Raw genomic sequence first — 41,460 nt, forward strand, 5'->3', positions numbered from 1 at the left:
CCGCTCCACTGCCTCCCAACTCCCCAACTCCCATCACCCCAACTTGGGCATTGAGGAAAGAATTGCTTCCCCGTCAAGAAGGAGTAACATTTCACCGTTGGATTTCAAAGTGTATCCGCGCAAAAATGGCTCTAGTTCGGGGGTGAGCGTTGATGATGCTGGGGACTTGATCACATCTGGATTGCACCACTCAATATCTTCGACTCGGTTTACCACTAGCCCCAGCATCTGATTATTAATGTTGTCACTATCACAAACCTGTAGTACCACTGCCCTGTGGGTTGAAGCGCTTATCTCTTGTTGATACCAGGGAGTCAGCCCAAGGAGATGCCCCAAATCGACCATCCAGAGGATTTCACCCCGCCAGTTGTAGACTCCCATCACCCAGGCAGGCAGATAGGCAATAGGTACAATTTGACCGACTGGAACAGTTAATACCTCAATCAGTTCTTGAATTGGTAGGAGTGCGGTTGTATCGGGTTCAAGATAAAATCGCAAAAACTGTTCGTTGGCGGTTAGGGAGGGGAGAGAGGGTTTCTCTAGAGGAGGTAACTGATACTTGGAGATTGATAAAGAGTCAGACATTGATTTGGGTGAAGCTTAGTACTTGATCAAGCGTTTAACCGTCTGTGAAAGCTCTTCCTGATCGACAGGCTTGGAGATGTAAGCATCGGCTCCTTGTTTCATTCCCCAAAATTTATCCATTTGGCTCCCTTTGGTGGAACACAGAACAATGGGTATATCCTTTGTTTCGGCTGTCGTTTTTAGTTCGCGGCAGATTTCAAAACCACTGATCCCCGGTAGTACGACATCGAGAACGATAACACTGGGCTTGTAGTGGCGAACTTTAACGAGAGCTTCTTCTCCAGTGTGGGCAATCACGACATTGAGACCGGCTTGTTTTAGGCAATCTGTGAGCACAGCCATTTGAGTCAAGCAATCTTCAACAACTAGGGCAGTATCCATGGTATTTTCCTCAGTAAAAAAGAAAAAAACAGAAAAGGTTTAGGGTAAGGATGAATGACGAGTTGCACCTTGTTCTAAGTGCTTGCGGATGGCGCTTAACACGTTTCCTGCATCTAACGGTTTGCTCAAGAAATCCGAGGCTCCGACGAGCCTCGCCCGAACCCGATCCACAATGCCATCATTCCCAGTCAAGATTAAAATCGGGGTAGTGCGGAAATAGGACAATTTGCGTAAGTGAGCACAAATTTCATACCCGTTAGTGTTGGGCATCACTAGATCTAGAAAAATCACATCTGGCTTACGAGCTAACAACATAGCGATCGCTCGCAAACCATCACTCACCCCTAAAAACTCATAGCCAGCAGCGGTGAGAAGAGATTCCATGGTTTTGCACACTAAAGGACTGTCATCCACACAGGCAACCAAAAACTGGGCAGGCTCTGCGGCTTTAGAGATGATGGGTGGAGTGGGGACTGTTGGACGAACCGGAGTCGCTAGATCCGGAATGCTAATGAGTTCTACCAATTCCAAGTGCAGATAAGGCAGGAACGAAGAGACGACTTGGACAACATCTCGCTTCATCAGCACGGCGATATCGTACAGGGTGTACTGCCCGTTGAGAAGTCGGGTTAGGGTTTGGTAAATCTGTGCTGATGTGCGTTGTCGGAGTTGTTCGGGTTGTTTGATAACCGGAGCTAGGTTGGGACAATAGTGAACAACCTGAGCATCTCGCCAAACTTGCCACCTTATTTCAATCTCTGTGAGCGCTTGTTGCACATCAATGGGGACAAGTTGCCCAGATAAGGAGTGATCTTCCTTGATTTGATGAGTAACGGGCATTGCTTGCACTACATCAAACAAAATCTCGGTAATGATCAAGCGAATTATTTTCGCGGCTTGTTCCCGAGAAATTTGTTGTTGCGCCACCCACAAGCACAGTAGCTGATATTCCCAACAGGCTGTAAAGGCTGTAATATCAAGCCCCGATAGATCCCATTGTCTGGCTAAACTACGAGTCAGCATCTGAGGACAGTGAGTTGCTAAATGTCTGCGCCAGCGTCTTACGACATGAACTCCTCCAGTTGCACAGATGATCTTACCCAAGGATAGATAAATAAACCACTGTTGTCCCGTTCGAGCGGTAAACACGAGTTGACCGCTAAACCGCATTTGCTTTAAATTTTCGAGAAACTGAATTGGCTTGAAAGCCGAAAAAAAGCGAGTTGAAACAATAGGGGTAGCTTGCCTGGTCGTTCTCACTACACTATCTCCGTGATGGACTGATTGAAAAAAACTAGACATCAAAATTTTGCAGGCGTTTGGAGTCAGCAAATGCGCCCTGAAGCTGATCTCTAAAAAGCCTAGAAGTACAATATTTCAGTACGAGGGCAGTTGAATTCTAGTAAACCGCCTATCTAAAAGCTGTTTACTCAGATTAAAACTATGGATGTATACCAATATTTCCTAGCGGAATTTGCAGTTATGTATTTTTTCGGTATATTACCTTGACTGAATGAGATTGAAATCGGCTACCTAGTTGATTGTGTTGTAGCTTTTCAGTAGGTAGATGCCAGTCAACACTATGGTACAAATCGATGTAGAGCAGAACCCTTGTTGTTGACACAGCAGTGTCTCTGGTAGTTTATGCAATCTGGTACAGCGTTTTTTTGATAACGGCTGAGTCGGCTAGTTTTTTAGGAAACTTCATCTCATTCAACTTGCCAAGTTTCGTAACAATACCAGCACTAGAGCAGGCAGAATACTAGTTTTTGTAAACACACCTATTCAATTATTACCCTAACTCAATGTAACTTGACAATAGTGATTAATAATTAAAAGGAGTTGTCTTACAACGCAATCTGAATCAAAAATAGTCCTAGAGAGACTTACAAATATATCGTATTACATAAAATAATAAAATCGTAATTCGCTCCATTTAATGTATGACAAAAAGAGATTGCTGTATGACAAAAAATGGGTGCATTTTTCGGTATGATCCGTTAATCATTCTCTTCATTAACAATATTTAAAGTTTCTGTAAAGTTTCCAAATTTCTATGGACAGTCCCTAGGTAGGCTATGCCAATATTGATTTAGGGAAAACAAAAGATTCTCACCTCGATGAATCCAACTGATTTCCTTAAATCTAAAACTGCTAATCATAGACCAGGGAGTTTATCCATGACAGTTGTGCCATTTCATCTCTCTATGTGCGTTACCGATCTTGAAAAAACTCGCTACTTTTATAAAGAGATCCTTGGCATTGAAGAGCGTCGTGCTAGCAAATCATCCGCTCATTTCGACTTTTTCGGTACTCAATTGACTTGCCATCATTTACCGGGATATGACGCTAAAAATGTTCAACGAGAAGTTGATGCAGAAGACGTACCTATCCCCCATTTTGGAGCGGCATTAAATCTTGAGGAATTTGAAAAAGTTAAAAAGCGGCTCCTTGCAAATGATACTAAGTTTATTAAAAAACCACGGGTTCGTTTTATTGGCAAAAATCATGAACAACACGTTATGTTTATCGAAGATCCTTCGGGACACGGCATCGAAATAAAATCTTTCACTAAGGCTCCCGAGAGAACTTGGGCGTAAAATCACTGTAAGAGGTAATCTGTGAGTGCATTATCAAGAGTGCTAAACTTAGCCTCTAAGTCTAGATGTTAGCTGATTGGAAATGCACTCACTTTTTTAGACAACCCTAACGTATATCAATGCTCAAGTTGATTGATTTTATAAGTAAAACATGGTAGTCTACCGTCTGAAACTTATTCAAATTTATTCTTCAGAGGATTTAACGTAGACGTTTCATTTGCATCTGTTGGGTGTATCTACTTCTATGAGTTTTATGAATGGTTTAGACCCTTCGTTCTTCGGTTTATTATTGATCGGAATTATTACCGGTCTTCTCGCGGCGATATTAGGCATCGGCGGTGGACTGCTAATGGTTCCGACTTTAACGTACTGGGGAGCCACTCCTCTACAGGCAGTCGCAACTAGTTTGGTAGGAATAGTCCTTGCCTCAGCTTCAGGAACTTATCAAAATTGGCGGATGAAACAGTTGAACTTAACCCAGGTTCTGCTGTTAGCTCCTCCGGCAATGCTAATGACAGAAGTCGGTGTATGGATAGCCAATGCATTGCCACCCAAAGCATTACTGATAAGTTTTGCCGCTTTGCAGGTGATAGCGATTTATCTAATTAGCCTCAAACGCAAACTCCGCCCAGCTCAATCGACAAAAACTTCTATTGAACAGCGAATCTATCAGAGTGAAGGTATTGGTTTACTGGCTGGGGTTCTTTCGGGTTTGTTTGGCGTCGGCGGGGGCATAGTCATGGTTCCCCTGCAAATGCTGTTTCTAGGAGAAACAATCAAAGAGGCTGTGCGCACTAGTTTAGGGGCTATACTCCTAATCTCTAGCTGGGCAATTGCTCGTCATGCTGCATCCGGCAATGTATTATGGCTAGCTGGAATTTGTCTAGGAAGTGGCGCTCTTTGTGGCGCACAAATCGGAGCGCGGCTGCTGTTTAAGTTACCCGAAAAGCTTGTGACTCTGTTGTTTCGGGGTTTGTTGCTGTTGATGGCAGGGTACATGATATCTAAAGCCTTTGCTTAAGGGGAAAGGGGGAGTAGGGAGTAGGGAGTAGGGAAATATTACATAGCAGTTAATGCTGCCAGCTAGTCGGACAAGTTGCTGCATTGAAATTCGCCAGCTCACGCTGCGCTGCCAAGCGATTGGCAAGTAAGTTTAGCGATCGATCCGGATGCCAAAATGCATTAGAGACATTACATACAACGTCTCTACTGGCGTTCATAATAGGAACTTGAACGTTTTGGCTCAGATGAACCCAATGCTAAAACCCTTTCCCTTGACGGCTACTCTATTTATTGTCCTGCTAGCATTCCTGAGTGGGTGTTCCAACTCGTCTGATACTTCGCAGCAATCTGTTAAGGAAGTCGAGAGTGCCGCACAACCGGAAAATCCCGCAGAACTTGAGAAAAAACCCGAGCTAATCTCTCTCGCGCCTCCCCATAACCCCGATCCCGCCACCCAAGAGAAAATTGAGCAGTACATCAATGGGTTGGCAGCCAAGGGATTTGCCAAGCAAAACCACGGGATATGGATTCAATCGGGTAACACGCTTTTAGCTAATCACCAAGGTACAGTTCCCCTACCTGCTGCTTCTATCACCAAGGTGGCAACGTCTCTCGCTGCACTTTCTACTTTCAGTCCCGATCATCAATTTATTACCCTCATCGGTGCAACAGGTGCCATTGAAAACGGTGTCCTGAAGGGTGATTTAGTGATTCAGGGAGGAGAAGATCCGTTTTTTGTCTGGGAAGAAGCGATCGCTCTCGGTAATACTTTAAATCAGCTCGGTATTCAGCAGGTGACGGGGAATTTAGTCATCACTGGCAAATTTTACATGAATTTTGAGTTTGACCCCCTCAAGTCAGGGACTCTGCTCAGGCAAGGGTTAAATGCTCAAACTTGGTCGGCTGAAGCCCAAACCCAATATCAAACCTTACCCCCAGGCACTCCAAAACCCCAAGTTGCGATCGCGGGTTCCGTTCAAGTATCCCCCTTACCTCCTAGCAACGTGCAACCCCTAGTGCGCCATTCTTCTTTCCCCCTCGCCGAACTGGTTAAAAAAATGAATCAGTACAGCAACAACAAGATGGCAGAAATGCTAGCCAATTCCGTTGGCGGTGCCAAAGCGGTATCCTACAAAGCAGCAGAAGCAGCAGGGGTTCCCCAAACTGAAATTATTCTAGTCAACGGTTCGGGTTTGAGCGAACTTAACCGGATTTCTCCCCGCGCCGCCTGTGCCATGTTTCTGGCGCTTGAGCGGTATCTTCAGCCGTATAAAATGACGGTTGGGGATATCTTCGCCATTGTGGGACAAGATGAAGGGATATTAAATCAGCGCCAGATTCCCTCGTTAGCCGTCGTCAAATCGGGAAGTTTGAATAATGTTAGTGCTTTAGGGGGAGCTTTACCCACTCAGCAGCAGGGAACTGTTTGGTTTGCCACGATGAATGTTGGATCTAACTTGGAGGGTTTCCGCACCCAACAAGAAGCACTTTTACAGGATTTTGTCAATCAGTGGGGAGCGGTTCAAGCTTTGCCAGAAGAGTTACAACCGAATCCGGACAGGAGTAGTAAAACGTCACGGGATGAGATTTTAAATTAGGGTTCTGTTGTGGAAACGTATTCTGTAAGAGGCTGTCTCTAAAGAAATGTAAAGTTGGCTGAACTAGGCGATAGCGAAGCGAGTAAAGCGTTCGCCCTTGGCGTTGCCGAAGGCTAGCGCAGATCGCTGGGGACGGTGCTAGGGCGTGTTCTCACTCGTACCGGGAACGCAACCGGGTCGAGCGGCCGATCAACCGCCTGAAGCAATTTCGGCGGGTTGCGACGCGCTACGAGAAGCAGTCCGCTTCCCTACCAGGCTATGCTCACGCTCGCTGCGATCCTCCTATGACTATAGTTTGAGAACATACCCTTCTGTTCCATGCACGCGAATTCGTTGCCCATTTTTTATCAGTTTGGTAGCATTATCCACTCCGACAACTGCTGGTAAGCCATATTCACGTGCGATAACTGCTCCATGGGTCATCAGCCCACCAACTTCGGTGACTAGGGCTTTTATGGATACAAATAATGGTGTCCAGCTAGGGTCAGTAAAGGCGGTGACTAATATATCTCCATCTTCGAGATCAGCATCTTCCATGTTTAAGATGACACGTGCTCGTCCCTCTATAACTCCGGCAGAAACAGGTAGACCTACAATAGCTTCGGCTGGGAAATTTTCTCGTTTGTACTTACCTGCAACAATTTCACCATCAGACGTGATAACACGGGGCGGAGTTAGTTTTTCATACAATTTGTACTCGTCTTTTCGTTTGCTGATGATCTCGTAATCCAGTTTATTTGTGCGTACAACTTCACGAAATTCTTCAAAAGTGAGATAGTATATATCTTCTTTTTCATGAATAACGTTGGCTTGTACAAGTTGATCGGCTTCTTTCACTAAAGCCTGCTTATAAACTAAATAGCGATTAACTATGCCGTACTTGGGATATTCACGATAACCGATGAAATTCCGGAGCAGGTCGATCTTTCGTTTGGTTTCTTCCGCTGTTTGTTCACCATCTGGTAATTGCTTCAATCGCTCTAATAACTCTTGTTCTTTTTTCAAAGCTTCCAGTCGCCCTTGCTCAAATTTCCGATCGCTTTCACCAGGCTCAAAGTTTTTGATGTGACTGAGAATCATGGGGATAAGTGCCGTTGGTTTTTCGCTCCAACGAGTTCTCGTAATATCGATTTCTCCGCTACATCGCATTCCGTATTTGTTGAGATAAGCATAGATAGCGTTTCGGGTTTCCTGCCCGCCATTAAACTGAACCAGGTCATCCAAAAAGTTATCGTCTTTTACATGTTGTAAATACTCAATGACTTCGGGATAAGGACGAATCACATCTGCGACATCCAATAACGCCAGACCCATTTCCGAGGTGACATTGTTGGGTACGGATTGAGAAAGCTTGTCTGCTACAGCCTTTTCACCTAACCACTCCTCCATGTTTTCATTGAGCCATGATGAAGCATTCATAGCAGTCATAATCACACCCAAACTTTGTGGATCAAATAAACTCTTCTTTAATTTCTGGGTGTCTTCCAGAATAAAATCAAATAAATCCGCTCCTAATTTCGTTTGGATGTGATGTTTTAGCTCGTCTATTGATGCTTGATTACTCTTAATCAAATCAGAAACGATGGTGGGATCGTATTCGATTTGCGTTTGAAAATTTGCAGGCGATATACCTTTATTGTTTTTACCGGGACTTAGTTCTTTTTGATCATCGGGTAACGGCTTTATAAAATATCCTTGCTCTAGGATGGTCATAAGTGCGTCTTTTATGAGCGGATCGGATTTTCCCAATGCATCTACTACAATTTCTCTTCTAACAGGTGAAGCTAGATCATGTGTGATATCAACAAACAATCTTCCACCAGCTTTATACATGGGTCGAGCGGCGGTTAACTGCCATAACGACAATCCCAAGGGTTTCATGGGGTCGGTCATCATTTGTTGATGACCCACAGAGACATAAACGTGATTGTCCTGATCCGTTGCTTCAGGGATGGGATATAAGGTCGTAATCGGTCGGCTCTGAACAATATAAAATGTGTCATCGGTCAAACACCATTCGATGTCCTGGGGATATCCGAAATGTGCTTCGATCTTCCTACCTATGTGCTCAAGCTGCAAAATCTGCTCATCTGTCAGCGCTTGCCTGTTCTGTCTCTCAGGCTCAATCTCCTGTTCTTTCGTACCGCCATCTTTTAAGGCGTAAATAGCCAGTTTCTTGGTGGATATCTTCTTATCGATAACCTTGCCGTTACGCACTTTATAGATATCAGCATTCACCAGGCCGGAGACCAAAGCCTCACCAAGTCCGAAGCTGGCATCAATGGATAACACCTTCCTATTAGAAGTGACGGGATCGGCAGTAAACAAAATTCCTGCCACCTGCGGAAAGACCATCTTCTGAACAACCACAGACAGGTGGACTTTACGGTGGTCGAAGCCGTTTTGAAGGCGGTAAATTACTGCCCTCTCGGTAAATAGTGATGCCCAGCATTTGCTGATATGCTGATAGATTGCCTTCTTTCCGATAATGTTCAGATACGTATCTTGCTGGCCGGCAAAGGAGGCTGTCGGTAAATCCTCGGCAGTTGCGCTGGAGCGTACTGCATAGGCGTTTTTTTCTCCAAGCCTGGAGAGAAGGCGGGTGATCTCTTCATTAATGTCTTCAGGGATGGCTATCCCTTCGATGACCCGGCGAATCTCACCGCTAAGTTCACCGATTTTATCCCGGTCTTCCACCAATAGATGCGATAACTGATCAAGCAATTCGTTAATCGACGACGTTTCCCAAATGATTCTTTTAAAGGCGACCGTAGAAAGACAAAAGCCATCTGGTACGTGTATTCCTTCAATCCTGGAAAGTTCCCCCAGGTTCGCGCCTTTACCCCCAACAACCATGATTTTTGTTTTGTCAATGTCCTGAAAACTAAGCACATAGGAACTCATATATTTACCTCCTTTGGTAATTCCTTCTTTGATAATTTTGATGACATCCTTCGGGCTAAAAGGGGTAAAGATAGCGAAGCTACGACTGGGAAGCTGATCGATCGGGACAATGATGAACGTAGGCAGTTGCGATTGGGGTTGTGCCTTGCTCAAAGGGAACCTGAATCACCCGACGCTGAAGCTGTTGAAAAAGAGCGATAGCGAAGCGAGTAAAGCGTTCGCCCTTGGCGTTGCCGAAGGCTAGCGCAGATCGCGTCTTTGTCTTGAATATCAACAACTGAGGGCGGTAGAAAATCAGCTCTCATTCGCCCTAACCGACAACAGGTAATCCTGCCAGAGCCATCGCTACTTCCTCTGCACTGTACTCAGTATCGACTAGTTTTCCTGCCTGATAGTCCATGTACGCCTGCATATCAAAGTGTCCATGACCGCAAAGATTAAACAAAATCACCTTGCTCTCTCCAGACTCTTTGCATTTTAATGCCTCATCAATCGCTGCCTTAACCGCATGGTTGGCTTCGGGAGCGGGAAGAATCCCTTCGACACGAGCAAACGTCAACCCTGCGGCGAAACAACCTAACTGATATTCAGAGCGGGTTTGTGCGAGTCCCAGGTTAACCACATGGCTAACGAGCGCAGCCATCCCGTGATAGCGTAAGCCACCCGCATGAATGCCTTCTGGTACAAACGTGCTGCCCAAGGTATGCATCTTGACTAACGGAGTCAGATGTGCTGTATCGCCGAAATCATAGGCGTACTTGCCACGAGTTAGAGTTGGACAGGCGGCGGGTTCCACGGCAATAATCTCAACCTCTCGCTCACCGCGTAGCTTTGCGCCCAGAAAGGGAAAGGCGATTCCGGCAAAGTTGCTGCCCCCACCTGTACAACCAACGACAATATCTGGATAATCTCCTGCCATTTCTAGCTGTGCCAATGCTTCTTGTCCAATCACCGTTTGGTGCAGCAAAACATGGTTGAGGACACTGCCCAAAGCGTACTTGCTCTCCTCATCCCCGGCGGCAACTTCTACCGCTTCACTGATAGCGATGCCCAGGCTACCTGTGCTGTTGGGATACGCTGCCAGGATTGAGCGCCCTGCATGGGTTTCTTCACTGGGACTGGCAACCACTTTGGCTCCATACGTTTCCATCAACGCTCGACGGTACGGCTTTTGGTTATAGCTGACTTTCACCATATAGACCAGCACTTCCAGCCCAAACAGTGCCCCAGCAAATGCCAGTGAGGAACCCCACTGTCCGGCTCCGGTTTCCGTGGTCAGTCGCTTTACGCCTGCTTGCTTGTTATAGTACGCCTGGGCAACGGCTGTATTCGGTTTGTGGCTTCCGGCAGGGCTAACGCCTTCGTATTTGTAGTAAATCTTGGCAGGGGTATCGAGGGCTTTCTCCAGTCGGCGTGCCCGATAAAGCGGGGTCGGTCGCCATTGACGGTAGATGGACTGAACCTCGTCAGGAATCTCAATCCAACGTTCCTGGGTGACTTCCTGTTCAATTAGGCTCATGGGAAAGAGGGGAGCCAGGTCATCGGGAGTAATGGGTTGCTCGGTGCCGGGATGGAGAACAGGGGGGAGAGGTGTGGACAAATCCGCCTGAATGTTATACCAGGCAGTGGGCATTTGGTCTTCCGACAGGAGGTATTTGATGGTGTCCATTCGGGGTTCTAGAGACAGTAGCGGCAGTTTGCGTTGAGGCTTCTATTGTCGCTGATCGCTCCTCTCGCGCAAAACCTTGAGCAAGGAAGTGTTATGGTTCAGTAGACAACAGTCAGAGTTTCTCCCATTCTGTTCCGTGCTTATTTCGGGTCTTCCATCACACCTTCCAGAAAGGCGATTGCACCTTTGCCCAACGGGTTTTGCTCAGCATAGTGTTCGCCGACTTTGAAAGCTGCTTTTTTACCTCCATTCCATAGCCGCTTCAAATCGAGAAACTTTTGCCAACGAAGAGGCTGCTTCTGTTGAATTTCTTTAGCTTCAACCTCAATGATTTGAATTGCCGTTTCATCTGTGACCTTTGGATATTTTTGTTGCAGATCACTGATGAATTGCTCAAAATCAGCTAGCAAAACTTCAAAATTTTGCTCTGTGGCAGCAACATTTTGAGTAAACTCTTGCTTGCTACCCTCAGCCGCATAGTTTACACCAATAGTTGAGTATTGCTGATTAAAAATAGGTGACTGGTTTGACATTAGGATTAGCCTTTCTACAGATGTTATCTTTACGCTAGCAGAAGTGTTTGAGTAGGCGGATAGCTGTACATCCTCAAGCCCCAATATGTTTCGGAGCTGTTGTCTCTCAGCCTCCGATATATCGGGCATAGCTAAAATCTTTAACATTTCATCCTGCGAAAGTAACTGACGAATTCTATCTGTCTCTCCATCCTGTAGTAGACCTCTGACTGCCCAGATTCTTCCAATATCCAGAGGTCTTGATAGTGACATCAGAGTTTGGGTACTTATTTGCTCAACTTCCTTATAACCTTGCTCTTTTGTAATTTTGATAAGTAGGTCTGATCTAAGTTCATCCAACCAAGAACGGGCATCAAAGGGTGGATTTCTTTCACTCAATGCCTGCTCTACTACATTAAGTCCATTTTCTAGGTATTCCAGTCGAGATGTCAATGAACTAGGTTGTACAACAAGGTATGATAAAGCATTCTTAATCTCTTGACTGTCAGGATATTGCGTAATTATTTCAAAAGCAATTTGCCAAAAATTAGTACTTTGGATAGATAATATATCGCAAACTATTTTGGCTTTAGCTTCGGATTCTAGAGCAAATTCTATTAGAAAATTTGCATCTTCTTCCTGATTAATAATTCCTTGAAGGTGCCAAATAATTCGATGACTTTGATATGATTCTTGCAAAATAGCTTCCAAAGGAATTTTGATGGCAACCACACGATTGCATTTGCATAAAAAATCCCAAAACTCTCTTTTGTGATTCCTGTTAATAGGGTTCCAAGATTTATATTCTATTAATTGTTTTAAAAGTAGTTTTTCTAGAAGTTTAAAGCCTCTTTCAATATCAGTTTGAACGAGATGCAAGGCAAGCTGATCAAAGTAGTAGTCTTGATCTGCTGTATCACTTGCCTCCAAACAATTCCAGGCAAACTCGGCAAGTTTACCCTCAATCTCTTTTTCGAGATGCAACCACCTAGAGAAAGATCTAACAACTGCTGCTGCATTCCTCAAGTCTGAACCCCCTATAGCTTTAAGCAAATGGAGATACTCGCCCGAATTGAGATTGCAAAGCCATTTACCCCACTCAAGTACATTTTCAACAAAACTGGGATCAACTCGTTTATCTCGAATCAATTTCACGATTCGATTGACCCCTTCTAGATCGCCTCCAAGTTTCTGAGTAGCAACAACTATTGCTTTAGCTTTAACCTCACCTAACTCCGTAAGTTTATCCAAGTAGTTACTAACAAACTGTCGATCAATCTGACTTAGACCTCCGAGGTAAGCTGAAAAGATATTAATGCCATTTGGTCTGATACCAATTTTTTCAATTTGCGTTAACCATTTTTGTTTAGAATCTAGCTTTCCAAGCCAAAAGGAAAAATTGTGTGCTTCTTGTGCTTCTACAGAGCAAAGCCACTCTAGTAATTCTCTTGTTAAAATGGATGGTTTATTTATAACTTCTTGTGCAAGCGTTTTCGCCTCAAATTCGTCACGATATATAGGTTTCCCGTGTTCATCTAGTTCATATTCATTGTGGCTTTTTGTCCAACTACTTGCCCATCGCTTGAGCCTGACTGAAAAATCAGCATTATTGAGCAAATCAAGTAAATAAATAATATTATTAAGTAACTTTATAACCTCAGGTTTTGTTTCTGAATTGAACTTATTTTCATCTTCTTTGTAAAAATTATAAACGCTATGTAGAGCATCAGCAAGTTTGGAAATTGGTAAATAAATTTGTTGGTTGAGAACCCAACCTACAGTCTTTTGAAATACTGAAGCCGTTATTTCTGGGGAAAACTGGAGCATTGAGAACTCTGCAATCACCGTTGGAAGCGCTTGTCTGGCTGCTTCAGCTACTTGAGGTTCATCGGACTGGGCTAACTCGACTAGAAGCATGAGTAAAGCCTCTTGATAGCTCCAAACATCACCCCAAGTCATCTGGGGCATTGGATCGAAAGGCTTATTACCCTTTCCCTCCCTAAGAAAGTGATAACCCCACCGATAAAGAGTAGTTTTGATTACCTCAATGACAAGTAGGCGCGATTCGATAGTGGATTGATTTGATGATGCAAATTTTTTTAGAAGTTCGAGTCTGTATTTTAGAGGTAATGGTACTTGTGAATGAAGTGGACGGAAGCATTGACAAAATTTACCAGTGGAACTGCTGTTGTTGGCGCTAGTTGGTTCGGTCTCAGCAATCAGTCCTAAACACCGGAGTGATCGTAAACTTGTTCGTTCACGAAATATCAGTTCTTCAAATACCCAGACTAAAGCATTTCGTTCTGAGTATTGCAGAGATTTGCGCTGTTCCAAAGTTGTAGATTTTAAATTTTGTTCAATTAACTTGATGGTTCTATCTGGGTTTGCACAAGCTGCCAAGTAAAGTATTTCTCTGTTAGAAATAGCACTAGATAAATCTCGTAGTAATCCATCTAGATTGAATATCTCATCCCAGAACCAAGCAATCTTCTCTGGATTTAGCCCTTGTAATCGCTGAATCAATCGCGATCGCTCTTCCTGGCTTAAATCAGCAAATAGTGCTAGGAACTCGGAACGGCGACCTTGTAACAAAGAAGCAGCGAGATGATTTGCAAGTAATGGCGGAGTAACTTCAGCATATACACCTCGAATCTGCAAAAACCCTGCCTCAGTAAGGCTACCGATCGCTTTAGCTACTGCATCAAACTGAACATTTTGTCCAAACCATTTACATAAAACCTTTATCTCTCTATAGCCTCTACCCTTAATTTCAACATACTCTAGCAAACTCAGTAACTTGAGAATATCAACAGCAGTGTTATCAATTTTTCCTCGAATTTCTTGCTCAAGAGCTTTAGCAATTTGCTCTACAAAACTATCGTGTTCTTCTCTAAGGGTAGATCCTTGCTTCGCTGCCAATAATAATATTCCTGGATTCCCCCCCGCCTGTTTGACAACCCATGTCTCCATCGCATAGTCAAATCTAGCTTCAGAAGCTTTCAAAAGCTCTCTTGATTCCTCTTCTAAAAGATGAAAGAGTTGAAGCCCTTTGATTCGCTTATCTAATCCAAAATTAATCGTAGGCGAATTCTCTGAAGTCGGCAATGTGATTACAAGTTTGAGACTACTGGATGAGAGTACTTGATTAACCAGATTTTTGGCTTCAGTAGGATTAGGATCTTCAACAATAACAATTGTTTCCAAATTGGGTGATTCAAGATAACGCAAATCACTTACTTCGACTGTGCGATTTATTGAAACTACAGTTCTAATCGAACACTGCTTTGTTGCTTCCAGTACAAGTCTGGTTTTTCCAATATCCTTTGCTCCCGAAAGCATTACTACTCGGACTTTGGAGTTGTTAATAAGAGTTCTCAACTCATTTAACTGCTTATCTCTCCCAATTAAAGAGATGTTTGCACCATAAATTTTCTTGTTCTCATGCTCAAACCAGGCTTGCTGCCATGTTGTAAATTTAGCAGTTGAAAAGAAGCTTGAGCGTAGATGAGGAAGATTATTTAATGAACTTGCTAAGAATGCAGCTTCTACAACTTCAACGGCAGTGATCTCTGGTTGCTCACAGCCATCGAAAATCTTTGCTCTTAATTCATTCTGTTCATCAAGTGTTAAGTGTAAGTTAGTAAAAAGAACATATCTACTTGGTTGGCGTTTATTTCTATCAACCAAATCTTTGAGAGCGCCCTTTAGAGCAGTCTTTAATTTTGAAAAAATTTCTGTCCTGTTTCGAGCGGAAACGTCACGATGCTTGTACTGATAAACATTCCATCCAGAACTTAAAAAAGCTGATGAGTGCTTTTGGATAGGCGCTATTTCTATTGTCCACTCTGCATCCCTGCCACCATCGGGAACATAGATACGTTCAGTAAAGGAAGGTAAGGAGGAGCATTCTTTACCAGCAGATGCCCAAGCGACAGAATTACAGAGAAGCACAAAGATTTGCGGAGAGAATTCTCGGCTGACAATGCGTTCAATTTCCTCTGCACTAATGCACTGTCCATGAACCAATGAGGTCATATTTCTCTGGAGGAGATGTTCTATTGTAAATCTATGCTAACAACAAGACAGGAGCTAATATCAGCAGGAGCTGAGAGCGTTTGATAAACATTGTTGTAATTGGAAGCGGCTTTGGTGGGCTATCAACCAGGCAAGCTACCACCTGGGCTAAAAAGCGTTCCACTAGAATCCAAAAGCTCTTCACCCGGCGATTGACATGCTCAATGACGAGCCATCATCGCCTCAATGCTCAGTTATATGCTTCCTAACCCCATACTATAAAAGAAGTTACGTTAAAATCGCCATCCAAACCTGATCGCTCCTAATCTGGAAACAGACCAGAGACTCTTATGACCACGGCAACGATAGCAACACCCAAAAAAGAAGAACCCCTCCTGTTTGAGGGATTGACTTGGAGAGAGTTCAAAGCAGTTGAGCAATTGTTAGACCGTCCAGGATATCGGCTTTCCTTCCTAGATGGAGTACTAGAGATACGACGAATGCCAGGAGAACCCCACCAAACAATAAAGGAAAGGATCGGTGCATTGGTGGAATTGTACTTGCTCATGGCAGGGTTTGACTTCACCCCAACTGGCTCAATGACCTTGGAAAGTGAAGCGGGTGCTGTCAAGCGAGAGGCGGATGAATCCTATAAACTTGCCCCTGGTCGAGTGCATCCCGATCTGGCGATCGAAGTGGTGTTTACCAGTGGCGGCATTAACAAACTGGAGGCATACAAGCGGCTGAAGATTCCTGAAGTGTGGTTCTGGGAAGACGGAGTGTTAGAGATTTATCACCTGCGGGGAGAGGGCAACACTCTTGACTACGAAAAGATTTCCAGTAGTAAGGAAATCAAAGGGATCGATGTGGATTTATTGTTACGTTGCATCAATATGGTGAATCACGTTGATGCCATCAAGACTTTTCAACAGGCGCTCCCGAAATAGCTGACGAGCTAGCGATCGCAGTACAACCAAAGCGAGGATATTCCAAATCTCTATTGTGTAGGAGCCGGAACCCATCCAGGAGCGGGATTACCAGGGGTGATGAGTTCCGGGAAGATAGTGGCAGAGATGATTGGTAGGGCAGATAGTTAAGTGATGAGAACTCATTCATCCGTCACCTTTCCTCCAATCGTCTTAATCTGACTTCGCTTACTTTCCTGCCCATTGGAGTTATAGCAGTAGACACATCGCTTAGGACAAACAAACCCTGGTAGAGACGTTGTATGCAACGTCTCTACTAAATTCATAAATGTCCTAAACACCTTGGCGGTTGCTATATCTGGCGCGGGTCAACAGGTCGAGCGACTAAAATCCCGATCGCATTTCTAACGTTTCCCACATACCCCTGTAAATCCCGTGCAATTGTCACTTCCCCAGCAGGTGAAGCGTGAATAAAACCTATATTACCGTCCGGTTGACGATAAACTAGCCCAGTGTGGGTGACATCCAAACCTGCAATATTTGTAGCAACGCCAATAATATCTCCGGGTTGCAGTTGACTGTAGACGCGGCGAATCTGGTTGGTGGGAATGTAATCAACCGTTAAACCCTCAAGTTCGGCTTCCATCTCGACAATACATTGATAATTAGCATCATCGTTGGCAAGCTGAGGGTAACTCTGCCGATGATTACTCATAAAATTGAGTGTTTTTTTCAGGGGAACCCCTTCTAATTCCGGCGCAATATTTTTTACAGTCCCCCGTTTCTGATTATCCTGAACCCAAGCTGAGAAATAGTGTAATCGACTGCAATACCCATCGATTTCCCCATTCTCATAACGCTGGTCACGAAGGCGATCGCTAAACGTATCATAGGAATAATCTTGCACTGCTACACCCCGCGCGATCGCTAGGACAGTTTCGATAAACAGCACGCAGTCAAATCCCTTAAGCGTCACAACCAGACTTTCTGCCTTGGATTGGTCTAGCAAACCTGCCTTGTAGGGTGTACCCAGAAACCTTTGCGCGAGATCTTGTATCATCTCCCCCATTGGCAAATCGTGCAAGTTTTGGTCAATTGCCTCCTGCATGACTTGCTGGAAACGTTCCATCTCGTCAATTGAGGTAGCAACGGATGGGGTAACGGATGTAACCGATAAGGAATTTCTTTGTTTCTCTTCCTTTTCGGAAGTGACACTGGCAAGTTCAACCGCAGCATCAGATACAGAGACGGGTTGATTGACCTTGGCTTGAGAGGCAAAATGTAACGTGACAGTGCCTGCGATCGCTAATCCGACTGCTACTAGCCCAAAAATCTTTCTCATTGGTGACGTATCCTTCAACCAGCTCGCGGCAGCGACTACTCATTGCAAATCACAGCATATCTCATCAGGAAATCAACACAAATGGATAGGTAGGCTTGACAAAATACACTCCCCACTCCCTATTCCCCTCATTTTCAAATTAAGCGATCGCTAAAACATTGCCTCAGCAGCGGTTAGAACTGACATTGCTGAAGAAAATTCCTCAACTCATGCAATAAACCGTCCCTTAAGGCTTTAAACTAAAGAGTGCATTAGGTTTGAGATAGTTTGTATTGAGCTGTGCGGAAAATAGTCATTGCCGGTAACTGGAAAATGTACAAAACTCGAAGGGAATCCTCTGAGTTTTTACAAGGATTTATTTCTGAACTGGAGCAGACTCCCCAAGAGCGGGAAGTCGTGCTGTGCGTTCCCTTTACAGCCTTGAGCGCGATGTCCCAAAATCTGCACAACAGCCGCGTGCAGCTCGGGGCTCAGAATATTCACTGGGCAGACGAAGGTGCCTATACGGGTGAAATTGCCGGTGTCATGCTCACAGAACTTGGCGTGCGTTACGTCATTGTTGGTCACAGCGAACGCCGTCAATACTTTGGTGAAACGGATGAAACGGTTAACCAGCGGTTGTTAGCGGCTCAACGTCACGGTTTGATTCCCATCCTTTGCGTGGGCGAAACCAAGCAACAGCGGGATGCGAAGGAAACTGAATTGGTGATTATCAATCAGTTGAAAAAAGACCTGGTAGACGTTGATCTGAGTAACTTAGTGATTGCCTACGAACCTATCTGGGCAATTGGCACGGGGGATACCTGTGAAGCATCCGAAGCCAATCGTGTTATTGGCTTGATTCGGGCGCAACTGGACAATTCTAACGTCTCGATTCAATACGGCGGTTCTGTTAAGCCCAACAACATTGATGAAATTATGGCTCAACCAGAGATTGATGGTGCTTTGGTAGGAGGGGCTAGCTTGGAACCTGCTAGTTTTGCGCGGATTGCCAATTATCAATAAGGTGTCATTGGTCATTCGTCAAAGGATAAAGGACAAATGACCAATGACAAACAACAATTAACTATCCGGGGACGTTCTTTCAACTGGGGAGAGCGAACCTATCTAATGGGTGTCTTGAACGTAACGCCAGATAGCTTTAGCGATGGCGGCGAATTTAATGAACCTGCGGCTGCTTTAGCCCATGCCCAGCTTTTGGTAGAAGCAGGTGTCGATATTATTGATATTGGTGGTCAATCAACACGACCGGGTGCCGAGCAGATCTCTGTTGAAGAGGAACTTGAGCGAGTGCTGTCGGTGCTAAAGGCGATTCGCTCGGTTGTGTCAGTGCCAATTTCTGTAGATACGACGAGGGCATTTGTTGCCCAGGAAACCGTAGCAGCAGGTGCAGATTTTGTCAATGACATTTCGGGTGGTATGTTTGACCCGGATATGCTGTCAATCGTTGCCCAATTGGGTGTGCCGATAGTGTTAATGCATAGCCGGGGAACTCCCCAAACAATGCAAAATCTGACGGATTATCAAGACCTAATCGGCGAAATTTATGAATTTTTAGAGCGTCAAATTACGGCTGCTGTTCAAGCAGGCATTGAGCGATCGCATTTAATGATCGATCCAGGCATTGGTTTTGCCAAAACTGCCGAGCAAAACTTAGAAATTATACGGCAACTTTCTGCCTTTGATTCCCTAGGCGTACCCCTTGTAGTCGGGGTATCTCGGAAGAGTTTTATTGGTCGTATCCTCAACCAACCGGAACCCAAACGCCGAGTCTGGGGTACGGCTGCCGCTTGCTGCGGAGCGATCGCTACTGGAGCCGACATCCTCCGAGTTCATGATGTTCTGGAAATGCAGGATGTCTGTCGGGTTGCTGATGCTATCTGGCGTTAGGGAAGTTAAATTTACTGTTCTGGAGGTTTAATCGAGTCTGGAGGTTTAATCGAGCCATTGCCTTTGCGATCAATAGGGGTGTCCGTGTCTCCTCCTAGCAAATCAGTCATCGCTTCTGTCAATGCCTTCGGGTCCATGAAGACGACTTTAGAATTGGGGCTTTCCCCCAATTTCTGATTGGCATCTACATATTGTTGAGCGATTAGGTATTGCAGAACTTCCCGGCTATTGGATTGCCCTTGGATTGCTTTTGAGATAATCTCAATGGACTTGACGCTACCTTCTGCCCTAGCGATGGTTGCTTCACGCTCACCTTCTGCCTCAAAAATTGCCGCTTGTTTCTCGCTCTCAGCCGCTCGCTCCTTCTCTAAAGAATCCAAAACTGTCTGGGGGGGTTTAATTTCCTGCACTTCCACTCGAATCACCTCTATCCCCCAACTGTCTGCAGCTTCTTGTAGGTAAACCGATAGATTTTGATTAATACCGGTTCTAGAGGAATAGGTCTGATCTAAGTCCAATTCGCCTATCTCAGAGCGTAAGGTTGTCGTGACCAAATTTTTAATTGCTTCCTCCACGTCTTCAACATCGTAGTAGGCTTTATACAGTTCTTTGATTCTCCAGAACACTACGGCATCGACTATTACGGAAATATTGTCTTTCGTGATTGCCTGCTGGGGTTCAATGTCCAAAACCTGTTCACGAGTTGTCTCTTCGACTGCAATCCGGTCCAGAAACGGCACAATAAAATTAAGACCGGGATCGAGTTGCCGATGGTATTTGCCCAAACGTTCTACAAGGGCTTTGGTTCCCTGGTTGACGACTTTGGTCGAACCGACGCTGTAGCCCACGATCACTAAAATCATTGGGGCAAGGATAGACAGAAGGGTATCCATAGGTTTGCTGGTGTTATCTAGGAGGTTAATTAATGAATTGGCGTAGCGGGTTGAATTTTCTGGAGATCATTTTACGATAGCGTTACAGGAAACACCTGTCTAGGGCTATGACCTTGACAGATCGATAATAATATGTTTGTACAAAATTGGGCTACCCCACAGCCGCACTGTCTGTTTGAGAGCTTGGTCTTTGTTACTTAATCAATGTACTCTCAGACGGAAGAGGGATAAAGAGGGAGAAACCCCACTATTAAGTTATGTCTTTCTCGCTGCCTCCCCCAAAGGTTTACTTAAAGCTTGGAGCTTGAAGCCTTTCAAGTCAATACTTGGCTCGGTTCTCTAAACGTTCATCCTGAATCTGCGCGTCTTTGTTGTGAATAGTCTGCTCAAAAAAATTCAATCCAGCTTCCTAGAGCTAGTTGGGTCAGCCATTGAGATACTGCCAGGACTTATTGGCGGACTGATCGTTTTGCTGTTGACCTACTATATTGCGAGGTTAGCCGAGCAATTTACTAGCAAAGTTGCGACACGTACAATCCGCAGCCAATCCCTGCAACTGCTCCTGGCAAGAACCAGTTATATAGGCGCTTGGGTCGTGGGAATTCTAACCGCCAGTGTTTTGGCTTTTCCCGGTTTGCGCTTGGGCGACTTGATTGCTGCTTTAGGATTAGGTTCCGTTGCCATTGGCTTTGCATTTCAAGACATCTTCAAAAACTTCCTAGCTGGTGTACTGCTGCTATTGCAGGAGCCATTTCGCATCAATGATCAGGTGATTATTGAAGAGTATGAAGGAACGGTGGAGCAAATCGACATTCGCACCACCCAAATTCGTACCTACCAGGGCGAACGGGTACTTTTACCCAATTCCACCGTATTTACGAGTGCGGTACAAGTCAGAACGGCTTACGGGCGTCGGCGGACTGACTTGGGAGTAGGTGTGGATTACAATACATCTCTGCCCGATACCGCACAACTGTTGAAAATGACAATTGCTGAGGTGGAGGGCGTCTTGTCTGAACCCGCACCAGAAATTGATTTGGTCAGCTTTGGCGATAGCTCCATCGATTTTGTCGTGCGATACTGGACATTACCAGAGCAAAAAAAGGTGCGCCAGGTTCAAACGAGAGCCATTATTGCGATCAAACAAGCCTTTGATCGTGCAGACATCAATATTCCTTACCCCATTCGCACGCTTTACTTTTACGACCAGCAACAGTTCGATGATTACCTTCCTCCCTCTGGGGATAGTGGCTCATGAAGGATGAAGGATGAAGAATGAAGGATGAAAAGAGTAAGCAGGTGAGTCAATACCTCCAGTGTTAAGCTTTCATAATTCATAATTCATAATTCAAAGGTGTACCAATACCTCTTGTTTTACAAACCTTACAACGTCTTAAGCCAATTCACCGATAAAGAGTCCACTAAAATTGAAGGAAGTAGTGATGCCTCCTTAAAACGAGGCACGCTCAAAGATTACATCTCGGTGTCCTCGGTTTACCCAGTCGGACGCCTCGACCGGGATAGTGAAGGGTTGCTGCTATTGACCAACAACGGACGATTGCAGCACCGGCTTTCCGCTCCACGGTTTCGACATCCCCGCACTTACTGGGTACAGGTTGAGCGCATTCCGAATGAAGCTGCCCTGAACCAATTGCGCCGTGGTGTGGTCATTCAAAATTACCGTACCCAGCCCGCTTTGGTGCAGCGATTGGCTACTCCCCCTTCCCTACCCCCCCGCGAACCACCAGTGCGCTTTCGGAAAAGGGTGCCTACTACTTGGTTGGAGTTGACGTTAACGGAGGGACGAAACCGACAGATACGACGGATGACGGCGGCTGTGGGGTTTCCTACCTTGCGACTCGTGCGGAGCGCGATCGCTCACCTGAGTATAGATGGTTTAGAACCCGGTCAGTGGCGTGACTTGACGCCGGTCGAACTGGAACTTCTACTATCAGCTATGACACGCTAAAGCTAGTCACACAACAGCTACGAGCTTGCCAAACAGGTTTACGGTGAACAAAAAAGGGCTGCAACCTGCAATTCCGACATGGCAAACTAGAGGGCAGCTAGCTCCTATACCAAACCTTAGAAACCCGGATAAGAATTGAGGAAGTTCCATTATGTTAATTTGTCCCCAGTGTCAGTTTGAAAACCCCAATACCAATAAGTTTTGTCAGCGATGCGGAACTTCCTTGACCCATAAAACCTGTCATGAGTGCGGCGCTCAAGTACTGATTAATGCCAAGACTTGTCACAAATGTGATTCTTTTGTGGGAACCGTTTGGTGGGCAATTATTTATCCTGAGTCAGATTTTATCTCTTCAACAGCCCCTTGGGAACCTCCTCAAGAGGTATCAAAGTTAGTCACCAACGATGTGACTACAGTTAATAACTCCCAACAGCAAGCCCCCGTGGTGGCACAGAGCGAACTTCCTTCTGTGCAGGCGCTAGAACCAGAAGCCGTTTCAGAACGTCTAGGTCTTGAACCCGATAATTCAGATGTGGCTCAGTCCTCACCCCTAGTTAAGGAAACCCCTGAGGAATTGTCAATAGGAACAGAGGGCGCTGAAAGTCAGGAAACTGTAGCATCTTCTGCCTCTCCCATTTCCAACCCTCCAGAAACTGCCTCTCAAACCTCAACGGCTGTCTATTTAGATCCTCAGCAACGGTATCAACTGCTAGAACCCCTGACTGACGAAAAGATAGCGGCTAGTCGAGGTGGTTGTATAGCCGTGCGGGTGTTAGACTGCCAGCCCTTTCAAAAATCCCTTTTAGAAGCACTGATAGAGCAACAAGAAGGTGATCCGAATCTCCAACCTCCAAACATCCTGGGAATACCAGCAGTCGCTCAACCTTATTTAGCTCTGAAGGAATCTCACTATCCAACCATACCCAGCATTCACGATGCATGGCAGCAGGATGGCAAGGCAATTGTGCTGCTAGAAGACCGTTCTGAGTGGGAGCTGCTGAGTGAGGTATGGGGCAACCAAGGGTTGCCGACGTTGCAGATTTTATACTGGCTCGATGAGATGGCAAGACTCTGGCAGGGGCTAGAACCTTGGCACTGCTGTCAGAGTTTATTAGAACTGGTGAACCTGCGAGTGGATGAAGACCAGGTGTTGGGTTTAATATGCCTCTATCAAGATTCCGAAAACCAACAGTCAACTCTAAAGGATTTGGGACAACTGTGGCGGATGTTATTTAATAATTCCCAACGAACACAACTCAACTCTTTGGGAGTTATTTTCCGCCAGTTGTCTACTGGGGAGATGGAAACCGTTGAAGAACTGCGCTCCCAGTTGGAAGCACTCGCTCACGCTGAAGAAATGTCTAAGGCTCAAGAGGTAGCGCCTACCCTCGAAGAAATGTCTGTCTCCCCCTCTTTAGAAATCGATACGTTTTCGACGCAAGAAGATAACTCGAACAGCTACGACGACGGCGGACCGACGGTAGTACTGCCAATGCAATTACTGAGCCTTGATGATGTGGGTTCTACCCATATCGGTTATCAACGGGATCATAATGAAGACTGCTATGGCATCCAGACATGGCTTAATAAGCAGGAAAATCCTACAGGTCGAACCTTAGAAGCTCGGGGTCTCTACATTCTCTGTGACGGTATGGGAGGACACGCGGCTGGAGAAGTTGCCAGTTCGATGGCAGTGGAAACTATCAAGCAATACTTTCGACAGACTTGGCAAGACCAATTGCCGATAGAAGAGAGTATCCGTTCGGCTGTGCGTGTCACCAACCAAACCATTTACGATGTCAACCAACAAAATGCTCGCTCGGGAAGCGGTCGCATGGGAACAACCCTAGCAATGATGTTAATTCAGGATACCAATGCCGCGATCGCCCATGTGGGAGATAGTCGCATTTATCGCCTGACTCGTAAAGGGGGATTAGAGCAACTCTCGATCGATCATAAAGTTGGTCAGCGAGAAATTAAACGAGGGGTGGAACCTGATATCGCTTACTCCCGTGCCGATGCCAACCAACTCACTCAAGCCTTGGGTCCGCGTGGCGAAAAGTTCGTCAAGCCTGACGTATTATTTTTAGAACTGAATGAAGATACCTTATTCATTCTATGCTCCGACGGTCTTTCAGATAACGATCTGATCGAAAATCACTGGCAAACCCACCTAGCTCCTTTACTCAGTTCTCGCTCCAACTTAGAGCAGGGTGTCCTTCAGTTAATCGAACTTGCTAACGAGCATAACGGTCACGATAACATTACCGCTATACTCATCCGAGTCAAGGTACGACCCAACTTTCAACAGCAGCTTTGGTAAGGTTTGTCCTTTGTAAAAATCAATGACCAATCACCAATGATTAATGATTAATGACAATGGTCACGCTGACCCTTTTACATCCGCAGGCATCCACTCAACTACAGCAGTGGAATTTCACCCGCCAATCCACCATTCGCATTGGTCGCTCTCCTGATAATGATGTGATTTTGAACGACCCCTTAGTTTCTAGGCATCACCTAGAACTGAGAGTAATGCCTGCCAAATCCGGTCATTTGTGGCAACTCATCAATCAGGGAACCAACGGCACTTTCCTCAACGGCATTTTAGTGTCGCGGGAAGTGGTTCCCAATGATGCTCTGATCCAACTGGCACGAGACGGACCGATGCTGAAATTTCAAATGCAGGCGATTCCCCCTATTGCGCCAGTGCAGCTTCCTCCACCCCCCCAGGCAACGTCCTGTTCCCATGAGGGCAATCCTCCGGGAAATTTGTTTTGCATTCACTGCGGTCAACCCTTAGTGCCAATCCAGCACGTTATTCGCCATTACCAGGTATTGCGTACCTTGGGGCAGGGGGGGATGGGAACTACCTATTTGGCTTGGGACAAAACTGGCAAACTCAAGGGACACCCTAGTTTACTAGTACTTAAGGAAATGAACGCTGACATGGCGCAAATTTCCAAAGCCCAAGAACTTTTTGAGCGAGAGGCGCGTACCCTCAAAGGGTTGAATCATGGAGGAATTCCCGAGTATTACGATTTTTTTGTGGAAGACGGCAAGAAATACTTGGCAATGCAGCTTATCCACGGTCAGGATTTGGAACAGCGGGTTCTAATGGCTGGTCCGGTTGCTCCAACACAGGCAATTGAGTGGATGATGCAAACCTGTGACATTTTAGACTACATCCACTCCTGTGACCCACCACTGATTCATCGGGATATTAAACCCGCGAATTTAATGATGCGCTATCGGGATAACCATATTGTCGTCTTGGATTTTGGTGCGGTTAAGGAGATCGGTACAACGCCCGGAACCCGCATTGGTGCGGAAGGATATAGCGCCCCTGAGCAAGACAGAGGCACCCCTGTCACTCAATCTGACCTCTACGCGATCGGTTCGACTCTCATTTTTTTGCTGACGGGTATCGCCCCCCTCAAGTTTTATCGCCGAATCGGATCGGGATATGGGTTTGATGTGGCAAAGTCTCCCACGATTACGCCCCAGTTACGGGATGTCATTGAGCGGGTTTGCCAGCCGAAAATTAGCGATCGCTACCAAACAGCTCAAGAACTCTCCCAAGCCTTAGCCGCTTGCTTATAGGCGTTGACAAGGGGCAATGGACGAATCCAAGTGGTAGAAAAAAGTAACCACCTCTTGTCAGGCACGGGAGCAGGGGAACTCTTGAGCGGGTCAGTTTTGTCTGCCAGCCTGCACTAGTCCCTGCTCCCTAGTCCTTTATTCTTCATCCCACGCTTCTACCGCCAGTAATTCATGAATTGGGTCTTGCATGGTGAAGCCAAATTCCTGGAGTTCTTTTTTCCAGAAAGACCATTCATCCCCATAGAGTAGGGCAATCTTCCAAATGCTATCACCAGTTTTAATAATTTTTGATTCCACTAGTGAACGCACCTGACGCTGCAACTTCACCATTGGGTGAGTAACTTGCTGAGTCATACTTTCAATTTTGCTGAAATAACTTTTGTGAATACTTGAACCAAAATGCTTCCAGAGTTTTTGGATTGCGCCGATCCGTAGAGTTCTGCACGGCATGGAAGCAGTTATCTATTCTTGTAGCGCATTAGAGGGGATTTATGCAAGTCAATTTCTGTAAATGTACGGAAATCACTACAATTATTTCCAAAATGCCCCCAGGAATTCTCCAAAATTGCCTCGATTGGTAAACGCTCTAAACCGAACAAGCGGGGCTTTACCGGAAGACTAATAAGAATTTGTGGATCGATTAAGAATTTTACTTCAGAAAAATCAATGATTTACCCCGACTCTTTTCTATCGTGAATATTTTTACTAAATAGGGGCTGATACCCCTCTAATCAGCAGAGACAAGAAAATCACTAGACTCTCAAGACGTTACGGCTGTCTGCACTGAAGATTCTAACAGCAGACCGTATTCTATCCCCTCAACCACAGCTTGATAGGAGGCTCCCAAGATATTTGTCGAAACCCCTACCGTTGTCCAACGTTGCTTACCGTTACTTGATTCTACAAGGACACGAGTTTTGGCAGATGTTCCAGCAGTACCATCCAGAATCCGTACTTTATAGTCAGTCAGGTAAAAAGCCGCAATTTCTGGGTAGAATCTAACCAGCGCTTTCCGTAAGGCAGCATCTAAAGCAGATACCGGTCCATTCCCTTCTGCGACTTCCAAGATATCCTCGCCCTTAACCACCGCTTTAATCGTCGCCAGGGCGTTACTATAGGGTGTCCCCGTCCCTTGCAGCATATCGCAGTGAACTTGAAAGCCTTTTAGTTCAAAGGGCTGCTGCCGTTGTCCCAAGGCATCACGCATCAGTAAGTCAAAACTAGCTTCCGCTGCTTCAAATTGATACCCTTCATTTTCCAAATCTTTAAGGCGTCCCAATATTTGGCGACAGGTGGGGTCTTGTTTATTAAGCTCGTGTCCGAAACTACGGGCTTTTGCCAGAACATTACTTAGTCCAGACTGGTCGGAAATTACAATTCGGCGTTGGTTGCCGACCTGTTCGGGCTCGATGTGTTCATAGGTGAGGGGGTTGCGCTCAACCGCTGAGACATGGATGCCACCTTTGTGAGCAAATGCCGAACGACCCACAAACGCCGCATGATCATCGGGGGCAAGATTGACGACTTCACTAATGAAGCGACTAGTGGGGCTTAGTCTTGCCAGTTGGTCATTCTGGATACAGTTATAACCCAGTTTGAGCTGCAAGTTGGGAATCAGTGAACAAAGGTTTGCATTACCGCAGCGTTCGCCGTAGCCGTTTATTGTGCCTTGTACCATGCGAAGACCCTCTGTCACCCCGATGAGAGCGTTGGCAACGGCTGTGTCAGAGTCGTTGTGAGTGTGAATGCCTAACGGTGGAATGGGGGATTGGTTGAATGGTTCCTGATTTTCCCTGCCCATTGCTTGAACTACATCTCGCACGATTTGACCCACCTCATTAGGCAGGGTGCCACCGTTGGTATCGCATAAAACTAGCCATTGCGCCCCGGCATCTTTTGCTGTCATAAGAGTTTTGAGAGCGTAGTCAGGATTGTTTTTGTAGCCGTCAAACCAATGTTCTGCATCGTAAATGACCTGACGCCCCTGACTGCGGAGGTACTCAATGGTGTCTTGAATCATGGCTAAGTTTTCGTCTAGGGTAGTGTTGAGTCCTTCGGTAACGTGGAGATCCCAAGACTTGCCGAAGATCGTCACCCAGTGAGTGCCTGCTGCCAAAATTGCTTGTAGCATCGGGTCATCTGCTGCGGCTCTATTGGGGCGTCGAGTCGAGCAAAATGCCACAACTTCGGCTTGGCTGAGGGGTTCTTCTTTGAGTCGCCAGAAAAATTGCACGTCTTTGGGATTCGCTCCGGGCCATCCGCCCTCAATAAAGGGAATTCCTAACTGGTCGAGTTGTCTGGCAATTTTTAACTTATCGTCTAGTGACAGGGAGAGTCCTTCACGCTGGGAACCGTCCCGCAGCGTCGTGTCGTAAATCCAGATTTGGTTTGATGCTTGCACGGTCATAGTAGGGGAATGTTTGAGTTAATCGTAAAGAAATGTAAACTAATAGAAAGAAAGTAACCGAAACGAGTTGAGTGAATTGCTAATGCCTAAAGTAACAGCTCAGGGAAAAACCTTTGAATGTCATCCTGGCAGTAATCTACGCAAAGTTTTACTCAAGCATGGTGTAGAGCTTTACAACGGTAATGCCAAAATTATCAACTGTATGGGCATCGGTAGCTGTGGCACCTGTGCCGTTGAGCTAGAGGGGGAGGTTTCAGCACCCAACTGGAAGGATAACGCTAGGCGATCGCTCCCGCCCCATTCTCCCACAGCTAATCGTCGTTTAGCTTGTCAGACTAAGGTTTTAGGGGATGTTCGTGTTACCAAATATGACGGGTTTTGGGGACAAGGAGAGCAAACCGTCTGGACACCAGAAAAACAAAGGAATGATTGGGTGGAAATGGAAAAGTAAGAGTGTCTGGGCTAGAAAATCCTGTTTCGATTAGCTATAAAGACCCTCAACGGGTCAATTTATTTATCCCCTATTCGATGTTTATTGAAGTATAAAGAAAACGTGACTTACTATGGTAATAAATCTGCAACCGATGCGTGAACTGGGACTATCCAATCAATCGGTCTTTCACATTTCTCCGCTCATTCGTATTACCTTGATGGCGCTGTATCTGGCGTTAACCATTCCCTTACCGTTTTTAGCCCAAGTCTCCTCGGCTCCTGTACCATCAGTAGGGCTGTGGATAGGAATTGGCTTAGGATTACTGGTACTGTATGGAGCATTGAGCGAACGGGTAATTGTGGATGAGGAAAAAATTCAGGTTGCCTATCCTCGCTGGATGCCAACCTTCTTGCGCAAGGGCTGGGATTTACCTTGGGCGGATGTAAAGGATTTGAAAATGCGCACGACTGGACAGGGAGGGCTGGTTTACTATTTTGTGAGTCAGTCGTCCCAAAAGGCTTACTTATTGCCGATGCGAGTCGTGGGGTTTGCCCGGTTAGTGAAGAGGGTAGAAATTCATACAGGAATTGATACCACCGATATTCGTCCGTTGGCACAGCCTTGGATGTACCTTATTTTGTTAGGATTTACACTGCTGTTGTTGCTTGCTGATGGGTGGACAATTTGGACGGCTTTAACTCAGGGGTTGATCGCATAACTTCCACTGCTCCCCAACTCCAACTCAAGCAAGTTAGCCTGGTAACTTCAGCGAGAGGCGCAATCCCAGCCTCACCGATACTGACAGATATTTCTTTTGATGTTTTCAGAGGCGATCGCCTTTGCTTAATTGGTTCCTCTGGTGCTGGCAAAACGTCTCTGTTGCGGTTGCTGAATCGGTTGAGCGAATCGACAAGTGGCACGATTTATTTAGAAAATCAGGATATTCGGCAAATTCCGGTACTACAGTTGCGGCGGCAAGTGATGCTTGTGCCGCAGGAACCGAAGCTTTTGGGAATGACGGTTCGGGAGGCGTTAGCTTACCCCTTGGTGTTGCAGCAGCTACCCAAAAATGCGATCGCTCAACGGCTCACAACTTATCGGGAACTACTACACATCCCCGCAGACTGGCTTGAACGCACGGAGTTACAGCTTTCGGTGGGACAACGGCAATTAGTAGCGATCGCTCGTGCCTTGGTAATTGAACCGAAAATCGTAGTACTGGATGAACCAACCTCTGCTCTAGATGCTGGCATCGCGTCCTATGTTCTTGGTGTTTTAGCTGACTTGGCAGTTCAAGATAAGATAACGGTTCTAATGGTAAATCATCAGTTAGATATGGCTCAGGTGTTTAGTACAAGGGTGTTGTATTTGCAGGAGGGGCGGCTTCTTCAGGACACTTCAGCGAACCAGATTGACTGGAAACAATTGCGAGAACGGTTAGTACAAGCCGAAGCTCAAGCTGCTCGAGAGTGGCTTTGATGGTGGGGGAGATGGGGGAGATGGGGGGACAAGGAGACAAGGCGATTTTTGAGTGTTATTTTTCTCCTCTGCTCCTCTGCTCCTCTGCTCCTCTGCTCCTCTGCTCCTCTGCTCCTCTGCTCCTCTGCTCCTCTGCTCCTCCGCTCCTCTGCTCCTCTGCTCCTCTGCTCCTCCGCTCCTCTGCTCCTCTGCTCCTCCGCTCCTCTGCTCCTCTGCTCCTCTGCTCCTCTGCTCCTCTGCTCCTCTGCTCCTCCGCTCCTCTGCTCCTCCGCTCCTCTGCTCCTCCGCTCCTCTGCTCCCCTGCTCCCCCGCTCCCCTACGGGGATTGTTGAGCCATTAAGGGTACGGAATGGTTATTATTTTCTTCGGGAGTGATCAGTCCTTCTACTCTTGTATGATTCCCTTGCCACCCCTCTGGATTGAATTGATAGCCGACATTGCGAACCGTTTGAATCAAACTGGGTTGCCGGGGGTCGGTTTCGAGTTTTTTGCGTAGGGATAGAACGTGGGTGTCAATGGTGCGAGGGTTGTCAATGGCATCGGGCCAAGCGCGGCGCAGGAGTTCAGAACGACTCAAGGGTAGTCCCTCCGCTTGCGCTAGCACGTAGAGTAAACTAAATTCTTGAGGGGTCAAATCGATAAATTCATCTTTCAAGCAAACCCGACGCTGCACTAGATCGATCTTAAGGTCGCCATATTCCAGCACCATGGGGGCGGTAGTCACCCGAACGCGCCGGATCAGCGCCTCAACTCGCGCCATAAACTCTTGCATACCAAAAGGCTTGGTTAGGTAATCATCAGCCCCAGCGTTGAGTCCTTGAACAATGTCAATTTCTCGATTGCGGGCAGACAACATCAAGATCAGTGACTGTCGCTGCTGTTGGAGCCAGCGGCAGAATTCTATACCATCGCCATCGGGTAAGTCTGAGTCAAGGATGACGACAGTCGGTTGACGGTTGTAGAACGTGTCTCGCGCTTGGTGGAGCGTGGCGGATTGGTAGACCCAATGATCCGCCTGTTGTAAATGCCACCCCAGGAGCGATCGCAGATGAGGATTGCCCTCAATAATCTGAACACAAACAGATCCCACGGCACCTCACTTCCTCGTTAGCCGTTGCATCTCAAAGTAACAGAGCTAATGTCAAGATTTTGTAACACATGCTACCCCAGCGTGGATTCAGTAATCATTATTTCGTCCGGTTCCCGATAGAATATGCCTTGTTGCATAGGTATTAATAAGCAAGAGATATAGAGTAGTGAAATATATAACCGACTAAATCTTGAGATTTTTATAAAAATGCAGAGGTTTTTGTTAGCTGTTACCAACTCAGGGACAATTGCTACCCTGTCAGCAATCCTATCTCTAGAATTAGCGATCGCGCCAGGATTCTCAACAACAAGGCAATCGCCTCAGTTTACGGGGGGTGTCGAGCCAATCGAGCGGGATAAGTTCTCTTCTGAAAGACACAGGAGAAGAATCAATCAGAATTGGCAATTGAGTCAAGTTTTCCGCCCCCCCGACCGAGGCGCACCGCCGCGAACAGAAGATGCCGGAACCCGTGGAGGACTTGACAACTCATTGCGGCAACAACCTTTAACACTCTTAATCCCAGACTTGAATCCCGAAGAAACGAACTTTGGCTTGACCGTTTCCGAACATCCTACCTTTTTTGCCTACATTCCTCGTTCGCGAGCCAAGACAGGAGAGTTTATTCTCCTGGATGAAAATAATCAGCTTGTTTACTCGACGAGTTTCCCTATGCCAGCACAGCCTGGTATTGCGAGTATTAGTCTGCCACCGACTGCCTCACCCCCCCTAGAAATTGGCAAGTGGTACAAGTGGTATTTAATCGTACCGGGCAATTCGGATGAATGGAGTAACAATGACATTAGTAATGCAGGATGGATTCAGCGAATCGAACCTGGGGAAGCTCTGGAAAATCAGCTCCAAGACGCAACCCCAGGGAATATTCCAGGCTTGTATGCCGAGGCGGGAATCTGGCACGATGCTTTAGCGAGTTTGGTTGATTTGCGCCGTATCTATCCGTCTGACACGTCCCTAGCAAAAGACTGGGAAGACTTGTTCACTTCCTCCGGACTCGCAGCATTTAGCCAAGAAAGATTGGTTGATTGTTGTGAGGTAGAGGAGCGGTAAAACATTATTGGTCATTATTTCTCGTGTTACCAATGACGACCAATGACTAATAACTACTAACCTTATGTGGGCAACGCTAAAAAAGCTGGTTTGGGAATGGCGCGGGGTATTGATTACAGCCCCTAGTGTGACCGGATTAATTATTGCCCTACGCTTTGCCGGATTGTTACAACTATTGGAGTGGGCTGCTTTTGATCAATTGTTTCGCCTCCGTCCTTCAGAACCTGTCGATCCGCGTATTGTTATTGTCGGATTAACGGAAGCAGATATCCAAAAACTTGGGCAGGCAATTTTATCGGATGCTACTCTGGCTGAGGTTATTGAAAAAATTAAACAGCAGCAACCCAGAGCCGTTGGTTTAGATATCTATCGAGATTTGCCAGAGGAACCGGGACACGATCAGCTTGTTCACGTTTTTAACTCGACACCGAATTTAATTGGTATTCGTAAAGTCGTTGGCAATGATGGTGATGCGCCGATTAAGCCACCCCCCGTACTGAAAAAATTGGGTCAGGTGGGGGCAAATGATGTCATCTTGGATGCAGATAGCAAATTGCGTCGGAGTTTTTTGTACCTAACGGCTGAGGATGGGGAAATTGTCCCCAGTTTAGGACTGAGATTAGCTGAAATCTATCTTCAGGCAGAGGGCATTACTGCCAAATCATCAGTAGTAAACCCCAACTACTTGCAATTGGGTCAAGGGGTCTTTGTGCCGTTTGAAAAAAATGATGGGGGTTATGTTCGTGCTAATGCCCAAGGATATCAGATTTTGTTGAACTACAAGGAACCACCCAGTAGCTTTCGCACTGTATCGATTTTAGAGGTTCTAGAGGATAAAGTACCGCCCAATTTGATGCGTAACCGCATTGTACTCATTGGAGCGATCGCTCAAAGTAAAAAGGATTTATTTCTTACGCCTTACAGCAGCAGGCTGATTGGTATCCCCGAAAAAACAGCGGGTGTAGAAATTCAAGCTCATCTTACCCATCAAATTATCAGTGCGGCACTGTCAGGACGACCTCTGATTAAAACCTGGCTTGAACCTTTGGAGTGGCTGTGGATTTTGGTATGGTCTGTGGTGGCGGCGACGTTGAGTTGGAAATGGCGGTATATAGCTGGGATAGCGAAGTTTTCGCTCAGAACAACCGTTGGAATTGGATTAGTAGTTGCCAGTCTCTTTTGCGTCTGTTATCTGGCGTTTTTGGGGGGGTGGTGGATTCCTTTGGTGCCGCCCACGTTGGCGATTGGGGGTTCAGCCATTGCAATTGCCAGTTATCTTGCCCGTACAGCAACCGATATTCGCCAAATTTTCAGCCGCTATCTTACGGATGAAGTCGTCGCTATGCTGCTGGAAACTCCTGAAGGATTGAAATTAGGGGGTGAACGGCGGAAAGTGACGATTTTGATTTCGGATTTGAGGGGCTTTTCAGCGCTATCGGAACGCTTGCCACCGGAAACAGTGGTTGAGTTGTTAAATATCTATCTAGGCACGATGACTGATGTTATTACTCAGTATCAAGGAACGATTGATGAGTTTATTGGCGATGCCATTTTAGTACTGTTTGGTGCGCCAGTCCAACGAGATGATGATGCAAAAAGGGCAATTGCTTGTGGAGTTGCCATGCAACTTGCAACCGCTTCGGTTAACGAACAATTGGAACGGCTAGATTTACCTCCCGTTCAACTGGGAATTGGCATCAATACGGGTGAAGTGGTGGTTGGTAACATTGGCTCTAAGAAACGCGCTAAGTATGCTGTCGTTGGTAGCCCCATTAACCTTACTTCTCGCATCGAGTCCTATACTGTAGGCGGTCAGATTTTCATTTCCGAATCGACCCGAGAAGAGGTGGGTGATATCATTCACATTCAGCAGCAAAAATTGGTACAACCTAAAGGATTTGAGCAGCAAATTCCAATTTTTGAAGTCAAAGGAATTGGCGGAAATTATAACTTAGTTTTGGATAATCCAGATGATGTGTTACTACCCCTAGCAGAGGAAATCCCAATCCAGTATACCGTTGTTCACGGAAAGCATATTGGCGAAAATCTCTTTCAGGGGAGTTTAGTCAAGCTGTCAGCCCATGGAGCCGAAGTACAATCAGATTGTATTGTGGAACCCTGGAGTAATATTAAGATTAATTTACTCAAGCCGGGGAATAAAACAGAGGCGCTGTATGCCAAGGTAACTGGAAAACCAGCCAAGAGCGATCGCTGTTTTTACGTTTGTTTTACTTCCGTTTCTCCTGACGTTGAAGCGCTCTTCGCTGCTATCTTAATCTCAGCAAATAGAGCGAGGAAATAGGGTGTAGATTTCTTTATTTTTTTAGATACTCTATCGTCGAGCAATTATCCAAACTGCATGAATAATACCGGGAATATAGCCGAGGAGAGTGAGAAGGATATTCACCCAAAATTGAGTTCCTATTCCCACCTGTAAGAACACGCCTAGTGGGGGCAAAACAATTGCACAGAGAATCCGAACTAAATCCATAAAATTAGTCTCCTTATTTTTAATTAATGATTTTTTGAGACGACCAACGCTATACAATATAATTAATTTCGCTCACTTGGCATCTATCCCAAGGTAGAATTTTTAGCAAGGAAGTTCAGAGGAGCAACATCTGACTCTACTTGATTTCAACAGTATTTAAGGCAAAACGGTGCGTTTTAGTTTAGCTTTTCGGAAGTTGGTATTGTTGATCATTGCTCCAGTGAAATCAGCATCCGTCAAATCAGCTCTGTAAAAACTCGTTTTACCGACATTCGCTATACGAAAAACAAATTGCCGAATCAGACCATATCGTTCGTTGTTAATCAGAAGACGCCAACCCAGGTAAGCCGCCAGCAACATTACTACTAAGGCTCCTGCAAAGGTTGCAGCCAAAGGGATGGCGTCGTCTCCCGCAAAAATACCACCGACTTTGAAAAATCCAGGCACTATGGCAGTAGCAACGCAGGAGCCAACAAAAGCACCAGCGATGGCAACTGCAAACGCACTCAATCTAGCGACAACTACAGCCATGGCTCCCACCACTGCCACTGTTATCGCCACCACTACCGTTCCCACACCTGCAACCACCAGAATAACGGCAATCGCAAACGCTATGGCAGCGAGGGTGAACGCTTCCATAAACATAAAAATCATCCTGAAAGCAACGGCAATAGCAACGGCGACTAAAACTATAGCTCCGACAGCAATTAAACCTCTCTTGAGGGTAAATATTAACAACAGGATGAAGGCGATTAATACGGCTATACCCGAAATGAATTGGGCTAGGCTACTACCGCGAAACATTGCCAAGACAAAAAAACTAGCGAATCCGGCAAATACCCCAGATAAGCCGGAAATTAGCCACGCTTCAATCACCAAAAGCGCTATCCAATAACCTTTTACTCCTGCCTTCGCCCTACAAAACTTGGCTTCTCTTAACGTTGCACGGTTAAAGTTAGCTCCTCGGATATCGGTGTCGCTAAAGTCAGCCCCTGTCAAGTCTTCTCCGGTGAACCATTGACCCGCTAAATTTTCTCCCCGGAAATTTCTTCTGCCATTAACATAGAGCTTCAAAACCTCTTTCGCTTTCACTTTTTACCTCATATTACCCAAGTAAATTCAGCGTTTTAGGAATTTTTTATCCAAAGTACCATTGTGTACAACCTTTTATCGTAACTGAGATTACTCCTGTCCAATCTCACGACTTTGGGCATAGTCCAAGGGGGATAGACGCAAGAAGCGCAGCAACTTCTACCTATTGATAGATTTACAAACGTCTCAAAAAAATAAATGATGCTATAGTCTGTCCTTTGTTACACCTGAATGAAAAAGCGAGTAGGTTAAGTGAACTCCCAGCTAATCAGTTCACTGTTTGACGCTCAGTGTTAGATAGTCAAGGTTCATTATGAACTGTTAACGACTAACTCTCAGCCATTAACAGTCAACACCAATATTTTTGATTCAAAACTCACTTAACCTGCTTATTCTTTCACCGACTGCCTTTTCCGAACATAGTCTTTAGAGGAGCAATCCAAGCCTTTACCCCTTGTCGTAGGGGTTGAGTGGCTTGGACAGAAACTTTTTTGGTAAGGTTCTAGATGTTGATAGTTCTAGGGTCAATTCAGCGATTAACCATAAACTCCGAACAAACAAACGATTAACTCTCAATCGTGACGAGCGTTTGACCCAGTCCGAGCCACAAATATCACCCGTTCCCAAGCAGTATAAATGCCCCCGATTGATGCCTATAGCGAATTTCCCCAACGATTTGAGCATCTGCCGCTAATCTTGGCAGGTCCGATCTTGCGGCGTACCGACCCGGATGCAGTAACCGTGTGGGTAGCGCTGAAAGCGGCTCGCTCAGTGAGACTCAGCGTTTATTCTACTGTAAACGGTCAGGGGAGACATATTGATCGCAAACAGATGGAAGGGTCACGTACCACCGTACAGGTGGGCAAACATCTACATATTGTGGCGGTGACAGCTACGTTAAGCGATCGCTCCCCACTCGAACCTGCACAAATTTACGCCTACGATTTGGACTTTGGGAATGGGGATGAGACGCTGAACGATGCCCTTAACTCCAGAGGTTTTTTTCCCTTCGTCACCCTCAGCTATTTAGAACACAATCTACCCACCTTCGCGATGCCGCCGGATGACTTAAATCACCTGCGGATTATTCACGGTTCCTGTCGAAAACCTCACGGTATGGGACGAGATGCACTGCCCCTCATCGATCGCTTGATCGAACAATTTGCCGATCAACCCAATACCAGACCCCACCAGCTTTTCTTAACGGGCGACCAAATTTATAGTGACGATGTGGCTGATCCGTTGTTGGGGGCATTGTGCGATGTGGGAACTACCCTATTGGGTTGGGAAGAGGCACTACCCTACAAACAAGAACCCGCCGGGAATTATCAGTACCAAAAAATCAGCGACTGGAAACCGGGACAGCGTACTGACATTGCCCGATATTATGCCGGTTTGACAGCGATGCTGGACGATCAACCCCAACGGGCGAAAAGCCACCTTTTCGGCTTCAGTGAATATTGTGCCATGTACTTGTTCAGTTGGTCGCCGGTGCTTTTGCCCCCTCGTTTTCCCAAAGGGACAACCATCAGAAAAGACCCCAAACAAGCATCTTTATGGGATGAAGAAGCGCAGGCTATCCGGGGTTTTGCGAGCGAACTGTGGCACGTTAGGCGAGGAATGGCAAATGTACCCACGTATACCATCTGTGACGATCACGACATCAGCGATGACTGGTATCTGAATCGGGAGTGGTGCAACCGCGTTTTGGGCAAACCCTTAGGCAGACGGATAGTGCAGAACGGACTGCTGGCGTATGCTCTGTTTCAGGGGTGGGGAAATACTCCTGAACAGTTCACAGAGGGACAACCGGGAGAAAAACTCTTACAGGCTCTCCAGCAATGGTCGGTATCAGGGGGTACAGATGAGTCTGCCTGGGATGAGATGGGCAAGTATCTAGGACTTCCTCCCATGGAAGCAAAAACAGGACTGCCGAAGCTGAAACAGGATGGTGAGGTTTTAATTCTGGATCGAGACTATTCTGATGGCACCTCAGCTCTAAACTGGCACTATAGCGTTAGGAGTTTTAAACACGAAGTGCTCGTGCTGGATACGCGCACTTGGCGTGGTTATCCGGTGGGGGAAGAGGGCGCGATCGCTCCCCCGATGCTTCTGAGTCCCACAGCCTTTGAGCAGCAGATTCAAAACCCCCTGGAACTGACCGATCGACTCAATCAAGCGGGTACATCGAGCATCGAAGCCACTCTAGTTGTTTTGCCCACCAATTTAGTCAGCCTGTCCTTTGTCGATATTGCGCAACGATGGGATTGGCAGCAGGGTAAGGTTTTTGATCATGATGTGGGGGATTCGTGGAACTTTCACGAGGTAGCGTTTACTCAACTGCTAGAGACACTTTGCCAACGACGCGATCGCATCGTGATTCTGACAGGAGATATTCACTATGGGTGTGCCGTTCGCCTCAATTACTGGTTTCATACCCGTAATAGTGCCACTCAACCCAACTCAACCTACTCCTATCGGGCATCCGTACTGGTACAGCTCACCTCCAGTTCTTTCAAAAATTCTGAACTGAAGACTTATGTGGCGCATACCAAAGCTAAATCCCTAGTACTCGAACAACCCGAATATTGGGCAGGATGGCAGCACCCCCCGCAACTGGTAGAAATTGTCACCACCCCCAGCCAAGTCAGAGTTATTGATGTTGAAGTCCCCGACAGCCGCCCGTTTTGGCAGCAAATCCACTCTCTGCGAGGAAATTGGGACGTGGCTTGGCAAATCGCCCTAAAAGACGAGCGATCGCTACCCGATTGGCGGTATCGGATTGAGTGGATCAAGCGCGAAAAATCCCAGCCAGTGCCTGGGATAAAACGGCGGCTAGAGCTGGAATCACCTCAGGAGCAATCGGCGAAATGGCGACGGGTTTTAGCGGATTCCTTATTGAGGTTGTGGCGAAATCGGTGGTGGCAAGAAGGTGAAGAAATCGTAGGACGCAATAACTTCAGTGTGGTGCGGTTTCAATGGTCGCCCCATGATAATGCTAAAGCCGTGATTCAGGAAATTTACTGGCATCCCCCTTGGCGTCCTACCCATGTTGTCAAAAGCCGTTATTTTGTTCCACTACAACTGGATTCGCCACCCCCGTTACCTAAAATTCTAAGTTCAAAATAAGAGAAAACAATGAAACCAAAGGTTATTGTCGAATTGCTCAAAGAAACATTTGGAGAATGGCAAGAAGATAAAGCCTCACGCTTGGCAGCATCCCTAGCCTATTACACCGTTTTTTCCCTCGCGCCTTTACTCATTATTGCGATCGCGATCGTGGGGGCAATTTTTGGGGAAGAAGCCGCTAAAGGTGAAATTGTCGGACAAATCCAAGGATTAGTTGGCAATGAGGGCGCACAAGCTATTGAAGCAGCCATTAAAAATGCGAATCAGCCAAATGTTAGTAGTGTAGCCTCTCTGATTAGTGTTTTCGTTTTGCTATTTGGTGCCTCTGGAGTCTTTGCTCAACTTCAAGATGCACTCAATACTATCTGGGAAGTACGAGTTAAGCCGGGACGGGGCATCAAGGGCTTTATAAAGAAACGGCTATTATCCTTTGGAGCGGTGCTGGGTATCGGTTTTTTATTGCTCGTTTCTCTAGTTTTGAGTGCTGTGCTATCAGCACTATCACATATGATGAGCGGTTTAATTCCTGGTGCAGAATGGCTCTGGCAAATCCTCAATTTTGTTATTTCCTTTGGGGTGGTTACGCTGCTATTTGCGATGATGTACAAGTTCTTGCCCGATGTTAAAATTGCTTGGGATGATGTCTGGATTGGAGCTATTATTACTGCCTTACTATTTACCGTCGGCAAGTTTGCCCTCGGTTTTTACTTAGGGCAAGGGAGTTTTGGTTCAACTTACGGTGCGGCGGGTTCATTAGTAATTATTTTGGCGTGGGTTTATTACTCGGCTCAAATACTCTTTTTCGGTGCCGAATTCACTCAGGTTTACGCGAGGAGATACGGATCAAAAATTGAGCCAGATGAGAACGCCGAACCCATCCCCGAAGCAGCTAGAGCCAAGCAAGGGATGTCTCGAAGGCGGTAACATCGAATAACTTAGTTCGTAGTCAGCACTGAGTGTGCTAGGAGTGCTAAACCACTGACTACAAACCCTTTACCTGAGTGAGAGGCTGCTTCAACTAAAAAAACAATGAAGAAGTCACAGAAATTCAGAAGCCTAATATTTTTATTCTGAACTCCTGAACTCCTGAACTTCTAAATTCTGAACGTCTTGGTTCAAAATTAAATTACGGCTCTATTTTGACTGAAAGAATTTTATCCCCTTTACGGATAGCATTGACAACATCCATATTCTCAGTTTTACCAAAAACGGTATGTACTCCATCTAAATGGGCTTGGGGAGAATGGCAAATGAAAAATTGACTACCACCCGTATCGCGCCCTGCATGAGCCATTGATAAACTCCCTGCCTCATGCTTGTTTTTGTTAATTTCACACTTAATCGTGTAGCCAGGTCCTCCTGTACCTGTACCCTGAGGACAGCCCCCTTGGATCATAAAATTGGAGATAACTCGGTGAAAGCTTAGTCCGTCGTAAAACCCTTTTTCGCTCAAGTCAACAAAATTTTTCACCGTATTCGGGGCATCTTTATCAAATAACTCCAGATTGATTGTCCCCTTATCGGTTTCCATAATGGCGTGAGTCATGATTTTTCCTTACTCCTAAAATAAATCCCAGTTTTTGGGAGTGGCAAGAGAGCTTCCCTATTGTGCCGCATTAAAAGCCATTTGCCAAAAATTTTTCTCCAGGCTTGCCACCTTCAAAAAGGCGTCTTCGGCTTGTTTTTTAACCGTTTTTGGCACCGTTTGCAATACCTCATTGGCTTGAGATTCCAAACATTTCACATAGTCTGTAAAACTTGGATTGCCCCAACGGTCTGCAAACTCATTGTAAGGTTCAAGCATCTGACCTGGCAATTGCCAACCTTGATTGTATGCCAGTTCAATTGTCCAAAAAGCAGTCGCTTGAACGGGATAGGGCATTGCCCCAAGACTGTGCATGAAATCGCAGTATTCAGCGCAGGTTGATTGTTTTTGGGTGCCGAGATCGAGCTGTCGATTCGCTGCTTTTTCCTTAAACCAATTCAGTTCGTCTTTCAGGGCGCTCAATCCACTCAGAATAACATCAAAATGTTCTGGAGGTGCAGATGCCAACAGTCGTCCCGCCATCCGCGTGAATTCTAAAACGAATAGATAATCTTGCACCAGCCAGGTATTGAATTGTTCAGGCTTAATTGTTCCTGATTTACACTGTTCCAGGAAAGGATGCACCGTCGCTTCCTGCCATACTTGCTCGTGATTTTGCAGAAGTTGTTGACAGGTTAAACTCATCGTAAATTATAGGAATTAGGGGTTCGGAAACGGGAGATATTTCACCTGCCATGGACAGCTCATGTTGCCTGTCCTACGGAATAATTGATTTTTTGAAGTTCCCTTACGCAGTCAGATAATTCTACTCAACTGAGGTAAAAACCGCTATCACTCTTG

Annotated in this window: 34 protein-coding genes and 1 pseudogene; 18 read left to right on the forward strand and 17 right to left on the reverse strand. The window is 46.0% G+C overall.

Annotated elements, in window-relative coordinates:
- Positions 1 to 33: 33 nt before the first annotated feature.
- Genes IQ257_RS14190 through IQ257_RS14200 form a run of 3 tightly spaced genes read right to left on the reverse strand, consistent with a single transcriptional unit; the run spans position 34 to position 2,226 of the window.
- Positions 34 to 585: a chemotaxis protein CheW gene (locus IQ257_RS14190; RefSeq protein WP_193933072.1), complete on the reverse strand. Its 552-nt coding sequence runs from the start codon at positions 583 to 585 to the stop codon at positions 34 to 36.
- Between the two features lie 15 nt (positions 586 to 600).
- On the reverse strand, positions 601 to 966 hold the full coding sequence (locus IQ257_RS14195; RefSeq protein WP_193876721.1) for a response regulator transcription factor: 366 nt from the start codon (positions 964 to 966) through the stop codon (positions 601 to 603).
- A gap of 39 nt (positions 967 to 1,005) precedes the next feature.
- Complete coding sequence (locus tag IQ257_RS14200) at positions 1,006 to 2,226, reverse strand: response regulator (RefSeq protein ID WP_322744333.1); 1,221 nt, start codon at positions 2,224 to 2,226, stop codon at positions 1,006 to 1,008.
- Positions 2,227 to 3,086: 860 nt separating this feature from the next.
- Here IQ257_RS14200 and IQ257_RS14205 point away from each other — a divergent pair.
- Entirely contained in the window at positions 3,087 to 3,566 is a 480-nt protein-coding gene (locus tag IQ257_RS14205; RefSeq protein ID WP_193876725.1) for a VOC family protein, read from the forward strand.
- A 244-nt stretch (positions 3,567 to 3,810) separates the two neighbouring features.
- Positions 3,811 to 4,587 (forward strand): sulfite exporter TauE/SafE family protein, encoded by a 777-nt coding sequence (locus tag IQ257_RS14210; RefSeq protein WP_193933074.1) that lies wholly within the window; start codon positions 3,811 to 3,813, stop codon positions 4,585 to 4,587.
- A 49-nt stretch (positions 4,588 to 4,636) separates the two neighbouring features.
- Here the strand turns inward: IQ257_RS14210 and IQ257_RS14215 are convergent, their stop codons facing one another.
- Complete coding sequence (locus IQ257_RS14215) at positions 4,637 to 4,786, reverse strand: hypothetical protein (protein ID WP_193876729.1); 150 nt, start codon at positions 4,784 to 4,786, stop codon at positions 4,637 to 4,639.
- A 36-nt stretch (positions 4,787 to 4,822) separates the two neighbouring features.
- On the opposite strand from IQ257_RS14215, the gene IQ257_RS14220 reads away from it, so the two are divergent.
- Together IQ257_RS14220 and IQ257_RS14225 are read left to right on the forward strand one after the other, a co-directional pair.
- The gene (locus tag IQ257_RS14220) at positions 4,823 to 6,166 is read left to right on the forward strand and encodes a D-alanyl-D-alanine carboxypeptidase (protein WP_193876754.1); all 1,344 of its coding nucleotides are present in this window, start codon (positions 4,823 to 4,825) and stop codon (positions 6,164 to 6,166) included.
- Between the two features lie 158 nt (positions 6,167 to 6,324).
- Positions 6,325 to 6,454 (forward strand): annotated as a pseudogene (locus tag IQ257_RS14225) (IS5/IS1182 family transposase); the annotation flags it as partial.
- On the opposite strand, the gene ppsA reads toward IQ257_RS14225, so the two are convergent.
- The 4 genes from ppsA to IQ257_RS14245 form a co-directional block, all read right to left on the reverse strand.
- Entirely contained in the window at positions 6,455 to 9,070 is a 2,616-nt protein-coding gene (ppsA, locus tag IQ257_RS14230; RefSeq protein WP_193876731.1) for a phosphoenolpyruvate synthase, read from the reverse strand.
- A gap of 149 nt (positions 9,071 to 9,219) precedes the next feature.
- Complete coding sequence (locus IQ257_RS14235; RefSeq protein ID WP_228060705.1) at positions 9,220 to 9,375, reverse strand: hypothetical protein; 156 nt, start codon at positions 9,373 to 9,375, stop codon at positions 9,220 to 9,222.
- Between the two features lie 5 nt (positions 9,376 to 9,380).
- On the reverse strand, positions 9,381 to 10,739 hold the full coding sequence (locus IQ257_RS14240; RefSeq protein ID WP_193876734.1) for a TrpB-like pyridoxal phosphate-dependent enzyme: 1,359 nt from the start codon (positions 10,737 to 10,739) through the stop codon (positions 9,381 to 9,383).
- A 140-nt stretch (positions 10,740 to 10,879) separates the two neighbouring features.
- Entirely contained in the window at positions 10,880 to 15,286 is a 4,407-nt protein-coding gene (locus IQ257_RS14245; protein ID WP_193876736.1) for an ATP-binding protein, read from the reverse strand.
- A 329-nt stretch (positions 15,287 to 15,615) separates the two neighbouring features.
- Here IQ257_RS14245 and IQ257_RS14250 point away from each other — a divergent pair, with 329 nt between their 5' ends.
- Positions 15,616 to 16,212 carry a Uma2 family endonuclease gene (locus IQ257_RS14250; RefSeq protein WP_193876738.1) on the forward strand — a complete coding sequence of 199 codons (597 nt, stop codon included), beginning with the start codon at positions 15,616 to 15,618 and terminating at the stop codon, positions 16,210 to 16,212.
- A gap of 331 nt (positions 16,213 to 16,543) precedes the next feature.
- On the opposite strand, the gene IQ257_RS14255 is transcribed toward IQ257_RS14250, so the two are convergent.
- Entirely contained in the window at positions 16,544 to 17,533 is a 990-nt protein-coding gene (locus IQ257_RS14255; RefSeq protein ID WP_193876740.1) for an N-acetylmuramoyl-L-alanine amidase-like domain-containing protein, read from the reverse strand.
- Positions 17,534 to 17,812: 279 nt separating this feature from the next.
- Here IQ257_RS14255 and tpiA point away from each other — a divergent pair, with 279 nt between their 5' ends.
- Together tpiA and folP are read left to right on the forward strand one after the other, a co-directional pair.
- The gene (gene tpiA / locus IQ257_RS14260) at positions 17,813 to 18,538 is read left to right on the forward strand and encodes a triose-phosphate isomerase (RefSeq protein WP_193876742.1); all 726 of its coding nucleotides are present in this window, start codon (positions 17,813 to 17,815) and stop codon (positions 18,536 to 18,538) included.
- A gap of 36 nt (positions 18,539 to 18,574) precedes the next feature.
- The gene (gene folP / locus IQ257_RS14265) at positions 18,575 to 19,423 is read left to right on the forward strand and encodes a dihydropteroate synthase (protein ID WP_193876744.1); all 849 of its coding nucleotides are present in this window, start codon (positions 18,575 to 18,577) and stop codon (positions 19,421 to 19,423) included.
- Between the two features lie 11 nt (positions 19,424 to 19,434).
- Here the strand turns inward: folP and IQ257_RS14270 are convergent, their stop codons facing one another.
- The gene (locus IQ257_RS14270; protein ID WP_193876746.1) at positions 19,435 to 20,316 is read right to left on the reverse strand and encodes an SPFH domain-containing protein; all 882 of its coding nucleotides are present in this window, start codon (positions 20,314 to 20,316) and stop codon (positions 19,435 to 19,437) included.
- A gap of 373 nt (positions 20,317 to 20,689) precedes the next feature.
- Here IQ257_RS14270 and IQ257_RS14275 point away from each other — a divergent pair, with 373 nt between their 5' ends.
- From IQ257_RS14275 to IQ257_RS14290, 4 genes are all read left to right on the forward strand, one after another.
- The gene (locus IQ257_RS14275; protein WP_193876748.1) at positions 20,690 to 21,574 is read left to right on the forward strand and encodes a mechanosensitive ion channel family protein; all 885 of its coding nucleotides are present in this window, start codon (positions 20,690 to 20,692) and stop codon (positions 21,572 to 21,574) included.
- Positions 21,575 to 21,670: 96 nt separating this feature from the next.
- Entirely contained in the window at positions 21,671 to 22,285 is a 615-nt protein-coding gene (locus tag IQ257_RS14280) for a pseudouridine synthase (RefSeq protein WP_193876750.1), read from the forward strand.
- A gap of 151 nt (positions 22,286 to 22,436) precedes the next feature.
- A complete protein-coding gene (locus tag IQ257_RS14285; protein WP_193876752.1) occupies positions 22,437 to 24,608 on the forward strand; it encodes a serine/threonine phosphatase in 2,172 nt (723 codons plus the stop codon).
- Between the two features lie 56 nt (positions 24,609 to 24,664).
- Positions 24,665 to 25,888, forward strand: coding sequence for a protein kinase domain-containing protein (locus IQ257_RS14290; protein WP_193933076.1), 1,224 nt, complete (start codon positions 24,665 to 24,667; stop codon positions 25,886 to 25,888).
- Between the two features lie 135 nt (positions 25,889 to 26,023).
- On the opposite strand, the gene IQ257_RS14295 is transcribed toward IQ257_RS14290, so the two are convergent.
- On the reverse strand, positions 26,024 to 26,242 hold the full coding sequence (locus IQ257_RS14295; protein ID WP_193882175.1) for a DUF4327 family protein: 219 nt from the start codon (positions 26,240 to 26,242) through the stop codon (positions 26,024 to 26,026).
- Between the two features lie 406 nt (positions 26,243 to 26,648).
- Entirely contained in the window at positions 26,649 to 28,295 is a 1,647-nt protein-coding gene (gene cimA, locus IQ257_RS14300; protein ID WP_228060707.1) for a citramalate synthase, read from the reverse strand.
- Positions 28,296 to 28,377: 82 nt separating this feature from the next.
- Between cimA and IQ257_RS14305 the strand changes: the two genes are divergently transcribed.
- The 3 genes from IQ257_RS14305 to IQ257_RS14315 all read left to right on the forward strand — a co-directional run bounded on the left by IQ257_RS14305 (position 28,378) and on the right by IQ257_RS14315 (position 30,207).
- On the forward strand, positions 28,378 to 28,746 hold the full coding sequence (locus tag IQ257_RS14305) for a 2Fe-2S iron-sulfur cluster-binding protein (protein WP_193882181.1): 369 nt from the start codon (positions 28,378 to 28,380) through the stop codon (positions 28,744 to 28,746).
- Positions 28,747 to 28,858: 112 nt separating this feature from the next.
- Positions 28,859 to 29,446, forward strand: a complete 588-nt coding sequence (locus IQ257_RS14310) for a hypothetical protein (RefSeq protein ID WP_228060708.1) — start codon at positions 28,859 to 28,861, stop codon at positions 29,444 to 29,446.
- Positions 29,404 to 30,207: an ATP-binding cassette domain-containing protein gene (locus IQ257_RS14315; RefSeq protein ID WP_322744336.1), complete on the forward strand. Its 804-nt coding sequence runs from the start codon at positions 29,404 to 29,406 to the stop codon at positions 30,205 to 30,207. Before IQ257_RS14310 ends, IQ257_RS14315 begins: the two co-directional genes overlap by 43 nt.
- A 316-nt stretch (positions 30,208 to 30,523) precedes the next feature.
- Here the strand turns inward: IQ257_RS14315 and IQ257_RS14320 are convergent, their stop codons facing one another.
- The gene (locus IQ257_RS14320; RefSeq protein ID WP_193880433.1) at positions 30,524 to 31,297 is read right to left on the reverse strand and encodes a response regulator transcription factor; all 774 of its coding nucleotides are present in this window, start codon (positions 31,295 to 31,297) and stop codon (positions 30,524 to 30,526) included.
- 207 nt (positions 31,298 to 31,504) lie between these two features.
- Here IQ257_RS14320 and IQ257_RS14325 point away from each other — a divergent pair, with 207 nt between their 5' ends.
- Positions 31,505 to 32,362 (forward strand): DUF928 domain-containing protein, encoded by an 858-nt coding sequence (locus IQ257_RS14325; RefSeq protein WP_193880436.1) that lies wholly within the window; start codon positions 31,505 to 31,507, stop codon positions 32,360 to 32,362.
- 64 nt (positions 32,363 to 32,426) lie between these two features.
- The gene (locus tag IQ257_RS14330) at positions 32,427 to 34,664 is read left to right on the forward strand and encodes a CHASE2 domain-containing protein (protein ID WP_193880439.1); all 2,238 of its coding nucleotides are present in this window, start codon (positions 32,427 to 32,429) and stop codon (positions 34,662 to 34,664) included.
- Positions 34,665 to 34,694: 30 nt separating this feature from the next.
- Here the strand turns inward: IQ257_RS14330 and IQ257_RS14335 are convergent, their stop codons facing one another.
- The gene (locus IQ257_RS14335; protein ID WP_193880442.1) at positions 34,695 to 34,853 is read right to left on the reverse strand and encodes a YqaE/Pmp3 family membrane protein; all 159 of its coding nucleotides are present in this window, start codon (positions 34,851 to 34,853) and stop codon (positions 34,695 to 34,697) included.
- A 156-nt stretch (positions 34,854 to 35,009) separates the two neighbouring features.
- Positions 35,010 to 35,945, reverse strand: coding sequence for a pentapeptide repeat-containing protein (locus IQ257_RS14340; RefSeq protein ID WP_193880445.1), 936 nt, complete (start codon positions 35,943 to 35,945; stop codon positions 35,010 to 35,012).
- A 636-nt stretch (positions 35,946 to 36,581) separates the two neighbouring features.
- On the opposite strand from IQ257_RS14340, the gene IQ257_RS14345 reads away from it, so the two are divergent.
- Positions 36,582 to 39,074, forward strand: a complete 2,493-nt coding sequence (locus IQ257_RS14345) for a PhoD-like phosphatase (RefSeq protein ID WP_193880448.1) — start codon at positions 36,582 to 36,584, stop codon at positions 39,072 to 39,074.
- 9 nt (positions 39,075 to 39,083) lie between these two features.
- Complete coding sequence (locus IQ257_RS14350; protein WP_193880452.1) at positions 39,084 to 39,998, forward strand: YihY/virulence factor BrkB family protein; 915 nt, start codon at positions 39,084 to 39,086, stop codon at positions 39,996 to 39,998.
- Positions 39,999 to 40,200: 202 nt separating this feature from the next.
- Here IQ257_RS14350 and IQ257_RS14355 read toward each other — a convergent pair whose 3' ends face one another.
- Complete coding sequence (locus IQ257_RS14355) at positions 40,201 to 40,620, reverse strand: peptidylprolyl isomerase (protein ID WP_193880455.1); 420 nt, start codon at positions 40,618 to 40,620, stop codon at positions 40,201 to 40,203.
- Between the two features lie 57 nt (positions 40,621 to 40,677).
- The gene (locus IQ257_RS14360; protein WP_193880458.1) at positions 40,678 to 41,304 is read right to left on the reverse strand and encodes a TenA family transcriptional regulator; all 627 of its coding nucleotides are present in this window, start codon (positions 41,302 to 41,304) and stop codon (positions 40,678 to 40,680) included.
- Positions 41,305 to 41,460 lie beyond the last annotated feature (156 nt).

Source organism: Coleofasciculus sp. LEGE 07092, from assembly GCF_015207375.1.
Taxonomy (GTDB): Bacteria; Cyanobacteriota; Cyanobacteriia; order Cyanobacteriales; family Coleofasciculaceae; genus LEGE-07092.

Coding starts and splice junctions, on each gene's coding strand:
- IQ257_RS14240 (WP_193876734.1), bottom strand. CDS start 10,739: ATGGACACCATCAAATACCTCCTGTCGGAAGACCAAATGCCCACTGCC.
- IQ257_RS14345 (WP_193880448.1), top strand. CDS start 36,582: ATGCCCCCGATTGATGCCTATAGCGAATTTCCCCAACGATTTGAGCAT.
- cimA (WP_228060707.1), bottom strand. CDS start 28,295: ATGACCGTGCAAGCATCAAACCAAATCTGGATTTACGACACGACGCTG.
- IQ257_RS14330 (WP_193880439.1), top strand. CDS start 32,427: ATGTGGGCAACGCTAAAAAAGCTGGTTTGGGAATGGCGCGGGGTATTG.
- IQ257_RS14335 (WP_193880442.1), bottom strand. CDS start 34,853: ATGGATTTAGTTCGGATTCTCTGTGCAATTGTTTTGCCCCCACTAGGC.
- ppsA (WP_193876731.1), bottom strand. CDS start 9,070: ATGAGTTCCTATGTGCTTAGTTTTCAGGACATTGACAAAACAAAAATC.
- IQ257_RS14325 (WP_193880436.1), top strand. CDS start 31,505: ATGCAGAGGTTTTTGTTAGCTGTTACCAACTCAGGGACAATTGCTACC.
- IQ257_RS14210 (WP_193933074.1), top strand. CDS start 3,811: ATGAGTTTTATGAATGGTTTAGACCCTTCGTTCTTCGGTTTATTATTG.
- IQ257_RS14270 (WP_193876746.1), bottom strand. CDS start 20,316: ATGGATACCCTTCTGTCTATCCTTGCCCCAATGATTTTAGTGATCGTG.
- IQ257_RS14360 (WP_193880458.1), bottom strand. CDS start 41,304: ATGAGTTTAACCTGTCAACAACTTCTGCAAAATCACGAGCAAGTATGG.
- IQ257_RS14285 (WP_193876752.1), top strand. CDS start 22,437: ATGTTAATTTGTCCCCAGTGTCAGTTTGAAAACCCCAATACCAATAAG.
- IQ257_RS14245 (WP_193876736.1), bottom strand. CDS start 15,286: ATGACCTCATTGGTTCATGGACAGTGCATTAGTGCAGAGGAAATTGAA.
- IQ257_RS14295 (WP_193882175.1), bottom strand. CDS start 26,242: ATGACTCAGCAAGTTACTCACCCAATGGTGAAGTTGCAGCGTCAGGTG.
- IQ257_RS14190 (WP_193933072.1), bottom strand. CDS start 585: ATGTCTGACTCTTTATCAATCTCCAAGTATCAGTTACCTCCTCTAGAG.
- IQ257_RS14235 (WP_228060705.1), bottom strand. CDS start 9,375: ATGAGAGCTGATTTTCTACCGCCCTCAGTTGTTGATATTCAAGACAAA.
- IQ257_RS14195 (WP_193876721.1), bottom strand. CDS start 966: ATGGATACTGCCCTAGTTGTTGAAGATTGCTTGACTCAAATGGCTGTG.
- IQ257_RS14215 (WP_193876729.1), bottom strand. CDS start 4,786: ATGAACGCCAGTAGAGACGTTGTATGTAATGTCTCTAATGCATTTTGG.
- IQ257_RS14250 (WP_193876738.1), top strand. CDS start 15,616: ATGACCACGGCAACGATAGCAACACCCAAAAAAGAAGAACCCCTCCTG.
- IQ257_RS14290 (WP_193933076.1), top strand. CDS start 24,665: ATGGTCACGCTGACCCTTTTACATCCGCAGGCATCCACTCAACTACAG.
- IQ257_RS14355 (WP_193880455.1), bottom strand. CDS start 40,620: ATGACTCACGCCATTATGGAAACCGATAAGGGGACAATCAATCTGGAG.
- IQ257_RS14255 (WP_193876740.1), bottom strand. CDS start 17,533: ATGAGAAAGATTTTTGGGCTAGTAGCAGTCGGATTAGCGATCGCAGGC.
- IQ257_RS14305 (WP_193882181.1), top strand. CDS start 28,378: ATGCCTAAAGTAACAGCTCAGGGAAAAACCTTTGAATGTCATCCTGGC.
- IQ257_RS14310 (WP_228060708.1), top strand. CDS start 28,859: ATGGTAATAAATCTGCAACCGATGCGTGAACTGGGACTATCCAATCAA.
- IQ257_RS14220 (WP_193876754.1), top strand. CDS start 4,823: ATGCTAAAACCCTTTCCCTTGACGGCTACTCTATTTATTGTCCTGCTA.
- IQ257_RS14350 (WP_193880452.1), top strand. CDS start 39,084: ATGAAACCAAAGGTTATTGTCGAATTGCTCAAAGAAACATTTGGAGAA.
- IQ257_RS14205 (WP_193876725.1), top strand. CDS start 3,087: ATGAATCCAACTGATTTCCTTAAATCTAAAACTGCTAATCATAGACCA.
- folP (WP_193876744.1), top strand. CDS start 18,575: ATGACCAATGACAAACAACAATTAACTATCCGGGGACGTTCTTTCAAC.